Annotated in this window: 51 protein-coding genes and 1 tRNA gene (1 of these 52 running past the window's edge); 42 read left to right on the forward strand and 10 right to left on the reverse strand. The window is 62.8% G+C overall.

What is annotated here, in order from left to right; translation table 11 throughout:
* The first annotated feature begins 101 nt into the window (after positions 1-101).
* The 31 genes from rpmE (at position 102) to F4Z81_10320 (ending at position 34251) form a co-directional block, all read left to right on the forward strand.
* Positions 102-305, forward strand: coding sequence for a 50S ribosomal protein L31 (rpmE, locus tag F4Z81_10170; protein ID MXW05418.1), 204 nt, complete (start codon positions 102-104; stop codon positions 303-305).
* Between the two features lie 96 nt (positions 306-401).
* Complete coding sequence (gene prfA, locus F4Z81_10175; protein ID MXW05419.1) at positions 402-1484, forward strand: peptide chain release factor 1; 1083 nt, start codon at positions 402-404, stop codon at positions 1482-1484.
* Between the two features lie 40 nt (positions 1485-1524).
* On the forward strand, positions 1525-2457 hold the full coding sequence (gene prmC, locus F4Z81_10180) for a peptide chain release factor N(5)-glutamine methyltransferase (protein ID MXW05420.1): 933 nt from the start codon (positions 1525-1527) through the stop codon (positions 2455-2457).
* 29 nt (positions 2458-2486) lie between these two features.
* Positions 2487-3305, forward strand: coding sequence for a pyrroline-5-carboxylate reductase (gene proC / locus F4Z81_10185; GenBank protein MXW05421.1), 819 nt, complete (start codon positions 2487-2489; stop codon positions 3303-3305).
* A gap of 455 nt (positions 3306-3760) precedes the next feature.
* A complete protein-coding gene (gene mraZ / locus F4Z81_10190; protein MXW05422.1) occupies positions 3761-4201 on the forward strand; it encodes a division/cell wall cluster transcriptional repressor MraZ in 441 nt (146 codons plus the stop codon).
* Between the two features lie 13 nt (positions 4202-4214).
* The gene (gene rsmH / locus F4Z81_10195) at positions 4215-5204 is read left to right on the forward strand and encodes a 16S rRNA (cytosine(1402)-N(4))-methyltransferase RsmH (protein ID MXW05423.1); all 990 of its coding nucleotides are present in this window, start codon (positions 4215-4217) and stop codon (positions 5202-5204) included.
* 35 nt (positions 5205-5239) lie between these two features.
* Positions 5240-5662, forward strand: a complete 423-nt coding sequence (locus tag F4Z81_10200) for a hypothetical protein (protein MXW05424.1) — start codon at positions 5240-5242, stop codon at positions 5660-5662.
* 12 nt (positions 5663-5674) lie between these two features.
* The gene (locus tag F4Z81_10205; protein ID MXW05425.1) at positions 5675-7753 is read left to right on the forward strand and encodes a transpeptidase family protein; all 2079 of its coding nucleotides are present in this window, start codon (positions 5675-5677) and stop codon (positions 7751-7753) included.
* The gene (locus tag F4Z81_10210) at positions 7710-9347 is read left to right on the forward strand and encodes a UDP-N-acetylmuramoyl-L-alanyl-D-glutamate--2,6-diaminopimelate ligase (protein ID MXW05426.1); all 1638 of its coding nucleotides are present in this window, start codon (positions 7710-7712) and stop codon (positions 9345-9347) included. Before F4Z81_10205 ends, F4Z81_10210 begins: the two co-directional genes overlap by 44 nt.
* Positions 9283-10761, forward strand: coding sequence for a UDP-N-acetylmuramoyl-tripeptide--D-alanyl-D-alanine ligase (locus tag F4Z81_10215; protein MXW05427.1), 1479 nt, complete (start codon positions 9283-9285; stop codon positions 10759-10761). Before F4Z81_10210 ends, F4Z81_10215 begins: the two co-directional genes overlap by 65 nt.
* 4 nt (positions 10762-10765) lie before the next feature.
* A complete protein-coding gene (ftsW, locus tag F4Z81_10220) occupies positions 10766-11908 on the forward strand; it encodes a putative lipid II flippase FtsW (protein MXW05428.1) in 1143 nt (380 codons plus the stop codon).
* Positions 11901-13355 (forward strand): UDP-N-acetylmuramate--L-alanine ligase, encoded by a 1455-nt coding sequence (locus F4Z81_10225; protein ID MXW05429.1) that lies wholly within the window; start codon positions 11901-11903, stop codon positions 13353-13355. The genes ftsW and F4Z81_10225 overlap by 8 nt, the downstream gene beginning before the upstream one ends.
* A complete protein-coding gene (gene murB, locus F4Z81_10230) occupies positions 13249-14268 on the forward strand; it encodes a UDP-N-acetylmuramate dehydrogenase (GenBank protein ID MXW05430.1) in 1020 nt (339 codons plus the stop codon). The genes F4Z81_10225 and murB overlap by 107 nt, the downstream gene beginning before the upstream one ends.
* On the forward strand, positions 14265-15107 hold the full coding sequence (locus F4Z81_10235; protein MXW05431.1) for an FtsQ-type POTRA domain-containing protein: 843 nt from the start codon (positions 14265-14267) through the stop codon (positions 15105-15107). Before murB ends, F4Z81_10235 begins: the two co-directional genes overlap by 4 nt.
* A gap of 18 nt (positions 15108-15125) precedes the next feature.
* Entirely contained in the window at positions 15126-16346 is a 1221-nt protein-coding gene (gene ftsA / locus F4Z81_10240) for a cell division protein FtsA (GenBank protein ID MXW05432.1), read from the forward strand.
* 77 nt (positions 16347-16423) lie between these two features.
* Complete coding sequence (gene ftsZ, locus F4Z81_10245) at positions 16424-17596, forward strand: cell division protein FtsZ (protein MXW05433.1); 1173 nt, start codon at positions 16424-16426, stop codon at positions 17594-17596.
* A gap of 238 nt (positions 17597-17834) precedes the next feature.
* A complete protein-coding gene (locus F4Z81_10250; GenBank protein MXW05434.1) occupies positions 17835-20504 on the forward strand; it encodes a valine--tRNA ligase in 2670 nt (889 codons plus the stop codon).
* Positions 20501-21358: a PHP domain-containing protein gene (locus F4Z81_10255; protein ID MXW05435.1), complete on the forward strand. Its 858-nt coding sequence runs from the start codon at positions 20501-20503 to the stop codon at positions 21356-21358. The genes F4Z81_10250 and F4Z81_10255 overlap by 4 nt, the downstream gene beginning before the upstream one ends.
* A gap of 60 nt (positions 21359-21418) precedes the next feature.
* Positions 21419-22453: a rod shape-determining protein gene (locus F4Z81_10260; protein MXW05436.1), complete on the forward strand. Its 1035-nt coding sequence runs from the start codon at positions 21419-21421 to the stop codon at positions 22451-22453.
* A gap of 1 nt (position 22454) precedes the next feature.
* Complete coding sequence (gene mreC, locus F4Z81_10265; protein MXW05437.1) at positions 22455-23270, forward strand: rod shape-determining protein MreC; 816 nt, start codon at positions 22455-22457, stop codon at positions 23268-23270.
* Positions 23271-23310: 40 nt separating this feature from the next.
* The gene (gene mreD / locus F4Z81_10270; protein MXW05438.1) at positions 23311-23811 is read left to right on the forward strand and encodes a rod shape-determining protein MreD; all 501 of its coding nucleotides are present in this window, start codon (positions 23311-23313) and stop codon (positions 23809-23811) included.
* Positions 23786-25606 (forward strand): penicillin-binding protein 2, encoded by a 1821-nt coding sequence (gene mrdA / locus F4Z81_10275; GenBank protein ID MXW05439.1) that lies wholly within the window; start codon positions 23786-23788, stop codon positions 25604-25606. Before mreD ends, mrdA begins: the two co-directional genes overlap by 26 nt.
* A gap of 26 nt (positions 25607-25632) precedes the next feature.
* Positions 25633-26850 (forward strand): rod shape-determining protein RodA, encoded by a 1218-nt coding sequence (rodA, locus tag F4Z81_10280; GenBank protein MXW05440.1) that lies wholly within the window; start codon positions 25633-25635, stop codon positions 26848-26850.
* A gap of 50 nt (positions 26851-26900) precedes the next feature.
* The gene (gene lgt, locus F4Z81_10285; GenBank protein MXW05441.1) at positions 26901-27734 is read left to right on the forward strand and encodes a prolipoprotein diacylglyceryl transferase; all 834 of its coding nucleotides are present in this window, start codon (positions 26901-26903) and stop codon (positions 27732-27734) included.
* 271 nt (positions 27735-28005) lie between these two features.
* Complete coding sequence (locus tag F4Z81_10290; protein ID MXW05442.1) at positions 28006-28734, forward strand: ComF family protein; 729 nt, start codon at positions 28006-28008, stop codon at positions 28732-28734.
* Positions 28735-28811: 77 nt separating this feature from the next.
* The gene (locus tag F4Z81_10295) at positions 28812-29843 is read left to right on the forward strand and encodes a 6-phosphofructokinase (protein ID MXW05443.1); all 1032 of its coding nucleotides are present in this window, start codon (positions 28812-28814) and stop codon (positions 29841-29843) included.
* A gap of 63 nt (positions 29844-29906) precedes the next feature.
* Positions 29907-30647: a triose-phosphate isomerase gene (locus F4Z81_10300; GenBank protein ID MXW05444.1), complete on the forward strand. Its 741-nt coding sequence runs from the start codon at positions 29907-29909 to the stop codon at positions 30645-30647.
* A gap of 44 nt (positions 30648-30691) precedes the next feature.
* Positions 30692-31063, forward strand: a complete 372-nt coding sequence (secG, locus tag F4Z81_10305; GenBank protein MXW05445.1) for a preprotein translocase subunit SecG — start codon at positions 30692-30694, stop codon at positions 31061-31063.
* Between the two features lie 48 nt (positions 31064-31111).
* Positions 31112-31195: transfer RNA gene (locus tag F4Z81_10310), tRNA-Leu, on the forward strand.
* 56 nt (positions 31196-31251) lie between these two features.
* The gene (locus F4Z81_10315) at positions 31252-32964 is read left to right on the forward strand and encodes a peptide ABC transporter substrate-binding protein (protein ID MXW05446.1); all 1713 of its coding nucleotides are present in this window, start codon (positions 31252-31254) and stop codon (positions 32962-32964) included.
* 21 nt (positions 32965-32985) lie between these two features.
* Positions 32986-34251: an alanine--glyoxylate aminotransferase family protein gene (locus F4Z81_10320; protein MXW05447.1), complete on the forward strand. Its 1266-nt coding sequence runs from the start codon at positions 32986-32988 to the stop codon at positions 34249-34251.
* Here the strand turns inward: F4Z81_10320 and F4Z81_10325 are convergent.
* Genes F4Z81_10325 through F4Z81_10335 form a run of 3 tightly spaced genes read right to left on the reverse strand, consistent with a single transcriptional unit; the run spans position 34235 to position 37754 of the window.
* Positions 34235-35989, reverse strand: a complete 1755-nt coding sequence (locus F4Z81_10325) for a peptide ABC transporter substrate-binding protein (protein MXW05448.1) — start codon at positions 35987-35989, stop codon at positions 34235-34237. The two genes, F4Z81_10320 and F4Z81_10325, sit on opposite strands and share 17 nt — an antisense overlap.
* Positions 35986-36381 (reverse strand): Rieske (2Fe-2S) protein, encoded by a 396-nt coding sequence (locus F4Z81_10330; protein ID MXW05449.1) that lies wholly within the window; start codon positions 36379-36381, stop codon positions 35986-35988. The genes F4Z81_10325 and F4Z81_10330 overlap by 4 nt, the downstream gene beginning before the upstream one ends.
* Positions 36378-37754, reverse strand: coding sequence for an amidohydrolase (locus tag F4Z81_10335; GenBank protein MXW05450.1), 1377 nt, complete (start codon positions 37752-37754; stop codon positions 36378-36380). Before F4Z81_10335 ends, F4Z81_10330 begins: the two co-directional genes overlap by 4 nt.
* Between F4Z81_10335 and F4Z81_10340 the strand changes: the two genes are divergently transcribed.
* Positions 37753-38733, forward strand: coding sequence for an aldo/keto reductase (locus tag F4Z81_10340; GenBank protein ID MXW05451.1), 981 nt, complete (start codon positions 37753-37755; stop codon positions 38731-38733). The two genes, F4Z81_10335 and F4Z81_10340, sit on opposite strands and share 2 nt — an antisense overlap.
* 51 nt (positions 38734-38784) lie before the next feature.
* Here the strand turns inward: F4Z81_10340 and F4Z81_10345 are convergent, their stop codons facing one another.
* Together F4Z81_10345 and F4Z81_10350 are read right to left on the reverse strand one after the other, a co-directional pair.
* Entirely contained in the window at positions 38785-40116 is a 1332-nt protein-coding gene (locus tag F4Z81_10345; GenBank protein MXW05452.1) for an HlyC/CorC family transporter, read from the reverse strand.
* A gap of 60 nt (positions 40117-40176) precedes the next feature.
* A complete protein-coding gene (locus F4Z81_10350; protein ID MXW05453.1) occupies positions 40177-40644 on the reverse strand; it encodes an SRPBCC family protein in 468 nt (155 codons plus the stop codon).
* 222 nt (positions 40645-40866) lie between these two features.
* Between F4Z81_10350 and F4Z81_10355 the strand changes: the two genes are divergently transcribed.
* A complete protein-coding gene (locus F4Z81_10355; protein MXW05454.1) occupies positions 40867-41784 on the forward strand; it encodes a TIGR01777 family protein in 918 nt (305 codons plus the stop codon).
* Between the two features lie 100 nt (positions 41785-41884).
* Positions 41885-43519, forward strand: a complete 1635-nt coding sequence (locus F4Z81_10360; protein ID MXW05455.1) for an AbgT family transporter — start codon at positions 41885-41887, stop codon at positions 43517-43519.
* Between the two features lie 110 nt (positions 43520-43629).
* On the opposite strand, the gene F4Z81_10365 is transcribed toward F4Z81_10360, so the two are convergent.
* Positions 43630-45051, reverse strand: coding sequence for an amino acid permease (locus tag F4Z81_10365; protein ID MXW05456.1), 1422 nt, complete (start codon positions 45049-45051; stop codon positions 43630-43632).
* Positions 45052-45255: 204 nt separating this feature from the next.
* Here F4Z81_10365 and F4Z81_10370 point away from each other — a divergent pair, with 204 nt between their 5' ends.
* From F4Z81_10370 to F4Z81_10380, 3 genes are all read left to right on the forward strand, one after another.
* A complete protein-coding gene (locus tag F4Z81_10370; GenBank protein MXW05457.1) occupies positions 45256-46056 on the forward strand; it encodes a 2OG-Fe(II) oxygenase in 801 nt (266 codons plus the stop codon).
* Between the two features lie 13 nt (positions 46057-46069).
* Positions 46070-47344, forward strand: coding sequence for an NAD(P)/FAD-dependent oxidoreductase (locus tag F4Z81_10375; protein ID MXW05458.1), 1275 nt, complete (start codon positions 46070-46072; stop codon positions 47342-47344).
* A 122-nt stretch (positions 47345-47466) separates the two neighbouring features.
* Positions 47467-48798, forward strand: a complete 1332-nt coding sequence (locus tag F4Z81_10380) for a 4Fe-4S binding protein (GenBank protein MXW05459.1) — start codon at positions 47467-47469, stop codon at positions 48796-48798.
* A 50-nt stretch (positions 48799-48848) separates the two neighbouring features.
* Here the strand turns inward: F4Z81_10380 and F4Z81_10385 are convergent, their stop codons facing one another.
* Together F4Z81_10385 and F4Z81_10390 are read right to left on the reverse strand one after the other, a co-directional pair.
* The gene (locus F4Z81_10385) at positions 48849-49754 is read right to left on the reverse strand and encodes an AEC family transporter (protein MXW05460.1); all 906 of its coding nucleotides are present in this window, start codon (positions 49752-49754) and stop codon (positions 48849-48851) included.
* Between the two features lie 54 nt (positions 49755-49808).
* On the reverse strand, positions 49809-50594 hold the full coding sequence (locus tag F4Z81_10390; GenBank protein MXW05461.1) for an SDR family oxidoreductase: 786 nt from the start codon (positions 50592-50594) through the stop codon (positions 49809-49811).
* Positions 50595-50838: 244 nt separating this feature from the next.
* Here F4Z81_10390 and F4Z81_10395 point away from each other — a divergent pair, with 244 nt between their 5' ends.
* A complete protein-coding gene (locus F4Z81_10395; protein MXW05462.1) occupies positions 50839-51729 on the forward strand; it encodes a diacylglycerol kinase family lipid kinase in 891 nt (296 codons plus the stop codon).
* Between the two features lie 23 nt (positions 51730-51752).
* Here the strand turns inward: F4Z81_10395 and F4Z81_10400 are convergent, their stop codons facing one another.
* Positions 51753-53627 carry a peptide ABC transporter substrate-binding protein gene (locus F4Z81_10400; protein ID MXW05463.1) on the reverse strand — a complete coding sequence of 625 codons (1875 nt, stop codon included), beginning with the start codon at positions 53625-53627 and terminating at the stop codon, positions 51753-51755.
* On the opposite strand from F4Z81_10400, the gene F4Z81_10405 reads away from it, so the two are divergent.
* The 4 genes from F4Z81_10405 to F4Z81_10420 all read left to right on the forward strand — a co-directional run bounded on the left by F4Z81_10405 (position 53578) and on the right by F4Z81_10420 (position 57478).
* The gene (locus F4Z81_10405) at positions 53578-54687 is read left to right on the forward strand and encodes an AI-2E family transporter (GenBank protein ID MXW05464.1); all 1110 of its coding nucleotides are present in this window, start codon (positions 53578-53580) and stop codon (positions 54685-54687) included. The two genes, F4Z81_10400 and F4Z81_10405, sit on opposite strands and share 50 nt — an antisense overlap.
* Positions 54688-55182, forward strand: coding sequence for a dCMP deaminase family protein (locus F4Z81_10410; protein MXW05465.1), 495 nt, complete (start codon positions 54688-54690; stop codon positions 55180-55182).
* Positions 55183-55287: 105 nt separating this feature from the next.
* Positions 55288-56025, forward strand: a complete 738-nt coding sequence (locus F4Z81_10415) for a hypothetical protein (protein MXW05466.1) — start codon at positions 55288-55290, stop codon at positions 56023-56025.
* A gap of 52 nt (positions 56026-56077) precedes the next feature.
* The gene (locus tag F4Z81_10420; protein MXW05467.1) at positions 56078-57478 is read left to right on the forward strand and encodes a phytanoyl-CoA dioxygenase; all 1401 of its coding nucleotides are present in this window, start codon (positions 56078-56080) and stop codon (positions 57476-57478) included.
* Between the two features lie 17 nt (positions 57479-57495).
* Here F4Z81_10420 and F4Z81_10425 read toward each other — a convergent pair whose 3' ends face one another.
* Positions 57496-57671 carry the 3' end of a hypothetical protein gene (locus tag F4Z81_10425; protein MXW05468.1) on the reverse strand. 1765 nt of this gene lie beyond the right edge of the window, so only the last 176 of its 1941 coding nucleotides appear in the window; its start codon lies beyond the right edge, outside the window; it ends in the stop codon at positions 57496-57498.

The following is a 57671-nucleotide window of genomic DNA, read 5'->3' on the forward strand; positions in this document are numbered from 1 at the left end:
TGACAGTCCTTGCCGCTTGGCCTATTATTGCCTGCGCGCTTCGACCGACAAGCGGACCGGCTGTGCTGTTTTCATAGCGATGACCTTAAGGAGTAAGCCCGATGAAGAGCGGTATTCACCCGGAATACAAAGAAATCACGGTATCCTGCGCCTGTGGCAATACGTTCCAGACACGATCGACGATCGACACGATCCACGTGGAGATCTGTTCGGCGTGCCATCCCTTCTATACCGGGAAGCAGAAGATGGTCGACAGTGCGGGCCGCGTGGAACGCTTCAACAGGAAGTACGGAATAAACGAGTAATCCTAAGGGCCGAAGTCGCCCGTTCCTTCCAGGCGCGATGGCCCGGCTTGCCACGACCATCGGTCGCGCCGCTCCCCTTTCCTATTCCATGCCTCCATGTTACTCCATCAACTCGAAAACATCGTACGACGCTTCGAGTCGCTCGACCGTCAACTGGCGGACCCTTCCGTAACCACCGATCCGAACAAAATGCGCGAAATCGGGCGGGCGTACCGGGAACTGACCCCGGTCGTCGACCGGTACCGCGTGTACCGGAAAGTCCTGGACGACCTCGAGTCGGCCCGGTCGGTACTGCAGGAGTCCGCGGCCGATCCCGACATGGCCGAACTCGCCCGGGACGAAGTAGAAAGCCTCGACCGGGAACGGACGGCCATGGAGGAGGAGCTCACGCGGATGATCGTACCCAGGGATCCCGAAGACGAGCGCAATATTATTTGCGAGATTCGCGCGGGTACGGGGGGCGACGAGGCGGCGATCTTCGCCGGAGAGTTGTTCCGCATGTACAGCCGGTACGCGGACAGCCGCGGATGGAAGACGGAAACGCTGAATGCCAACGGAGCGGAAAGGGGCGGCGTCAAGGAGGTCTTCTTCCAGATCGAGGGCAAGGGGGTCTACGGCAGGCTGAAGAACGAAAGCGGCGTCCATCGTGTGCAGCGGGTCCCCGTAACGGAAACACAGGGGCGGGTGCACACCTCCGCCGCCTCGGTGGTCATTCTGCCCGAAGCGGAGGAAGTCGAAGTGGAAATCGACGAGAAGAAAGACCTGGTCTTCGATGTTTTCCGATCCTCCGGCCCTGGAGGCCAGAGCGTCAACACGACCGATTCTGCGGTGCGCATTACCCATGTGCCGACCGGCCTGGTCGTCTCGTGCCAGGACGAGAAGTCGCAGCACAAGAACAAGGCCAAGGCCATGAAGGTATTGCGCGCCCGTCTGCTGGACATGGCCCGGCAGGAACAGGAAGCGGAGATGGCGAGCAGCCGCCGGTCCCAGGTGAGATCGGGAGATCGAAGCGAGAAGATCCGGACCTACAACTTCCCGCAGGGAAGGGTCACGGACCATCGCATCGGTCTGACGCTGTACAAGATCGACCAGGTCCTCGAAGGGGACATCGACGAGATCGTGGAGTCCCTGGCGGAGGCGGACCGGGCGGAGAAAATGGCCCAGTTGACGTCTGCATGACGCAGGCCGCCCGGGCCACCCAGGCCACCGGATGTGATTCATGAACGAATTCGAATGTCCCACCGCAACGACCGTGCTTCAGGCGGTTGACTGGGCGGCCCGGAAGCTGGACGGCCGGCCGGGTCACGTCAGTCCGGCGGGTCACGTCAGCCGTGTCGAATCGGAACTGCTGCTCGGCGAGGTATGCGCGTCGAGCCGACTCGGGCTGTACCTGGATCACGACCGGCGGCTCGACCCACTGGAATCTTCGCGGTTTTCGGCGCTGGTTGACCGGAGAATGCGCGGGGAGCCGGTCCAGTATCTCACGGGCCGTACGGAATTCTACGGTCGCGAGTTCGAGGTTTCGCCCGCCGTGCTGATCCCCCGGCCCGAGACCGAACGGCTCGTCGACCACGTGCGCCCCTGCCTGGATGGGGTGCACCACGAGCGGGCCGGAAGTCCGGCCGTGCGATTCGCGGACGTCGGCACCGGCTCGGGTGTCCTGGCGGTCACGCTCGCCCTGGAATGCCCGTTCGCGCGAGGGTACGCTACGGATGTTTCCCCGGGGGCCCTGGAGGTCGCGCGCAGGAATGCCGGCAATCTCCTGGGGGACCGTCACAGACGGATCACCTTTATGCAGGGTTCGATGCTGGCGCCACTCGATGCGCGTGGACCGCACGCCCTGGACCTGATCGTGGCCAATCCGCCCTACGTCGCTTCCCGGGAAATGGACGGCCTGCCGGAGGAGGTTCGCGGATACGAACCCCGGCTGGCGCTTCACGGCGGCGAAGGCGGACTGGATTACCATCGCGAACTCATCGACCAGGCCCCGCGTTATCTGAACGCAGGCGGGATGATCGCCCTGGAGATCGGCGCGGGGCAGTCCGCCGCGGTGGCCCGCTTGATGGCGGATCGCCGCGCCTATGGAAACGTGGAGATCGTGAAGGATTACAATGGCCTGGACCGCGTCGTGTCCGCCCAATACGTCGGATAGGCCAGGCATCACCGACCGGAAGGTGCAAAATGCTCAATAACCACCGCCTCATGATACTCGGAACAGGAAACATGGGATCCTGCCTGCTCGGCGGCATACGCAGAGCGAATCTCGTTCCCCCGGACCAGATCGTGATTACCGGCCTTCGGTCCGACCATCTGGAGGATCTGTCGAATCAGTGGGAAGTACGGTGGACCACCGACAACCGGGAAGCGGTGCGCGAAGCGGATATCGTCATGATCTGCCTCAAGCCCCAGGCCATCGAGCGCGTGGTGGACGAGGTACGCGACTTGCTGCGTCCCGACCAGCTGCTGATCACGATCGCGGCGGGGGTGACGACAGCCGGGATCACCGAAATGACGCGCACGGAGAATCCCGTCGTGCGCGTGATGCCGAACATTGCCTCGCTGGTGGACGAAGGGGCCGCCGCCATTTCACCGGGCAGGTACGCCGGCGAAGAACACAAGCAGATGGCCGCCCGGATCTTCCAGGCCGTGGGACGGGTCGTGTTCGTGAACGAACATCTGCTGGACGCCGTAACCGGGCTCAGCGGCAGCGGTCCCGCCTACATCTATATGGTCATCGAAGCGCTGTCCGACGGCGGCGTGAAAATGGGCCTGCCCAGGGACGTCGCCCTGGACCTCGCGGCCCAGACCGTGCTCGGCGCCGCGCGGCTGATCCAGGAGACCGGCAAGCACCCCGCGGTGCTGCGCGACCAGGTCCTGACGCCGGGCGGCACCACCATCGCGGCGGTCCACGACCTGGAAATCCGCGGATTGCGCAGCATGCTGATCAGCGCAGTCGAAACCGCCACCCAGCGATCGCGGGAACTCCGGGACGGCAAGTAGACCAGCCCCCTGGTCTACAGGTAGTGCCTGCCGTACGACGCACCGATTCAGTAAGCCCTCCAGTTTTTTTTCATTTTTTTTCAACGTACAGGATTGCGTAACCCGCGCAGCGCCCGGTATATCGGAGCCGCTACGCCCTTACCGCGTTTCTGGCGCCATATAGTGTCATTTCGAAGGTGTTCCGTGGCATATGGTGTCAACATATGATGTGTATCAACATATATATAGTCTTTTGTGCACATGGAGTTACGGAGTTTTCCTTATCCAAAGGTAAAGAAAACCGATGTAAGTCCGATTTTTTTTTTGACAATATGGGGGGCACAATGTAGTATAGTGGGTAAAAGTGGGACAAAGTGGGTCACCGAACATCCTAACTGCCAAACACTTGTGTAGTATTCTTGAATGATCACCTCACGTTAGGGTGTTTACTCCTTTGTATTTCAAGGAGATGACGGATGGTCAACTTCCTGGGATCATACACGCACACCGTGGATCACAAAGGACGGGTGAATGTCCCTGTGAAGTTTCGGAAGCACATCCGGACCGACGAGGACGATACGCTGATCATAACGCGGGGACTCGACGGATGCCTTTTCGTATATCCGATCGACGAGTGGGAGCAGATCGACACCCGATTGCGCGAACTGCCCGTCACGAAGCAGAACACGCGGGTATTCATCAGGATGCTCTCGTCGGAGGCCGTGGCGGTTTCCATGGACAAGCAGGGGCGCATCGCGCTTCCCCGGCAACTGATCGAACGCGCCGGCATAGCATCCGAAGTGCTGATCGTCGGTACGCTTGACCACTTTGAAGTCTGGAGTCCCAAGGAATACAAGAAGGTGATGGACGAATCGGGACACACCTACGAAGAAATCGCGGAATCCCTGTTCGTCTGATCATTTGAAGCCCATGGGCAAACGCAGCAGCGGAATAGTCATGGGTCTGGCAGATTCGTACATCCATGTTCCCGTTCTTGCCGGGGAAATAGCCGATATGATCGTCTGGAACAGTTCGGGCACATACGTGGACGGAACCATAGGAGGAGGCGGGCACGCGCGCGCAATCATGGACAGGCTTGATGAATCCGGCCGGCTGATCGGGCTGGACAAAGACCTCGAAGCGGTCCGCGTGTCCAGGGCCAGGCTTGCGGGCGGCGGAACCCCTCGCGTGGAAATCATGCATCGTGACTTTACGGAACTGGCGTCCGTGCTGAAAGCGGAACGCATCCCACGGGTGGACGGTCTGTTTCTAGACCTGGGCGTGTCATCGTACCAGATCGATACGCCCGGCCGTGGTTTCTCCTTCCAGTCCGAAGGTCCGCTCGATATGCGCATGGACCGGGGCGGGGCGCTGACGGCAGCCGATATCGTCAACGGGGGTTCCCGGGACGAAATCGAACGGATCATCGGGGAGTACGGCGAGGAACGGCAGGCCCGCAGCGTCGCGAACGCGATTGTCAGGAACCGCGCGAAGTCACCGCTGACCTCCACCACCGGGCTGGCAGAGACGATCAGGTCGGCGGTCCGCAGCAGATGGGCGGTCAAGTCCTGCGCCCGGGTGTTCCAGGCACTGCGCATCGCCGTGAACCAGGAGCTGGACAGATTGAGAACGGCATTAGACAACCTGCTGCCGCTGTTGAGCGGCCGGGGTCGTTTCGGAGTCATATCCTATCATTCGTTAGAGGACCGCATGGTCAAGCGTACGTTCGAAACCTGGGCTTCGGATTGCATTTGCCCGCCGGGTCTTCCGCAATGCGTGTGCCGGCACGAGCGCGTCGCCGTGATGCACACCAGGCGGGCCGTCGTGGCTTCACGGGAAGAGGTCACGGCAAACCCGCGGGCCCGAAGCGCCAGGTTTCGTATGATCGAACGTTTGCCCGACGATCAATCCGAACGCTGAAATCCGCACCACCTATTTCGACCGGAGAGGCCGACATGAAATCCGCATTCAGATTCTGCAGCGACCATCCGTACATGGGACAGTTGTTCAGCTGGATCGGTATGATCGCGCTCGTCACGTCGCTGAGCATGTTCTACATCTGGCACCAGGATGTAACCAGGACGCTGAAGCGGGAGATCCTTCAACTGGAGCACCAGAAGGAGGCGATGGAAAAGAAAAGCGCCTACCTGCACGTGCGGATCGTTCGGCTCGCGGAACAGCTCCGGAACGAAACCGTGGCCATGCAACGTTTCGAACTGGAACACGCGGCGGTAGGACAGGTCGTGGTCATGGACGCGGTGGACACGGCCGTGGCATTGGCCGGCACCGAGCCCGATGTAAGGGCGATCGCGGGAAAACCTTCGGAAGACGCATTGATCCTCGCCTCGTTCCGAACGGCTCGAGTGGATACCCGATGAGGAACACCCGATATGGTCGCGAAATCCTGTATGCGCAGACTGACCCTCCTCTTCGCGATCGGTATGTTGCTGTGTGCAGGTCTTGGATATCGAATCGCCCTGATACAGATTCGCGACGGCGAGACCTACAGGCAGCGAGCGCGTGATCAGCAGCACAGGGTCGTCACCATCGATCCCCGCCGGGGCCGTATCTTCGATCGAAACGGGAACACGCTGGCGCTGAGCGTCGAGTTCGACTCCTTCGGCATCCAGGATCTCGACAGGGCCCGGCTCAATAGCGCCGACGTCGGCAACCTGGCCGTACAACTCTCCCAGATCACCGGCGAAGATCCCCGGCATATCGTGGACCGGATTTCCGGATCCTCCGACTTCCGGTACCTGGTACGATGGGTGAATCCGGAGACCAGCGAACGGATAAGGAGTCTGTCCACCTACCCCCGTTTCGAACCCTATATCCGCACGGAAAAGGAAGCCAGGCGGGTCTATCCCTACCGGACCGCCGCCGGCCAGGTCCTGGGATTCAGCGTCGATGGTGCCGGACGGGCCGGGTTCGAAATGGAACATAACCGGCTGCTGTCCGGTATAGAAGGATACAGCGTAGTCCAGATCGATGCCCAGCGGCGGGCCTATACGTGGCTGGATGACTACCAGAAGTCGGCGGAGAATGGCGCGGACGTCGTCCTGACGATCGATATAGCGGCCCAGGTCGCCGCAGAACAGGTGCTCGAAGAGGCGATCGCATGGCACGAAGCCGTTGGCGGCATGGTCATCATGATGGATCCGGGAAACGGCGACATACTGGCCATGGCCAGTTCACCGGATTTCGATCCCAACACGCCGGGCCGATTCCCATTCGAAGCCCAGAAGATCAGGCCTGTGGTAGACACCTACGAGCCCGGTTCGACGTTCAAGATCGTCGCGGCGACCGCGGCCCTGGAGACCGGCGCGTTCTCGCTCGAAGACCGGATCGATACGAGCGGAGGGCGGATCGAATTGGGTACCCAGACGATTTCGGACCACGACGTCTTCGATGAACTGACCGTGCGGGAAGTCTTCGAGCATTCCAGCAACGTGGGTACCGTGAAAATCGCCCTGGAACTCGGCGAGAAGACCTTTTACGAATACACCCGGTCATTCGGTTTCGGCATGAAGACGGGCGTCGCACTGCCGGGCGAGGTCAATGGGATCCTGCACAAACCGGCCAGGTGGTCCAGGTCGACGCTGCCCACCATGTCCATCGGCTACGGGGTTTCCGTTACCGGGGTGCAACTGGCGGCCGCCTACTGCGCGGTGGCCAACGGGGGGCAGCTCCTGCAACCCCGGATCATCAGGTCCATCACGCGGAATGACGGTACGGTGGTGTCCTTTCCGAAATCCGTCGTTCGAAGAGTGATGAAGCCACAGACCGCAGAGACCCTGCTGAACGTATTTACCGGGGTGGTGGACCGGGGCACGGGGACGAAGGCGGCGGTTCCCGGATTCAAGGTCGCCGGGAAGACCGGTACGGCCTGGAAAGCGCGTGAGGACGGCAGGGGGTACACCCGGAACTACCGGTCGTCGTTCGTCGGCATGTTTCCCGCGTCGGATCCGGAAATCGTCGTACTGGTCATGATCGACGAACCGAAGAAGCGCGGTTTCTACGGTGGATCCGTAGCCGCGCCCGTCTTCAATAAAATCGTTCGCCGTCTCGTCCATATGCCTGACGGCCCGGTGGAATCGATTCCTGAATCCGATGACGGCCTGCCGCTGCACCTGGCCTCTATCGAACCGAATACCGCTTCGGATCGTGAATCCGAACTGTCCGACTGGTCAGGCCCGGGCTTCAGCGGACCGATGCCTCGAGACCTGTTGCCGATTGACGACCGCTGGGTAATCGAGCGTTCCGGTTCCTTCACCGGGGCGGAGCGGGCCCGGATCGCACTGCCGTCCGTGATCGGCATGAGCGTACGGGAAGCCGTCAAGACCCTGGCCGAAATGGGCATCGAAGCAACCATAGTCGGTACGGGTTACGTCCGGCGCCAGATTCCGGCACCGGGCCACGGAGTCTATTCCGGTGATCGATGCATCATCGAATGCGGCCCATACAACTAGCCGTCCCAGCGCTCACCCCGAGCAGACGACGGCCCTGAGGGTCAAGACCTTGATACAGCTTTCCACACTACTGGACGCGCTGCCTCGCAAAGAGGTGATCCGCCCGCCGGGTCTGACCGGCCGTACCGGCCAGACTGACCGGGCTGACCGGGCGGGCCGGGCTGACCAGGCTGACCAGGCTGGCCGGGAGATCGGCGGGATCGTCCATGACTCGAGGTCCGTTAATCCCGGCGACGTTTTCGTCGCGCTGCGCGAGCCGTCGGGCCGCGACGGCCACCGGTACGTTCGCGACGCGGTGGCGCGGGGCGCCTCGGTCGTGGTCCAGGAAAACGAAGAACGCCTCGATGACGCGACCACGATAATCGTTCAGGACACCTCCAGGGCTTACGGCCTGATGGCTGCCGCGTATTACGGCCGGCCTGCGGACGACCTCTGCCTGGTCGGCGTCACGGGGACCAACGGCAAGACGACGGTGTCGCTGCTGGTCGAGGCCATCCTCCGGGAGCGCGGCCGGTCCGTGGGTGGCATCGGCACGCTGGGCAGCCGGTACATGGGCGAGATGCTCGATTGGAAGCTGAGTCACACCACGCCTTACCCGATGGAGCTTCACCGCACCTTAAGTGAGATCAGGGATCGGGGAGGTGAATGCGTCGTCATGGAAGTATCCTCCCACAGCCTGGCCTGGCAGCGACTGTCCGGCCTGCGGTTCAGCACGGGCGTCTTTACCAATCTGTCCCGTGAACACCTGGACGACCACAAGACTTTCGACGCTTACCGGGAAGCCAAGACGCTGCTTTTCTCCGAACTGCTCGACGAGGAGGGCACCGCTGTCCTCAACATGGACGATCCCGCCTTCGTGCATTTCAAGAACGCCTCGCGCGCGCGCGTCCTTACCTATGGACTGGACAAGAGAGCAGACGTCCACAGGGCGGGTCCGATCGGATACCACGCGGACCGGACCACCCTTGCGGTGCAGGTGCGTTCCGATCCGCCGTTCAACGTGACGCTGCCGCTCCTGGGTCGATTCAACGCATACAATGCCCTGGCGGCGATTTCCGTGGGGCTGGAGTTCGGCATCGACGGCGCGCTGATGAACCGGGCCGTATCCGGGATAAAGGTGCCCGGCCGGCTGGAACGCGTCGACGCCGGACAGCCGTTCAACGTGCTCGTGGATTTCGCCCATACGCCCGATGCGCTCGGTGCCGTGCTGTCGACCTGCCGGGAATGGACGCGGGGGAACCTGACCGTCGTGTTCGGCTGCGGCGGGGATCGGGACCCGGGAAAGCGGCCCCTCATGGGCCGGGCGGCGTCCACCCATGCCGACGTTGTCATCGTGACGACCGACAACCCCAGAACGGAACCGCCCGACCGTATCATACGGGATATCGAGCCGGGCCTCCTGCCCAACGTCCGCTCCCATATCGTCCAGGACCGTGGAGAAGCGATTCGGAAGGCCCTGCGCGAAGCGGGCGAAGGCGACACCGTGCTGATTGCCGGGAGGGGAGACACGGTCTACCAGGTCGTGGGCGATGCGCAGATCGAGTTCGACGACCGGATCAAGGCCCGGGAATGCCTCGAGGCGCACTATGGATAATCACAACGGTACGGAGGAGCCCACTCTGATGGAGATAGCCGGAATCATGGGCGGCAGCCTGCACGTTCCGTCCCCGGCGCTTCGACGCAGCCGGATCACGGGCGTCTGTTCGGATACCCGGCGAATCGAGGCTGGCAATCTGTTCGTCGCGATTGCCGGCGAACGATTCGACGGTCACGACTTCGTACCCGATGCCATGCGCGCGGGTGCGTGTGCCTCCCTCGTCACGGACGACTGGCACGCGCGCCGGGCGGACCGGGAAGCCCCGGACGCCGCGCGAATCGTCGTACCCGCGGTAATTCCGGCACTGCAGGCTTTCGCGGGCTGGCACAGGAGGCGTTTCGACCTGCCCGTAGTCGCGGTTACGGGCTCCAGCGGAAAGACCACCACCAAGAACATGATCGCCGCCGTGCTGGGAGAACGCTACCGGGTGTTCAAGACCCCCGGGAATCTGAACAGCCAGTTGGGCGTCGCCGAAGCCCTGTTTACCCTGCATGGAGATCACGGCGCCGCGGTGCTCGAACTAGGCATGAACCATGCGGGCGAACTGGACCGGCTGTCCCGGATGACCCGTCCATCCATCGGCGTGATAACCAACGTGGGGCCCGCGCATATCGAGTTCTTCGAGTCCATCGAAGGCATTGCCCGGGCCAAGGGCGAGATCCTCGACCACCTGCCGGAAGGCGGGAGCGCGGTGTTGAACGCCGACGACCTCCTCGTCATGAAGCAGGCCGGCCGCAGCCTTGCGCGGGTGGTCACCTTCGGCCGCAGCGCGGGTGCCGACGTCAGGCTGGCACGCGTAAGGACCGAGTTGTCCGGATCGGCCTTCACATTGTCGGACGGGGCTTCCTTTCGAGTAAACCTGATGGGGGAGCACCAGGTCATGAACGCTGCGGCCGCCGTGGCGGTGGGCAGGCTCTCGGGAATCGCCGACCAGGCCATCGCCCGTGCGCTGCGGAGCGTCGAGCCCACGCCCATGCGCATGGAATACAGGAAGGCGGGCGCCGTTCACCTGATAAACGACGCGTACAACGCCAATCCGTCGTCTATGAAAGCGGCCCTGGACGCACTGGCAACGGCCGAAGGACGTAAACTGGTCGTCCTCGGAGACATGCTGGAACTGGGCGACCTGGGCCGGGCGGCGCACCGGGATATCGGTAGGCGCGCCGCGGAGGTGGCGGAGCGGATCATCACGGTGGGAGAACTGGCCCGTGAGATCGCCGTGGCCGCGGTGGACGGCGGCATCCCGGCTTCTCGCGTCGTGTCCTGCAGCTGCAACGACGAGGCCGCCGCCGCGGTACTGGCGGAAGTTGAAGACGGAGACGTGGTACTCGTCAAGGGATCGCGCGGCATGCGAATGGAAACCGTCGTGGAATACCTGGAGAAGTCGATCGGCCAGGGCGAAATGGGGTAAGCCCGTGTTGCATCAACGTATTGATCTTCCACTGCTGGTCTCGTCGCTGCTCCTGCTCTGCGTGGGCTCGGTCATGGTTTACAGCGCGAGTTCAGCCGTTGCCGCGGAGATGTTCTCCGGGGACAGCGGATTCTTCGTTAAACGTTACCTGGTGCGGTTGATCCTCGGAATCGTCGTCCTGATCCTCTTCGCCAGCCTGAATTACCAGAAACTGCAGAAGTGGTCCCCGATCCTGATCGTCATCGGCATGGGGTTTCTGGCCCTCGTATTCGTTCCCGGTATCGGGATGACCATCCGAGGAGCGTCGCGCACGATAAACCTGTTCTCCATGACGATTCAGCCCGCGGAGGGGGTCAAGATCGCCCTGGTGATCTTCCTGGCCTACTGGCTGGCCAGGCGCCAGCACGTCATGGAACGGTTTTTCACCGGTTTTCTGCCCGTGCTGGCGGTGATCGGGGCCACCTGCCTGCTGATCGGCCTGCAGCCGGATTACGGCACCGCGATCGTGCTGGCCGCGACCGCCTTCGCAGTGCTCTATGTCGGCCGAGCCCGGTTACTGCACCTGGCAAGCGCCGTGGGGATCATGATCCCGGCCCTCTTCTACAAACTGTACTCGTCCGCGCACAGCCGGGGCCGGCTCATGACCTACTTCGAACGGTTTTTCGGCGATTCCGCCGATCAGGCCCAGAATTTCCAGGGCGCGGACTACCAGTTGCAACAGGCACTGATCGGCCTGGGCACGGGAGGCGTGTTCGGCAACGGACTGGGGCAGAGCCGGCAGAAGTTCCTTTTTCTTCCCGATCCCCATACGGATTTCGTGTTCGCGGTGATCGGTGAGGAACTCGGGTTCCTGGGGTCGGTGGCGGTGCTGGGCCTCTTCGTCGTCTTCGCCTGGAGAGGGGTCCGCATCGCCCGCATGGCGCCGGACGCCTTCGGGTTTTTCCTGGCATCGGGGCTGACCATGCTCATCACGCTGCACGTGCTGGTGAACATCGGGGTGGTGACGGGCTTGCTGCCCACCACGGGCCTGCCGCTGCCGTTTCTGAGCTACGGAGGGTCCTGGCTGCTCGTCTGCATGATGAGTATCGGGATCCTGCTTAACATATCCAGAATGACCTACCGCCGTCAGAGACTGCAGTATGACTGATCGGACAGACGGAACCGGCCGGACCGAAAGGGCCGGCCGGCAAGGACCGGAGATGACTTGCCGCCACGCGCATTTCATCGGGATAGGCGGAATCGGCATGAGCGCACTGGCTGAACTGATGCTCGGTTATGGATACAAAGTCAGCGGGTCGGACCTGCGGGGCACGCAGTTGACCGACCGGTTACATGGTCTCGGAGCGTCCGTCTTCAAGGGCCACGACCCGGCCAACGCGGAGGGTGCGGACCTGATCGTGTACTCCTCCGCCATCCCCGGGGACAATGCCGAGCTCGAGGCGGCCCGCCGGCTGGGCCGGCGCACCGTCACCCGCGCCGAACTGCTCGGCATCCTGACGCGCGGGACGCAGGGCATCGCCGTGGCGGGCACCCACGGAAAGACCTCCACGTCGGCCATGATCGTCAAGGTACTGGCCGACGCGGGGCTGGACCCGACGGCCGTCATCGGCGGGGTCATGACGGAAAACGGATCCAATGTCCGCCGTGGAAACGGTCCCTTTATGGTCGTGGAAGCCGATGAATACGACCGTTCGTTCCATGCGCTGACGCCCGCGGCGGCCGTGATCACTTCGGTGGACGCCGACCACATGGAATACTACGGTTCGCAGGAAGCCATCGATGAAGCCTTTACCGTCTTCGCCCATCTCGTACCCGAGGACGGGTCCCTGATCGTGTGCGCGGACGACCCGGGCATCGGCAGAATCCGGCCCGGCCTGCGTCGCCGCCTGGTGACCTACGGGCTTTCGGCGCAAGCCTGCATCCGGGCGGACCGGGTGGAATCGAAAGGCTGGAGCATTTCCGCCGAGGTGTACGTGCGGGACGTTCCGGCCGGCCGGCTGGTACTGCCGCAGCCGGGCGAGTGCAACCTGTCAAACGCACTGGCCGCCATCGCCGTGGCCGACGATCTCGAGCTGCCCGTAGATCGGACCATGTCGGCCCTGGCGGAATACCGGGGGCTGAGAAGGCGATTCGAAGTGCTGGGCAGCATCGGCGGCGTCACGGTGGTGGACGACTACGCCCACCATCCCGTCGAAATCGAGGCCGCGCTGCGCGCAGTGTCGAATGCGGGCGCCCGGCGCATGTTCGTGGTGTTCCAGCCACACCTTTACAGCCGGACGCGGAATCTGCGCCGAGAATTCGGACACGTGCTTGGGCGGTTTCGCGCATACCGGACGATCGTTACGGACGTATACGCGTCCAGGGAATCTCCCCGGGACGGGGTGACGGGTGAGATGATCGTCCACGACGCGAGCGCATTCGGCGGAAACGTCGCGTATATCCCGGACAAGGACCGGGTAGCGGCAGCGTTGGTGGACGATCTCGAGCATGGAGACCTGGTGCTTACTCTCGGCGCGGGGGACGTCGGCGAGGTGGGAAGCCAGATTTGCGAACTGCTGCGGAAAAGCGGAGTCCGGTCTCATGGGAATGTCTGAAATCTTCAGCGGGTTGGTGCCTGCCGGGCGGCTCCGGCTGAACGAGGGGCTCGACCGGCATACCACCTACCGGGTGGGGGGACCGGCCGACGTGATGTGTTTGCCTGAAACCCGGTCGGAGCTGCTCGAAATCGTCACCGCGGCCAGGGTGCACGAGGTCCCCTGGCTGGTGCTGGGGAACGGGAGCAACATGCTCTTTTCGGATGACGGATTCAGGGGGCTGGTCATCAAGATACGCGGATCGACCCCGGCGGAGGGGACGCTGTGGCATCTGAAGCAGGAAGGCGAATACCTCCGGGCCGGCGCCGGCGTCAGCCTGCCCCGGCTCGCCTGGTCGGCGGCGGCCACGGGACTGGGCGGGCTGGAGTTCTGCACCGGGATTCCCGGCGTGGTCGGCGGGTCCGTCCGTGGCAACGCGGGCGCCCACGGGAGCGATCTGGGTGGCGTGCTGGAGTCGATTGAGCTGATACAGCCTTCCGGCGACATCGAGACGATCCCGGCCGGCGATGCGGGGTTTTCCTACCGGGAGAGCGGTATCGATCCGGGCGGCATCGTGACCGGGGCCGTGTTCAGGCTGACGCCGGACGAGCCGGAAAACGTGTATGAACGCATACGGGATTTCACCGAATACCGGAAGCGCACGCAGCCGTCCGCGGACCAGAGCGCCGGATGCATGTTCAAGAACCCCGAGGACGGCACGGCGGGGAGGCTGATCGACGCGGCCGGTTGCAAGGGCCTGCAGGTCGGGGGAGCGAGGGTGTCGGACCTCCACGGCAATTTCGTAATCAACCAGGGCGGGGCGACGGCTTCGGACGCGTTGAGGCTGATCGACATGGTTCGCGAGCGGGTCTTCGAACGGACCGGCGTAGCCCTTGAACTCGAGGTGCGCGTGATGAAATCGGGGGTCGTATGAAGCTAAACAGGACGCATCCCGCGGCCAGGCTGATGCTTGGACTCGCGGCCGGTCTGCTCGTCTCGGGCGCGGTGGCCGGTCTGGCCATGGTCGGCCTGGCGCTGTCCGAGTGGACGAAGACCTCGCCGGCGTTCAAACTGAACACCATCGACGTCGCGGGGAACCGCTTAGTCGGCAAAGAAGATATCATCGCGGTTTCCGGTCTTGAGCGTGGACGGAACATCTGGTCGGCCGACCTCTCGGAGACCGAAAGGCGACTTATGCTGGACCGGCGGTTCGTACAGGTCGCGGTCACCAGGAGACTGCCCGGTACCGTCGTGGTCCGCGTGGAGGAACTGCAACCGATCGCTTTCGTACAGCTGGACCGGCTGTACGGCGTCTCGGAACGCGGCGAGCTGATCCCCCTGACGCCCGGCAACGGGCTGCCGGATCTTCCCGTGATCACCGTCGACGCTTCAAGCTACCGGCAGGCGCCGGGTACCGCGGAGCCGGAGGACCGCAGTTTCGAATCGCTGAGAGACGCCATGTCGGCCAATCCGGAGATGGCCCGCGCGCTCTACCTGATGCGGGTGCTCAGGACGATGTCTCCGGCGATGTATGACGAGTTGTCCGAGATACACGTGTCCAGTCCCGATGACCCGGTCGCCTACATGGTCGAAGGCGGTCTGGCCATACGGTTCGGGACGGGTCACTATCCGAGGAAGATCGAGATGTTGAAAAGGACGGTGGAACAGCTGGAAGCCGATGCCATCCGTACCCGCCTGATCGACCTGCGGTTCAAGGACCAGGTCATCGTCCGGCCGATCGTATCCAACCGGTCCGGGAGCGGGAGATCGTAGTGGCAAAAGGAGTTGAACATGGCTCGTGAACGTATCGCCGCGCTCGATCTGGGTACCACCAGAACGGTCGTGCTGATCGGCGAGATTGCAGACGACGGACTGCGGATCCTGGGCAGGGGCGCGAGCAGGTCCCGGGGCCTCAGAAGAGGTGTCGTGGTCAACATGGACGAGGCCGCCCGTTCAATCGATGAGGCGCTCCGGACCGCGGAACGCGATGCGGGCGCCAGGGTAAACGAGGTATTCGTCGGGTTTTCCGGCGAGCACATCGAAAGCGTCAACAGCAGCGGCGCCGTGGCCATCGCGACCGACGTCGGCCGGGGCGTGACCCAGGAGGACGTATTCCGCGCCCGCGAAGCGGCGACGGCCCTTAAAATCCCCTCGGACCGTCAGGTCATCCACGTGCTCACCCAGGACCACATCGTGGACGACCAGTGCAGGATCCCCGACCCGTGCGGCATGTCGGGCGTCCGGCTCGAAGTGCTCGTGCACATCGTAACGGGCGCGGTCACCCCGTTGCGGAATGTACGCAACTGCATCGAGCAATCCGGAATGCGGGTCAGGGAACTCGTCCTGGATACAATCGCCTCTTGCGAGTCGGCGCTCACGTCCGACGAGAAGGAACTGGGTGTCGTGCTGCTCGACCTGGGCGGAGGCACGACGAAGGTCGCGCTGCTCCACCAGGGGAGCATTCGGCATTCGGCGGTCATACCGGCCGGGGGCAACAACCTTACGAACGACATCGCCATCGGCCTCCGCACGCCCCATGAGGACGCCGAACGGATCAAGTGCTGCTACGCCAGTGCGGTATATGTCCGGCCGGACCGGGACAACCTGATCGAAGTCCCCGGGGTCGGCGGCCGCGAGCCGCGGGAGGTGACGCGGGAGGAACTGGCCTTCGTGGTCGGACCGCGGATCAAGGAGTTGCTGTTACTCGCGCGGGAGGAGATCCGAAGCAGCGGTTTCGAAGACCTGGTGGGCACCGGGGTCGTCATCACGGGCGGCGGTGCGCTGATTCCGGGCATCGCGAAACAGGCGGAACAGGTCTTCGGCATGTCCGCGAAAATCGGCGCGCCGGAAGAGGTCCCCGGACTGGAAAACGACGAATACGCACCGACGTACGCCACGAGTGTCGGATTGTTGCGCTACGCCATGTACAACCTTTCGGAAAAGGAGCGGCTCCATGGTACGGAAGGAGGATTGCTGGACCGTATGATAAGCCGGATCGCGGCCCTGATGTAGAAACCGGCACGTATATTCGTACAGAATCGAGCAAAACCGGCAGATTGCTGCCTCAAACCCACAGAAGGAGGCTGTAAATGTCTACTTTCGACTTCGATGCGGAACCGGGACTGTTCGCTCGCATGAAGATCATCGGCGTGGGCGGCGCCGGAAAGAACGCCGTTAACCACATGGTTGAAATCGGCGTCCCGGGCGTCGATTTTCTGGTCGCCAACACGGACGCGCAGGACCTGGCGAGTTCCAATGTGAAGTACAAGATACAGCTGGGGCACGAGATCACCCGTGGGCTCGGCGCCGGCGCGAATCCGGACGTAGGGCGCAAGGCCGCGGAGGAAAGCCGGGACGTTATCGCGGAACACCTGACCGATATCGATATGGTCTTCATCACCGCGGGCATGGGGGGCGGCACGGGAACCGGCGCCGCACCGGTGATCGCGCAGATCGCCAAGGAACTGGACGTCCTGGCCGTCGGCGTCGTGACCAAGCCCTTTGCCTTCGAGGGACCCAAGCGGGCGGCGAACGCCGAAACCGGGCTCGCCGCATTGAAAGAGCATGTGGATACGGTCGTCATCATCCCCAACCAGAAGCTGAAGGAAGCCGTGAGCCACACCACGACTTTCAAAGACGCCCTGAAGGTGGCCGACGAGGTTCTGCTGCAGGCCACGCGCGGCATTTCGGACCTGGTCACCCTGCCCGGGCTGATCAACGTCGATTACGCCGATATCCGGACGACCATGGAGAACAAGGGCGAAGCCCTCATGGGCACCGGCGAATCCGAGGGGGACAAGCGCGCGCTGGAAGCGGCGGAACGGGCCATGCGGCACCCGCTGCTGTCGGACATGGACATAGACGGGGCCAAGGATATCCTGCTGAATATCTCGGGCGGCCAGGATATGACCCTGTTTGAAGTGGAAGAAGTGATGACCACGATCCAGGCGGCCGCGGGACACACCAACATCATCATGGGTACGGTCCTCGACGAGAGTCTGGAAGGCAAAATCCGGGTGACGTTGATCGCCACGGGACTGGACGAGGCGATGTCTTCTCCGGATGAAATGCTGACCCGGAACATCCTGAAGTTCCAGCCGGACCGTCCTGAAGAGATCGAGACCCCGGCTTTTCAACGGGTCAAGCGTAACGGGTTCGAGACGGAGGAAGTGGCCGTGGGCGACCCGTCCGACGACGCGGTCGACAACAACGGACTGGACGTGCCGACCTACATGCGCCGCCGCAGGGCTTTCGGTTCGTAGCATCCCGGATCATCCCACGTCCGAACGGGTGATTCAGGCACAGGCCAAACCGGTCAAATTCGATTGACAGGTCCACGGCGGGACGGTATTTTGAGGCTGGCGATTTTGCGGTGCTGGTTTCAAGATACCATCTCGTCGGAGGGCGTAGTCTTTCCTGTCCGGTAACCGGTCTGATTACGGCCATTCCATATCCTGTTCTATTCTGCAACTTCCGATACGACAGGGAGATACATCCGATATGGCCGAGGGATTGCCCCCTCAGTACGACCCCGGAACCGTTGAACGGAAGTGGTACGCTTTCTGGGAAGAGCACCAGTTCTTCCACGCCGATCCGGCTTCCGGCAAGCCCCCCTATTCCATCGTCATACCCCCACCCAACATCACCGGCATACTCCATCTCGGTCACGTGCTGAACAACACGATCCAGGATGTGCTCATCCGGTTCAAGCGCATGCAGGGATACGAAACCCTCTGGATGCCGGGAACCGATCACGCCGGTATCGCCACGCACGTGGTCGTGGAACGGATGCTGGCGGAACGGGGCATCGACCGGGAGGAAATCGGCCGCGAGCGATTCGTGGAGGAAGTGTGGCGATGGCGCGAGCAGTATGGCGGCACCATTATCCGCCAGTTGAAGGAACTGGGTTGCTCCTGTGACTGGAAGCGCGAGCGTTTCACCATGGACGAAGGGCTTTCCAGGTCGGTTCTCACGGTATTCATCGCGCTTTTCGAGAAGAAGATGATCTACCGGGGCAATCGCATCATCCACTGGTGTCCCCGATGCAATACCGCCCTGTCCAACGAGGAGTCCGTTCCCCGGGACGAGCAAGGATCGCTGTGGCGGATCCGGTATCCCCTGGCAGACGGCACGGGCGGGATCAGCATCGCCACGACGAGACCGGAGACCATGCTCGGCGACGTGGCGGTTGCCGTCCACCCGGAGGACGAGCGGCACGCGCACCTGGTGGGCAAACGGGTCAGCCTGCCGCTGACGGACCGGTCCGTCCCGATCATCGCGGACGCGGAGCTGGTTGACCAGGCATTCGGCACGGGCGTCGTCAAGGTGACGCCGGCCCACGATTTCAACGATTTCATCCTCGGCAACAAGCACGACTTGCCCCAGATCGTGATCATGGACGAGGATGGCACGATGAACGAAGCCGCCGGTCCCGCCTACCGCGGACTGGACCGGTTCGAGTGCCGTCGCAGGGTCGTGAAGGACCTCGAAGACCTCGGCCTCCTCGAAGGAATCGAAGGTCACGTCCATGCCGTCCGCCACTGCCAGCGTTGCGACTCGGTCCTCGAGCCCCGGCTTTCCCGCCAGTGGTTCCTGAAGACCCGGCCGCTTGCCCGCCGTCTCCTGCGCGCCCTGGAAGAAGACCGGATACCGGGCATTACCCCGGAACACTGGGAGAAGACGTACCGCCACTGGCTGGAAAACATCGAGGACTGGTGCCTTTCCCGCCAGTTGTGGTGGGGTCACCGCATTCCGGTATGGTATTGTGCGTCGTGCGGAAGCGCACACGCGGGCATCGAAGCGCCCGGGCAGTGCGGCCGTTGCGGCCACGGCGTGCTGCACCAGGACGAAGACGTGCTGGACACCTGGTTCTCATCGGCCCTGTGGCCCTTTTCGACCATGGGCTGGCCGGAACGCACGGCGGAGCTCCGGACCTTCTATCCCACCTCCACGCTGGTCACCGGCCACGATATCCTGTTCTTCTGGGTCGTTCGCATGATGATGATGGGCTACGAATTCATGGACGACCGGCCCTTCGACGACGTCTATCTCACGAGCCTGGTGCGCGACATCAAGGGACGGAAACTGAGCAAATCGCTGGGCAATTCGCCCGATCCCCTGGAAGTCATGGATACCTACGGCGCCGACGCGCTGAGGTACGCCATGATGCTGATCGCGCCGCACGGACAGGACTTGCTGTATTCCAACGAACAGGTCGAAGTGGGACGCAATTTCGCGAACAAGATGTGGAATGCCGCACGGCTGGTACTCATGCACCAGAAGCCGCCGGAATCCGGCCTTCCGGTATCCGAGAACCTGTGGGACCGCTGGATCCTGTCCCGCCTGGACCGTACCGTCGAACAGGCGACGCGGTCCCTGGAGCAATATGCCTTCCACGAGACGGCGCTGCTGCTCTACGACTTCTTCTGGCACGACTTCTGCGATTGGTATCTCGAAGCAATCAAGCAACGGCTCTACGACGAGACGGACGCCGCGTCCGCGGATCACGCGCGTCGCACGGCCCTGCTCGTGCTCGAACAGACGCTCCGCCTGTTTCACCCGTTCATGCCGTTCATCACCGAGGAAATCTGGCAGCAACTTAGACCCTGCCTGGATGACCGGGACGCGGAACCGGCCGGCATCGTCGTCGCGCCCTGGCCGGAATCGCGTCCGGCCCGGGTTCGAGCGGATGCCGAAGAGGACATACGATACGTCCAGGAACTGATCGGGGCCATCCGGGGCGTCCGCGCCGACTTCAGAGTCCATCCTACCCAGGAAATGGCGGTGCACTGCCGGGTCGCGGACCCCCGCCTTATCGAAGTACTCTCCGGGCAGGCACGGGCTGTCCAGTCGCTTGCCCGGTGCACGCTGGCCTTCGTCGACGGCGACGAGGCCCGGCCCGCCGGTTGTGCGTCCGGTGTGTTGCGGGACATGGAATTCTACATTCCGCTCAGCGGCCTGATCGACCTGGAAATCGAAACAGTTCGCCTTTCCCGGGAGCGGACCCGGGTCGAGCAGGAATTGGAAAAGGTCCGCAAGCGCCTGTCGAACGGCCAGTTCGTGCAAAAAGCGCCCGCGGATGTCGTCGAGAAGGAAAAGGACAAGCAGAACAACTACGAGGACATGATCGGCCGGCTGAATCGGAATCTCGAAATGATTTGTGCAGGATGAGCGTCGAGTGCTATATTGATTTGCACGCCCACAGCGACTGTTCCGACGGTGTCGATACCCCGGAAGAGCTCGTGTCGAAAGCCCGCGCAGCGGGGCTGTGCGCACTGGCGATTACGGACCACGACGCGGTGGACGGCGTGGAGCGGGCCCGGCGCGAATCGGCCCGGCACGAATCGGCCCGGCACGAATCGGCCCCGGACCTGGAGATCGTACCCGGTGTGGAGCTCAGTGCGCGGGATGGCGCTTCCGACGTGCATATCCTGGGTTACTTCTTCGACCCCGGCGACCGGTCGTTGCTTTCGTACCTGGAAACTTTCAGGTCGCAGCGGCTGCACCGGGCGAAGGGCATCGTCCGGAAGCTGAACGACCTGGGCGTAGCGCTTGAACTGGAAACGGTCATCGCCCATGCGCAGGACGGAAAGACCAGTGTCGGCAGGCCGCATATCGCCCGCGCGCTGGTGGAAAGCAACCAGGCCGATTCGATACAGGACGCCTTTACACGGTACCTGGGCAACCACGCCCCCGCGTACCTGCCCAAGGTCTTTTTCGCCGTCGAGGATGCGATTCAGGTGATCCACGAAGCCGGCGGCGCGGCCGTGCTTGCCCACCCGGGATCCCTGCGAAGGGACGAATTGATCCCCGGTTTCGTAAAGTCGGGCCTGGACGGCCTGGAAGTCATCCATCCGGACCACTCCGGGACGGCCCGGCGCTACTACGGGCAACTGGCTGCAAAGCACGGACTGGTGGCAACCGGCGGATCGGATTATCACGGTCCCCGGGCGGATCGTTGCGGCCTCGGCGGCATGAAGGTACCTCTGCATCATCTGACTGAACTGAAACGGATAGTGGCTTGATGTAAAGCCGGATGCCTTAGCGTACGTTCGATGTTTCTGCAGGAATCAAGGAGACGAAAAATGCGTTTTACCCTGCCGGACTTCTTTTCCAATGATATCGGCATCGATCTGGGTACGGCAAACACGCTCGTTTACGTGCGCGGCAGAGGCATCGTCATCAACGAACCTTCCGTCGTGGCGGTCAATACCAAGACCGGTAAAGTCGTTGCCGTCGGCGCCGAGGCCAAGGTCATGCTCGGCAGGGAACCACCCGACCTCAAGGCGCACCGGCCGTTGCGCGACGGCGTGATCGCCGACTTCGAGTATACGGAAGCCATGATCCGGTACTTCATCCGCAAGGTGCTCAAGAACTCGTTCTTCATACGGCCGCGCGTCGTGGCGTGTATCCCCTCGGGGGTGACCGACGTCGAGATGAGGGCGGTCCGGGATTCGGCGGAGCGGGCCGGCGCAAAGGAAGTGATGCTGATCTCCGAACCCATGGCGGCCGCCATCGGCTGTTCCCTGCCCGTGGAAGAGCCGGTGGGGAGCATGATCATCGACATCGGCGGCGGGACCTCGGAGATCGCCGTGATCTCCCTCGGCGGCATCGTGACCGCAAAGTCCGTACGCATCGGCGGCGATGAGATGGACGAGGCCATCATCAACCACATGAAGAACGACTGCAACCTTCAAATCGGTTTCAACATGGCCGAACAGATCAAGTGGAAACTCGGCTCGGCCTATCCCGTGTTCGACAGGGAACTGGAAATGACGGTTAAGGGGCTCGACCTGATCGACCGGATTCCACGTTCGGTCGTGGTCGATTCCCTGGCGATCCGCAGGGTACTTTCGCAACCGCTCGACGGCGTGATCATGGCGGTGAGGCAAACCCTGGAATTGACGCCGGCGGAACTCGCGGCCGATATCATCGATCGCGGGATCATCATCAGCGGCGGCGGGTCCCGGCTGCCTGGCCTGGACAGGCAAATCACGAAGGAGACGAAGCTGCCGGTAAGGCTCGACGACGAGCCCATGACCTCGGTAGTCCGTGGAGCGGGGAAGATCATCGAGAACTACGCCGCCTACGAGACGATGCTGAGCGTCCTGAAAGACTAGCATGTTCCGGTTCTTCTACATTCTCTACCACCATCGCCAGTACACCGCTTTCGCCCTCGCCATGATCATCTCGATCCTGCTGCTTACGGCGGCCCCTCAGCGGCAGATCGGAATCACGCGTGTCGTCTGGCTGATGGTACTGACGCCGTTCCAGGAAGCGTTCTCTTTCATTCCTTCCTATTTCAATCTCAAATCCGAGAACCAGCTACTGCGCCAGAAACTCGTCCAGTGGCAGTTGCAGGCGGCCGACCTCGAGGAGCGCAGATTCGAGAACGAGCGGCTGCGCGGGCTGCTCAGCCTGAAAGAGAAAAACAGATACACCTATGTGCCCGCAGAAGTCATTGGCTGGAACACGGACCAGAGATTGAACACTATCGTCATCGATGTGGGCCGTTCCGAGCAGATTCGGAAGTACATGACCGTAGTCATGGAGGACGGCGTTCTCGGAAGAATCATCGAAGTCGGTCTGACTTCGTCCTACGTTCAGCTGCTGACCGACAGGAACTGCCGTATAAGCGGTCTGGTCCAGCGAAGCCGGGAACATGGGATCATCCGGTATGTAAATGACGCGTTGTACATGGAGTTGCCCCTTCGGGCCGACGTCCGCATTGGCGACCGCGTGGTGACGTCGGGACTGGGGGAGACCTTTCCGTCCGGATTGCCTGTAGGCAGCATCGGCCAGATCACGCTGGACAGCCGGCAATTGTTCAAACAGGTTTCGATTACACCCGCGGTGGAACTCAATCGCCTGGAGGAGGTGTTCGTGATCGCGGGTGAGGAAACGCCTGCCGCGGTAGATTCGCTTCTGGTCCAGTGACTTCGGCAAATCCAGGCCGGTTACATGATCCGGTTTTTCCATGCGCCTAAAACACGTTATCCTGCTGTTCCTGGCGTTTGTCGTCGACAGCACCTGGGGACACGAGATCGCCATTTGGGGAATCCGTCCCGATTTCGTAATGATCATGCTGATCTACAGCGCGATGGAATCGGGAGCTTTCGCGGGGACCATCCTGGGCTTCAGCGTCGGGTTGCTGGAGGATTTCAACGGCTCGCCTGAGCACCTGGGACTCAATGCCTTGTGCAATACGCTGGTCGCATACGGTGTGGGCATCGCCGGAAACACGCTTTACCGGGACAGCCTCTCCACCCTGTTGCTCACGCTGCTGGCCGCCGGCTTCGTCCATTCCGCCATTTACTGGCTGGTGTTTACCCGGTTGCAACTGGCCGAATCGGTGTACATGCTGGGAACGGTTTCGCTGCCCACGTTGCTCTACACGATCTCCATGGCGTTTTTACTGATCGTCGGATTGACCTTTCGACAGGGACAGTTCAATGTCCGTTGGCTTTTCCCAGAATGACAGCCCCACCCACAGGGGCCAGTTGTACCTGTTCATCGGCATCGTGACCGCGCTCTTTCTCTTGCTGGCCGTTCGTCTGTTCTATTTCCAGGTCATTTCGGGCGAGGAGTACCGGGCGCATTCGGAACGGAACCGGATACGGCCGGTCGTGATCGAGGCGCTGCGAGGCCTGATCATGGACCGCAACGGGGTCGTCCTGGCGGAAAACAGGCCGTCCTACACCATCGCCGCCGCCCCTTTCGAGACTTCTGACGAGACCGTGGACTACCTGGGGGAACTCACCGGACGGGAAGCCCGGGCCATTCGAATGCGTATCCGCGATCCGTCGGTGAACAGGTTCAATCCCCTGCCGGTCCAGCGGAACGTGTCCTATGAAATCGCGTGCCGGGTCGAAGAACACCTTCCGGACCTGCCCGGCGTACTCGTTCAGATCACCCCCGGACGGATGTACGGCACGGGCACGCTGGCAAGCCACGTGCTGGGTTACGTTTCCGAGATCAACCAACAGGAACTGGAGGAACTGGGCGAAGAAGGCTATCGATCCGGTGACATCATCGGGAAAATGGGGGTGGAAAAGGCCTTCGAGCATCACCTCCGCGGCCAGAACGGCCTGGAGTTCATGGAAGTGAACGCACGCGGCCAGGAACTCGGACCGTTGCCCGGCATGCCGGCCCTTCTGCCGGAGTCGGGTAACAATGTCTACCTGACACTGGACACCCGTATTCAGGCCGTTGCCGAAGAGGCGATTCCCGACAGCCTTGCCGGCGCGCTGGTGGCGGTGGATCCCATGACGGGCGCGGTCATCGCGATCGTCAGCAGGCCCGGATTCGACCCGAACCTGTTTACGGAGCGGATTCCCCAGGAAACGTGGGATTCGCTTGCAAACCATCCCATGAAGCCCCTGTTGGACCGGACCCTGGACGGGCAGTATCCACCGGCTTCCACGATGAAGATCGTGACGGCCTCCGCCGCGCTTGAGGAGCGTCTGGTCACGCCATCCACGCTCTTCCGTGCCTGCAATCGAGGTTACCAGTTCGGGAACCGCTGGGCCGGGTGCTGGACCAGCGGTCACGGTTCCATGGCGTTCAGGGACGCCATGACCCATTCCTGCGACGTCTATTTCTACCAGGTGGGACACCTGATGGGCCTGGAACGCTGGGGGCGGTACGCCCGGGGCTTTGGCCTGGGAACCCCGACCGGCTACGACGCCGGTGTCGAACAGGGCGGCCTGGTTCCGGACACGGACTACTACGATCCGGCGGAGAACAGAATGTGGACGCCCGGAAAGATCCTGAACCTGGCGATCGGTCAGGGTGAACTGCTCGTCACGCCGCTGCAGATGGCGATGTTGACCGCCGCGGTGGCGAATGGAGGCGAGCTCTACCGGCCCTATATCCTCGACCGGGTGGAGTCGGCCGGCGGAGAAACGGTGGAGACCGGTGAACCGAGCATCAGGGACGCGCTGCCCGTTTCCCCGGAGACGCTGCGCCTGATCCGGGAATCCATGGTTAACGTGGTCAACGAAGGGACCGCACGGTCGGCGCGCCTGTCCTACGCACAACTGGCGGGCAAGACGGGCACGGCCGAAAACCCGCACGGCGAGAGTCATTCCTGGTTTGTCGCCTATGCTCCGGCTGAATCACCGCGTATCGCCGTCGCGGCAATCATGGAGAACGCTCCTTCGGGTGCTGCCGTGCCGGTCGTACGGCGGGTTGTCGACACCTGGCTTTCGCTCGAACCGATACCGGTCGCCGGCCTGATCGACGCCGGTTACACGGAAGATACCGCGCCTTAACGCCCGGGGAAAACGCCTGAAAGACCATGGAAACCCATTTAAGCCGCACGCTCGTCATCATCTCCATCCTGCTGTCCGTGATCGGCATCATCGTGATCTACAGCGCCACACGGGACGAGACCGGCCTGGGCACGTCCCGTTACATGCTGCAGTCCATGTGGTTCGTGGCCGGGATCGGGGTGATGTACATCACGTCGGTGCTGCCCATTCGTTTCCTCCAGGCCATCACCATCCCCGTATTCGTCGTGGTGATGATCCTGCTGGTCGTTGTACTGGCCTCCGAAACCGTCAAGGGGTCCAGCCGGTGGATCAGACTCGGCTTCATCGGCATTCAACCTTCCGAACTGGCGAAGATCGCCGTCATCATGGCGCTCGCACAGTATCTTTCCCAGTTGCGGACCAACATACACCGGCCCTCGGTCATGGCCACCTGCGGCGTGATCGTGGCGCTGCCCGTTTTCCTTATCCTGTCCCAGCCCGACCTGGGCACCTCCATCGTCTTCGGGGCGATCTTCTGCGGCGTGCTGCTCTGGGCGGGGTTGAGCGTCCTCCAGCTGCTGCTCATGGTATCCCCGCTGATCGGCGTCGTGATCGGCGTCGTGAGCGGGTTCGACTGGGTCATCTGGTCCGTATTCATACTGATCGTGGCGGGCATCATGTACCTGAAGTGGCCGCCTCGGTTCGTCACCATATTCCTCACCGTCACGCACCTGGCCGTGGGCCTGGGAGCGGAGCCCCTGTGGGATTCGCTTCACGACTACCAGCAACAACGCGTCGAGACCTTTCTGAATCCCCAGGTCGATCCGAAGGGCGCGGGATACCAGATCATCCAGTCCAAGATCGCCATCGGATCGGGCGGATTGCTCGGCCGCGGGTTTCTGCAGGGGTCCCAGACCAGCCTTGCGTTCCTGCCCGAGCAGCACACGGATTTCATCTTCTCGGTCATCGCCGAGGAATTCGGGTTCATCGGCTCGATGGCCGTCCTCATCCTCTGCTACGTATTCATACTCATCGGGATCTATATCGCGATGAACGTCAAGAGCCGGTACCAGAGCCTGCTAGCGGCCGGCTGCGTATCCGTCTTCATTTTTCACGTGATCATGAACGTGGGGATGGCCGTCGGTGTGCTGCCGATCGCCGGCGTACCCCTGCCCTTTCTTAGCTACGGCGGCTCTTTTCTGATGACCAGCCTGATCCTGTGCGGCCTGCTGTTGAACGTATGGCGCCATCGATTTGACTACTGAATGTTGTTTCACGCCTGAATGCCGGCTAACGCCGCGAACGAGGAAAGTCCATGTATCCCATCCTTTTTGAGATCGGTCCGTTCACCGTACGCACCTATGGCCTGTTGCTGGCCGTTTCATTCATCGCGGGGATTCTACTGGCACTGAGGCGTTCCAGGGCGCGCGGCCTGAACCAGAACCAGATGATCAACATGAGCCTGCTCATCATGCTCGCGGGTATCGTCGGCGCCAGGATCATGTACGTCATACCTCACTGGAACGAGTTCAGCGCGAACCCGCTCGACATCATCAGTCCCTTTCAGAGCTCCGGTTCGATCGGCCTGACCGGCCTGACCATGTACGGCGGGTTCATCGCGGCGGTCCTGGTTTCCATCCTCTACCTGCGGGTGAACCGGTTGTCCATCTGGAAGGCCTGCGACGCCTTTGCGCCGAGTATCGCGCTCGGCATCGGCATAAGCCGCGTCGGCTGTTTCATGAACGGCTGCTGTTTCGGACTGCCCACCGAGTCCGCCCTGGGCGTTGTCTTCCCGGCATTCAGCGCTGCGGGTTCGTTCTACCCGGACGTAGCCCTGCATCCCGCACAACTTTACAACGCGGTGCTGGGCTTTGGTCTTTTCGGCCTGTTGATGTGGCTGGACCGCAAGCCGAGATACGACGGATTCCTCTTCGCCGTGCTGCTGATCGCCGAACCCGTCACCCGGTTCTTCGTCGATCTTTTCAGGTACTATGAATCGAGCATGACCCTGGGCAGCCTGGGTGGAATGGCCCTGTCCGTAAACCAGGGGATCAGCCTCGTGCTGATCGGCCTGGGACTCCTCCTCCTGGGATGGACGAGGAACCGTGCGCGGCAACGCTCGTCGCGAAGCCGGTCCCGTCGCGGGTAGCGGTTCTTTACGCGGCGGTTTACGCGGCGGCCGTGCCGCTCGTATTGGTTCTTTACGCGGCAGCCGCGCCGATGCAGGCCGTACGATTCCGGTCCCTACGCGCTTAAAATCCGAGCATAACCCCGACTGTTCATACTGATAACAGGTAAGGACTTCCGGACTGCGGCATGGTCCGGTCCGACCGGTTCGACGGGTCCGGGGGTTTCAATGCGCGCCCGCTCGCGGGTGTCGATCGTTCATATCATGGTACGAGCCGGTCTGAAAGAGACCTATGGCCCTGTTTGCCCATACGTTGCGTACGGCTGGCCGAACGGCCCTGGACATGGTCTATCCCCCGTGCTGCGTCCTTTGCAAGGTCCGGATCTTCGACGAACGGCGCGCCGTCTGCGAAGATTGCGGAGCGGGACTGCTTTCGATCGAAGCGCCGTACTGCGAACGATGCGGCCAACCACTGCACACCCAGGTGGCCTCCTGTCCGGCCTGCACGGGCCGCACATTCTATTTCGAAGGCGCGTTTTCCCCGTTCGTATTCAACCGGCCGCTTCAGGATCTCATCCACCTGCTCAAGTACCGGAACCGCCCCGGGATCGGGCGGTTCCTGGGATCCCTGCTGGCAAAAAGGGTTGAACAGGAACCGGGGATACCACATATTACGGGCGTTTTGCCCGTGCCCCTGCATCCGCTCAGAAGGCGGGAAAGGGGCTACAACCAGAGCGCGTGCATCGCCCGGGGCATATCGGACGTAACGGGCATTCCGGTGCTGGAAAACGTGCTTGGGCGTAACCGGAACACACCGACGCAGACCTCGCTGAGTCCCGAAGCGCGGATGGCCAACGTCGAAGGGGTGTTCGAAGTGGCCCGGCCCGATGTGGTGCACGGCGCCACGGTATCGCTGGTCGACGACATATTCACTACGGGGGCAACGATAAACAGCTGTGCCCGGACCCTGCTCCAGGCAGGAGCCGGAAGAGTGTTCGCCCTGACCGTCGCGCGCGCCTGAGTACCTCCGAATCACCGCCGGCGCCGCGGGCAACCCGGCCCCTTCGTATCACCTGCATGCGGGAGAGAAGACTTCAAATGCATATCGGTATCCTGACGGGCGGCGGCGATTGCCCGGGTTTGAACGCCGCGATCCGGGCGGTGACCAGGCGCTCGATCAAGTCCTATGGCTCGACGGTCCTGGGCATACGCAATGGATGGGCCGGACTGATCAACAACGATACCAGTCCGCTCAGCCTGGTCTCCGTATCCGGCATACTGCACCGGGGCGGAACCATCCTGGGCACCTCCAGGACCAACCCGATGAAGGACGAAGGCAACATCGACCGGATCAAGGAGAACGTCCGGGATCTGGGCCTGGACGCGGTCGTCGCCATCGGCGGCGAGGACACCCTGGGTGCCGCGGCCGCGCTGAACGAAGCCGGCATTCCCATGGTGGGCCTGCCGAAGACGATCGACAATGACATCGTCGGGACGGACATGACCTTCGGCTTCGACACGGCGGTCACGATCGCCACTGACGCCATCGACCGGCTCCATACCACCGCGGAGTCCCACCACCGGGTGATGGTCATCGAGGTGATGGGCCGGCATACGGGGTGGATCGCCATCAAGTCGGGTATCGCCGGAGGGGCGGACTGCATCCTGATTCCCGAGGTCCCCATGGACCTGGACGAGGTCTGCGCGCTCGTCCAGCAGCGCATCGACCGGGGCAAGACGTTCAGCCTCGTCGTGGTCGCCGAAGGTTTCACCATGAAGGACACTCCGGGCCAGGTGACCCAGGATGATCAGGTCGATGAATTCGGTCACGTGCGGCTGGGCGGTATCGGAGAAGTGGTCGGCGCCGAGATCGAACGACGGGCGGGCATAGAAACCAGGGTGACCATCCTGGGATACATTCAGCGCGGCGGTTCGCCCACGCCCTACGACCGCGTCCTGGCGACGCGGTACGGCGTGACCGCGGCCGACCTGGTGCACGACGGGGATTTCGGCAAGATGGTGGCGTTGAAGGGCTCGAGGATCGAGAGCGTGCCGCTGTCCGAAGTGACCGGCCGGATCCGCACGGTCGACATGGAACTCTATGACATTGCTCAGGTATTCTTCGGTTAGCCTGTCAACGGAGTGGCTTTGAAAACGGCGGCGCGCCGGCTGATTATCGCCGGCAATTGGAAAATGCATACCGACCTGGTCGAAGGCGCTTCGCTGGTCGCCGAGGTGATGGAACGCACGGAATCGCTCGCCCTGGCCGCGGACCTGGTTTTGTGCCCGCCTTTCACCCATCTGACCGTGGCGGCCACGCAGCTTTCCGGCAGTTCCATCTCGCTGGGCGCCCAGCACATGCACGACGCCCCGGAAGGCGCGTACACGGGGGAAGTGTCGGCCAGAATGCTGTTGACTTCGGGGTGCAGGTACGTTATATTGGGGCACTCCGAAAGGCGGACTTATTTCGATGAAACGAACGCGTCCGTCAACGGCAAAGTGAGATCGGCGATTTCATCGGGTCTCACCCCGATCCTGTGCGTCGGCGAGACGCTGGAAGAGCGGGAAGCCGGCCGTACCGAGGAGGTAGTCGGCGAACAGGTACGAGCGGGTCTTTCCGGTACGGATCCCGGGACGGCCGACGGTCTCGTCCTGGCTTACGAACCGGTCTGGGCGATCGGGACCGGCAAGGTGGCTACTCCCGATCAGGCAGACCAGGTGCACGGTCACCTGAGGAAGGTGATCGCGGGGTTATTCGGCGACGACTTCGCCGGCCGGATCCGGATTCAGTACGGAGGCAGCGTCAAACCTGAAAACGCGGGCGCGTTGATGAACCGGCCGCACATCGACGGAGCGCTCGTGGGTGGTGCCAGCCTGGACGCCTCGTCATTCGAGGCTATCATCCGGGCCGGACTGGGCATCAAGGGCGGCTAGCAATACCTGACCGGACACCGGTCGCCAAGCGAAGGATACATACCGTGTTTACCACCGTGGTTGCAGTACATGTGCTGGTCTGTCTCGTTCTGATCCTGTCCGTCCTGTTGCAGTCGGGAAAGGGCGGCGGCCTGTCCAGCGCTTTCGGCGCGGGCGGACCCACCGGCGGCATGGCCGGCCAGATGTTCGGCGGCCGGGGCGCCGCGACTTTCCTGGGCAAGGTGACCACCGTGCTGGCGACGCTCTATATGCTGATTGTCATCGGCCTGAACCTGTTGCCCGACGATACGCAAGGCACGCGAAGCATCATCCGGGATGAAGCACTGAGAAACCAGCAGACGTCCCCTGCCCAGGGATTGCCCGACGCGGAATCGGGCCTGCCCCCCGCGCCCGGGGATCCAGGGTCCACGCCTTAATCCATCGACCATTGTGAGGCGGTCCAGCCGCCGGCCGGTCGTCATGACGCCGAAGTGGTGGAATTGGTAGACACGCTGTCTTGAGGGGGCAGTGGGAGAAATCCCGTCGCGGTTCGAATCCGCGCTTCGGCATCCTTTCCTTCATTTCAGTTGTACATCTCCGTCCTCGTGAATCCGGAGGGCGTCCCATGCGCCATGCGCGAATGCTGTTCTCCCTGATCGCCGGCCTGGCAGTCCTGGCCGTCGTCTCCGTATCTTCCGGTCAGCCTGGCCAGCCTGGTCAGCCTGGTCAGCCTGGTCAGCCTGGTCAGCCTGGCCAGCAACCACGTACGAATTCGGTGGGCAAGGTCATGCCTCCCGATGCCGCGCCCCTGTCCCGGCAAGTCATCCGCGTGATGAACATGGAGCCGCGCAGCATTGACTCCGGCATCCATCCCTACGACGACGAAGGGCTGGTTATGAGGCCCTTCGAAATGCTGATGTGGCGCGACGAGTTCATGCAGCCCATACCGGGTGCGGCCGAGCGGTACGAGCGTTCCGAGGACGGCCTGACCTGGACCTTCTACCTGCGGCCCGGCGCCCGGTGGAGCGACGGACGACCCGTCACCGCCCACGATTTTGTGTACACGTTCCGTCGGAACATCGATCCCGCGTCGGCGAACATCTATGCGAATTTCTACTACGATTTCAAGAACGCGCGTGCGATCAACCAGGGGCGGATCGCGGACGTGTCGCAACTGGGCGTACGCGCGCTGGACGACCTGACCCTGGTCATCGAGACCGAACAGCCGACGCCCTACCTGCTGTACATCGTATCCTTCCCCGATACCTTCCCGGCACCGCGCTGGGCCGTGGAGAAGTACGGCCGAAAATGGACCGAGCAGGGCAAAATCGTCACCAACAGCGGCTTTAAACTGTCCGAGTGGGTCTCCGGAAGTCACATCAAGTATGTGCCGGATCCCATGTACAACGGTCCCCACAAACCTTTTCTGGAACAGGTCGTCCAGCTGTTTCGGGAGCCGGCGGCGGCCAACGTACTGCCTTACGAGAACGACGAAGTGGACATGGAGGCGGTCGACCTTGCAGAACTACAACGCATCCGGAACGACCCGCGCCTCGGCAGGGATATCGTCCGTTCGCCGAGCTACCAGACCTGGTACTTTATTTTCAGGTCCCGGGAACCGCCCTTCGATGATGTCCGCGTCCGTGAAGCCTTTACCCGGATTATCGATCGGAAATCGATCTGCGACGTGATTCTCCAGGGTGCCGGTATCCCGGCCTACTCCATGATTCCACCCGGGTTCGACGCCTACGCGGGGCCGGTATACGAGCCGATACAGGGTTTCGATCCGGAACGGGCCAAAGCGCTCATGGCAGAGGCCGGCTATCCGCGGGGACGGGGCTTCCCGACCATCGAAACCTGGTTGAGAGCGCCTAATCCCATTACCCGCAGAATCGCAGAGGCGGTCCAGGGGATGTTGCGGAACCATCTCGGGGTGGACATCACCTTCCGCAGCGCCGATATGGGTTCCTACATGAGCGCCCTGTTCGATTGGCAGATTCCCTTCGGATTCATCGCCTGGGGGGCAGACTATCTGGACCCGAGGAACATGCTGGACATGACCTGGCATTCCAGGCCGAGGGGGGCGCAGCGCCAGGACTGGACCCATCCCGCCTTTGACGATCTCGTGGACCGGGCGGTCGGGGAATCCGACCCCGCACGGCGCACGGAGATATACAAGGACGCTGAGCGAATCCTGGTGTCCGACTACGGCGGTGCATTCGTCTATCATCCCATCGGATATGGCCTGCGCAAGCCCTGGTTGAAAGGGTACTCCAGACGTCCCGACGGGACGGTGGGAAGCCTGATGTGGACCGAAGTCTACATTGGTGATCATTGAAGACGGACAGGGAGGCGCGGCATGAATGGTGAACAGTCAGCCGTTCCCGTGGAACAGCGCATCAATATGAGTTGCGGGCAGACGCCCCTCTCGCCCGCCTGTCTCGCGGCCATCGGGAAGCAGCTTGCGGAGCCGGTCTACTACGCCCATTACCCGGAGATCGAAAAAGAGACCTGTCTCATGCTCAAGCGGCTGCTGAACACCGGAAACGGCCCCATGCTCATACCGGGGTCCGCCGTGTACGGACTGGAAGCGGCCATGCTCGGCACCGTGGAGTCCGGTGACCGCGTGCTTACGGTCCAGACCGGTGTCTTCGGCCGGCTGCTGACGGAGTTGGCCAGGTTCGCGGGCGGGGATACGACCGAGATCGCCCTCGAGGAAGGGCAGTCAGTCGACCCGGACACGATTCGTCGACACCTGCTCGGCGACCCGGATATCAGACAGGTCGCGCTGGTCCACTGCGAGACCACGACCGGCACGCTGAATCCGATCGAGGCCATCGGGCGCATGCTCAAGCACGAGTTTCCCAACGTGATCTACATGGTGGACTGCGTGTCTTCTTTCGGAGGGGTCGAGGTGCGCGTCGACGACTGGGGGATTGACCTGCTCGTCACCACGACCCAGAAGTGCCTGAACGCGCCCCAGGGCCTGGCGATCGTGGTGGCCAGCGAGAAGGCCTGGGACAAGATCGAAAACCTGCGGAACGCACCGCGCGCCATGTGCCTCGATCTCCATTCCTGGCGCCGCTACGGCATGGAGGGAGGCGCCGCGATGGGGTACGATACGCTCGAAAAGGGCGCCGTGCCGCGCGCACGCAAACCCCACCCGCGGGACTGGCCCGTCCACGGCCCCCATGCGTCTTACACCCTGGTCGTTGGGCTGCACGCCTCGCTGAAGGCCATCATGGACGAGGGACCGGAACAGGTCTACTGCCGCCAGTACGTTGCTTCCAGGGCGGTACACGCGGCGTTGCGGGCCCTGGGTCTCGGCATCGTGGCCGCGACGGAGGCGTCGGCCGCGCCTGTGGCGACGCGCATCGCGTTGCCGGACCACCTCGACGCGACCGAACTGAATAGGATCCTCTTCGAAGAACACGGCATCGCACTCAGCAGCCTTGCCCGGATCGGCACCATGGGGTTCATGGCCGTACCGGAGCATGTGCTGCGAACGATAACGGCATTGGAGCAGGTCTTGAAGAAGATGGGATGGGATATGAAGGAGGGCTCAGGCGTATCTGCGGCCCGTGAGGTTTTCGAGCACGCGCAGATCTTCAACGACCGGATCTGAAGAGCCAGTCCCAGAATCCCTCTTCCCGGTCCTCGGCGGCCCCGTCTCTCACGGCCTCCTCCGTGACGTATAGCGTCGTCGAGAGGTTGAGATGCTTGTCGACACGAATCGCGTAACCACCCCGCTCGTTCCGCTCGAGGGCTTCGGTGCGTAGATAAGGCTTCCACAGCTCGTTGTGCTGACTGTGCCACAGGAACACGCCGGCCACGTCCTCGACCACGATGCGTTCGGCCTCCTCGTAGAGCGCTAATCGTCTTTCCGGGTCGCCGATCAGGTGATTGGCCTCCGCCATGACGGATTCGAAGCGCTGGTTGAACCAGGCATGGCGGCCCGTCGAAAGCCAGATACCGAGCAGATTGCTGGGATCCATGTAGTCGTACCCGTAGGGGATCATGGCGAAGGCGATGTTCCCCTGGTACATGGTTTCCATGAACAGTTTGGCCTCGGTGTTCTGCACGCCGATATCCAGGTTCAGATTGCGCTTCAGCATGGCCTGTACCGCCTGGGGCGCCTGTCCTCCTTGTAGATTGGCTCCCCTGATCCACATCACCGTATGCGGAAACCCTCTTCCGTCCGGATAGCCGGCTTCCGCGAGCAGCTGGCGCGCCAGGCCCGGATCGTATCGCTGAACGGGCGCAAGTACCCGGGTGTTTGCCGCGGGAAACCCGTCGGGCAACATGGACACCGCGGGAACGGCGACGCCCTGGAGGGCGGACGCGACCAGCGCTTCGGTATCGATGGCGTGGCTGAACGCCTGCCGCACCCGGAGATCGTCGAAAGGCGGCTTGAAGGTGTCCATCATCAGGTAGGTGGTCCCGAAGGCCGAATAGGTGACGAGCTGGTCACTGAGCCCTGCATCGTGCTTAACGCGGTTGATTTCCGCCTGGTTCGTCAGGGAGGCCAGGTCCACCGCGCCCGCCTCGTATGACGACAACATCGGCGGAGGTACCGCGGCATTGAAGAGCTTCGAGACCACTTTTTCGAGATATGGTTTGTGGGGTCCCCGGTAGTGGGGATTCGGCGCCAGCACAATCCGGTCCAGCTTCGACCATTCCAACAGCCTGAAAGGGCCACTGCCCAGCAGCGTTTCCGGCCGTGTCGACCAGCCCGGACCGTGTTTCTCGAAAAGGTGCGTGGGCGTTACCCAGCTGAAGGTCAGGATCAGGGGCAGGTAGGGCGTGGGATCTTCGGTTGCAAAGGCGATGGTGTGATCGTCCAGCGCCGTGACGCCCAGGGAATCGGGCGGCAGTTTGGCGGCGACGACCTCGCTCCAGTTCCTGATCGACCGGTAGAACCATTCGAAATCGAATCCCGTGGCCGGGTCCGCCCACCGTTTGAAGGTGTCTTCGAAGTCGTGGGCGGTGAGGGGATGACCGTCGGCGAAGATCAGATCGGGCTGCAGGTGAAACGTCCAGGTGAGCCCGTCGCCGGATACCTCCCAACGGGTCGCGGCGGCCGGCAGCAGGTTGTAGTCCCGGTCCATGCGCACCAGCGGTTCGTTGACCAGGGCGTAGTCGTGGCCGATCACCTGGTAGTGAGAGGTGGCCATGTCCAGGTAGCGGTTCTCGGCCTTGAAACTGGTGAAGACCTGGTACTCGGGCGGGGCCGCGTCGGGTGGCATCGGAATGCCGATGGAATTGGTGTAAGGCGCGGGCAGATCCGCGTCCGGCCAGGCCAATGCGGCCGTGCAGCCAATCAATGCCGCGGAGAAGAGCGCAAAGACGAACCGGACCGTCACGGGATGTCCCCTTCTTCCCTAGCAGGTGATTCCGGTCCATCCAGGTACAGGATCACATTACCTTCTTCGATCTCCACACGGTAAGTTTTGACCCGCAGCGCAGGATCGTAGAGCGCCCGGCCGGTGGCGAGGTCGAATTCCCACTGGTGCCAGGCGCACTTCAGGACCTGCTTCTCGTGCTGTTCGACCGAGTAAACCTCATCCGCCGTTACATGGGGCCTCAGGCGGCCGCGGCAGAGCGGCCCGCCCTTGTGGGGGCAACGGTTCCGCAGGGCGTAGTACCGGCCGCCGACGTTGAACACGCCGATTCCGCCGCGTCCGCCCTCGGGGACGATGCGGCGTTCACCCGGCGGAAGGTCTTCGACGGCGGATACCACGTAACGGCGGCTCATTCGCAGGGTTTCCCGTGTTCGTCCAGGCCGTACAGCTCCCGCGCCGTCTCCACGAATACCCTGTCCTTAAGCCGCGCATCCACGCCGGGAAGCACCGAGTCCGGCGATTCCCAGTCCCAGTGGGGATAGTCACTCGCGTACACGAGGATCTCGTCCGCGTGCAGCCATTCCAGGAAGGTCTTGAGGTCCTTTCGGGTCGGCGGCTGTTCCATGGGTTGGCATCCGAACCTGACGTGGTCACGGATATACTCGCTCGGAGGCCTCTTGACCCAGGGCGTGTAGTCGCGGACCGCCTTCCAGTCGGCGTCCATGTGCCACATCAGCCCCGGTACCCAGAAGGTATCGTGTTCGATGAAGAGGAACTTCAGCCCGGGGAATTTCTCGAAGGTCCCTTCGCAGATCAGGCTCGAGACGTGCGCCATAGCGATCTGGGGCCGGGCCATGCGCATTTCCAGGTAGTAAGAGGGATATCCGGCCGCCGTGGGGGCATTGGCAAAGCCCGCGCCCTCCACGCCGAAGTGCACGCACATGGGAAGCCGGCACTCCTGCGCCGCTTCGTAAATCGGGTCGTAGAACCGGTTCCCGAAAGGCATGCGCCCCCCGGCGGGCATGATGACCTGGAGTACTTCGGGACGACTGCCGATCCGCCGGATCTCCGCGGCCGCCTGCTTCGGATCGGACGGTGCGATGGCCACCGACGCTCGGAATCGACCGTCCGCCTTGATCCAGGTCTCCAGGGTCCAGTCGTTGAAGGCCCGGCACATTGCGGCGCCGAAGTCTGCGTCCGGGTGCACCGCCGCTCCGTACACCGTAACCCCCGTCAACAGGGCGACGTCGATGCCGTATTCGTCGAGATGGTGCCTGCGGGCCAGCTCGATGTTGCTGCTCGGATGGGTTTCGGTGTGCTCCCAGAGTTCGGCGCGGCAGCCGCCTTTGGGGAGATTGGTATAGACAAGGCCGGGCATCATGGACCCGAAGTCCTTCACGTACTCCACGTAGTGGCCGGGGAGGTAAGGGAAGAGATCTTCGATTTCCACGACACCGTGATGCAGGTCGCAGTCGATGAGACCGATGGGGCTGGCGGCTTTCGATTCGATTTCAGACATGATCTGGTGGCACCTCGCCTGGAACCCGGTGGAAATCGAACCCGGAGGAGATCGAACCCGGCGGAAGTCCGGAAACGTGTTACTGCCATAGATACGCCGTCCCGGGGTCCTGTCAAGTTGATCATGCGACGTGTAGAAGATTGTGCTTTGTATTTGATGACCAGACGATACATTGCCATACCGCTTCATTCCTGCGACACAAGTGGCAGCGGCGCAACCGGGACGGTTCCGGCCTCCAGCCGCGTCCGAAATCGGAGAGGAACACATGGAATACCGGCAACTCGGCCGCTACGGCGTGCGCGTGTCCCCCATCTGTCTCGGTACGGCGTTCCGGGGCTTCTGGGCCGGCCGGACGGACGAGAAAACCTGCTTACGCACGATCGAAACGGCGGTGGATCTCGGGATCAACTTCATCGACTGCGCGAACTTCTACTTCGGTGGCAGGTGCGAGGAAGTGCTGGGCAAGGCTCTGGCCGCCATGAAGGACAAGCGGGACAACCTGGTGATCACCAGCAAGGTCTGGAGCGAGATCGGGCCGGGGCCGAACGACAAGGGCACCTCCCGCTATCATATCATGCGGGAGATCGACCGCTCGCTGAAGCGCCTGGGGCTGGATCATATCGATCTCTATCTCCTGCACCACTTCGATCCCGGCACGCCCCTGGACGAGACCCTGGACGCCATGAACGACGTGGTGAGGCAGGGCAAGGCCCGGTATGTCGGCATGTGCAACTACACGGCCGCCCAGGTCGTCGAAGCGCTGTGGGTGGCCGACAGGCACGGCCTCGCGACACCGGTATGCCTGCAGAACCAGTACAACCTGATCCATCGATCCGGCGTGGAGACCGAACTGCTCGACCGGTGCCGCCGGCATGGACTGGGGATGATGACGTACAGCCCCATCGCCGTCGGCCTGCTTACGGGCCGGTGCAGACGGGGCGGGGATCCCCCCGCGGGCTCGGTCTGGGCGAAGGAAATCGATCGGTTCAGGAAGATCATGACTCCGGCCGTCGATCATCTGGTCGCCACCTTGATCGACGTGGCCGCGGAGCTCGGCAGGACCCCCGCGCAGGTCGCCTTCGCGTGGATCCTGGATCATCCAGAGGTGACGGCCGCCATGACGGGACCCGATCTACCGGAGCACGTGGAAGAGGTTTGCGGCGGTGCGGGTTGGCATCTGCCCCCCGAGATGCGAAGCAGACTGGACGAGGCTTCCGCCCCGGACCGGCTCGGACAGGTCGAGTAGCGCGATCACCTTGGAACGAATCCCCTCCCTGTACATGCGAAAGCGTAACCCTTACCCGTTACCGGTTCCCGCATCCGTTTCCGCAGCGTCGGTCATGCCGGCCATGCGATCGATCCTGAGCCGTTGGACGCGGGTCGGCTCCACGCGCAGCGCCGTCATCAGGTGGGTGCCGGCACGGACCTGTTCCCCCTGCCTGGGGATGTGGCCCAGCAGTTCGGTCATGACCCCGCCCGTGGTATCCGAAGTCAGTTCGTCGGGCAGTTCCAGGCCGCAGGCGCGGACGACCTGGTCGACGGGGCAACTGGCATCGACCTCGAACCGGTGAGGTCCCGTCCGCACGATGAGCGGCGCCTCGCTGTCGAATTCATCCTGAATCGGGCCTACCAGTTCTTCCAGTACGTTCTCCAGCGTGATCATCCCGGAAACCGTTCCAAACTCGTCCACCAGGACGGCCAGTACGGAATTGCGCCGCTGGAACTCCAGGAGCAGTGCGTCGAGGCGGATAGTCTCGGGCAGGAACAGCGGTTCGCGGGCGATACTCTCCAGGGAGGCGAACTGGTCTTCGTCGTAAAGGCCCTTCATGAGGTCCTTGACGTGAATGATCCCGATGATCTGGTCCAGATCCTCGTCACACAGCGGGAAGCGCGTGTGTCCGGACTCGGCGACGACGCGCAGTTTCTCTTCGGTGGGGTCGTTCTGGTTCACGAACACGATCTGATTGCGGGGAAGCATGTAGCGCCGGGCCACCTTTTCCTCGAGGTCGAGCACGTTTTCCATGATCCGGCGTTCCCGTCGTGAAACGTGCCCCCCGGCCACCATGCTGACCAGGGCGATACGCAGTTCGGATTCGGTGAACGATTCGCCGTGCGCGTCTATCACCCGGATGCCCAGGCACCGGAGCATGAGATTCGCGCTTACGTTCAGCAGCCAGATGAAGGGCCTGAACACCCTGTAGAACAGGACGAGGGGAATGCCGATGACCAGCGCCACCTGCCGGTACTTCTGCAGGGCGACGAACTTGGGCACGAGCTCGCCGGCCGTGATGAGCAGGAAAGTCATCACCACGAGGGCGAGCGGGATCGCGATGAGATGGGCGGTCGCCGCGGAAAAACCCAGGGAAAGCACGAGCGGTTCAAGCAGGGCGGCCACCGTCCGTTCGCTGAACCAGCCCAGGCCCAGGCTTCCAAGCGTTACCCCCAGCTGGCACGAGGAAAGATAGGTGTCCAGGTTCTGAAGTATATTCCGTACGGTCTGCGCGATTCGGCTTCCATCCTGGACCATGACCTCGATTTCGGCCATCCGGATCTTGACCAGGGCGAATTCCGCGGCTACGAAGAAGCCGTTGAACGCGACCAGCAGAAGTACGATAATGAGGTCGTTCATGGTACCGGGGATTTACGGAGAGAAGTCAGTCTGTGTTGGTCGTTGGGAGCGAATGAACCCTTAGTGCACGGGACGACCGAATCTATCGGCGAGGGCTTCGCGCCGGTAGTCGAAAATGGCGTTGAGCTGGTTCTTCACGATCGCCGCATGTACCATACGGCCCAGCACACCAAATGGCAAGGCATAATGAACCAGGTCTTTCATTTCCACTCCGCCCTCCACGGAACGCAGCCGGTGTTCGTGGTGCCAGAACCTGTACGGCCCCGATCTCTGTTCATCGATGAAGTAGCTAAGTGGTTCTGCCTGAGTGATTTCCGTTACCCAGTTAAAGTAAAACATCGAGTAGAGTCCAAGCCGGTACGTGATGATGAGACCCGTGTACATGCGGTCCGGGAGATCGGAAGTCACGGTCAGCCGGACACCCGGCGGGGTCAGGTCGCGCAGGTGCTCGGGCCGGCACAGGAAATCCCAGGCGGCATCCAGCGATACGGGCAGGATCTGCGTGCGTTTCAACCGGTAGACATGCATGGGAATTCGGCGCTCCAGTCCAGGTTTCCCTTCCCGTCAAGGCGCGGCTGATCCATGGCGCCGACGGGTGGCCGGCCCATGGCGCCGACGGACGGCGGGCACGGAACTAAGGCCGCGCTATCTGGATACTACGGGAATCGTTGAAGCGAGTCAAACCACATTACCCGGGCGGTCTCCCCGGCCTTGACACCTTGCCGTGCCGGTTTTAACTTTCGCCACACTATGACCATACTCGTTACCGGCGGATCGGGGTTGATCGGCCGCCGGCTGATCCCCTGCCTCGAGCAGCGGGGCCATCGCGTCCTGCGCCTGGTCCGGTCCAGGGACCTGGCCGGCGACAGGGCGGTCTACTGGTCCACCTCAGAAGGCAGTATTGAATGGGACGATTCCGGTTCCATTGACGCCGTCGTCCATCTGGCGGGCGAGTCGATCCTGGGACGGTGGACCGGGGCCAAGAAGGCCCGGATCCGGGACAGCCGCGTCGGCCCCACGCGCAACCTGTGCACGTTTCTCGCCGGGATGGCCTCGCCACCTTCGGTTATCGTCTGCGCGTCGGCCACCGGTTATTACGGCGACCGCGGCGATGTACCGCTCGGGGAGGCATCGCCGCCGGGGGACGGGTTTCTGCCGGCGGTGAGCAGGGATTGGGAAGCGGCGACGGAACCGGCCCGAGACGCCGGGATCCGCGTCGTGAACCTCCGCATCGGCATGGTGCTGACCCCGGAGGGCGGCGCGCTGGCCGCCATGCGTACGCCCTTCAGGCTGGCTTTGGGCGGAAAGGTCGGGGACGGGCGCCAGTACATGAGCTGGATCACCCGGGACGACCTGGTTTCCGTCATCAGTTACGCCCTGGAATCGAATGCGCTGGCCGGTCCCGTAAATGCGGTTTCTCCACAACCCGTCACCAATGCGGAATTTACCCGGACGCTGGGCCGGGTGCTACATCGTCCGACCCCCTTTTCGGTTCCCGCCTTCGCCGTCCGCCTGTTGTTCGGCCAGATGGGAAGCGACCTGCTGCTCGCGAGCGCGCGCGTCGAACCCGAACGGCTTCGGGAAGCGGGTTTCCAGTTCGAGCATGCGGACCTGGAGGCTGCGCTGAACGACCTGTTGCGGACGAAGCCTTCGAGCCCCGCGCACTGAGCGGCCCGGACCGAATCACCATGATGGCGGCGCCTCCCGCGACGGCGGTGCCTCTCGCCTCGGCGGTGCCTCTCGCCACCAAAAACGCCACGGAAGGGCCATGAATACCGACAGTCGGAAACAGCAACAACCTGCGCAGCATCAACCGGCACCTGCTGGCGCAGCGGCTTCAGGCGGATTTCTGGACGCCATCGAGCGGGTCGGGAATCGCCTGCCGGATCCGGCGACGCTCTTCCTGATCGGCGCCCTGTTCATCATCGTCCTCTCCGACATCGCGGCCCGCGGCCAGTGGACCGTGGTCCAGCGCCTGCCGGAACAGGTGGTCCTGCAGGATGGATCTGTCGGCGTGGAATGGCGCGAGACTGGCGAGACCTTCAGGTCCACCAGCCTGCTTACCCGGGACGGCCTCTTCTGGGTCGTGGCCAACATGGTGGAGAACTTCATGCGGTTTCCGCCCCTCGGCGTCGTGCTGGTCGGGATGCTGGGCATCGGCGTGGCGGAGCGGACCGGCATGATCGGCGCACTGCTCAAGGCGTTCATGCTGGCGGTCCCGGGCCGGTTGCTGACCCCGGCCATGGTCTTCATCGGCATCATGTCGTCCATGACGCTAGACGCAGGATACGTCATACTCCCGCCCCTCGCGGCCGCACTGTACAAGGCGGTCGGCCGGTCGCCGCTGGCCGGCCTTGCCGCCGTATTCGCGGGCGTGTCCGCGGGATTCAACGCCAACCTCTTCGTGACGGGCCTGGATCCCCTGCTGGCCGGACTTTCCACGGCCGGGGCGCAGACGATCGACGCGGCCTACCAGGTCGCCGCCACGTGCAACTGGTATTTCATGATCGTGTCGACGGTGATCATGACGCTGGCGGGATGGCTCGTCACGGCCTGGTTCGTCGAACGGCGCCTGGCGGGCAAGCCGCCCGAGGAGGGCGGACCAGCGCCTGCGTCGTCCGCCGGTCCGGAAGAACACGCCCTGACCGCCGTGGAGAAGCGGGGCATGGCCCGGGCGTCCCTGGCGTTCCTGTTGATATTCTCGGCCATCGTATTCATGATCCTGTGGCCCGGCGCTCCGCTGCACGGCACCGGCAGTCTGTTCGACCGGTGGGTGGAGGCCATTGTGCCCCTGTTGCTTTTCTGTTTCATCCTGCCCGGCATCGTGTACGGGATCTCGGTAGGCGCCATAAAGAACGACAAGGACGCGGCCCGGCTGCTCATCGAAACGATCGCCACCATGGCCCCGATCATCGTCCTGGCCTTCTTCGCCGCCCAGTTCATCGCCTACTTCCAGTATTCGGGACTCGGCCAGATGCTGGCGATGGCCGGCGGCCAGGCACTCGGCCAGGCGCAGATGCCGGCGTGGATGCTGATGATAGCCTTCATCCTCGTCACGCTGGCGTTCAACCTGCTGATTGGCTCCATGTCCGCCAAGTACGCCCTCTTCGCACCGATCTTCATACCCATGTTCATGATGGTGGGCATCAGTCCCGAACTGACGCAGGCAGCCTACCGGATCGGTGACTCCGTCAGCAACATCATCACGCCCCTGAACCCCTACCTGGTGATCATCCTGGTTTTCATGCGCCAGTTCGTACCCAAAGGGGGCATGGGCACGCTGATCTCCACGATGCTTCCCTATACCGTGGTATTCGCCGTCATCTGGACGGTTCTCCTCGTGGCCTGGATGGCGATGGGCATCCCCCTCGGCCCCGCGGGTGGACTGGTCTACGTACCCTGATTGGAAGTCATCGTGAGGCAGCCGTGACGAGGCAGCCGTGACGAGGCTGCCAGGTGGTACCGGAAACTGCGACTGACGTCCATAGGGCGGCCAGTCGCGGGAGGCCCGGACTATTCGTCCGGTGCTGACGGCGCCGGCTTGCGGCGGCACAGGAACAGGTAAGCGGGGATGCCCAGGGCGGTCAACGCGAGGCCCGCGATGGACTCGACGGGCGTCTCGAAGAGCATGTTGGCGAGAATCCCGGCGGAACCCGCGATGAACAGCAGGGGAACGACCGGGTAGCCCCAGGCGCGGTAGGGCCTGGGCAGATCGGGCCGTTTCCTTCGAAGCGTGAACACCGCGGCGGCGCCGGCGATCCACAGCATGAGATTGGCGAAGGTGACGAAGGTGATCAGGTCTTCGAAGGTGCCGCTGAGGGTGAGCACGCACGCCCAGGCCGCCTGTAACAACACCGCCGGCCCCGGTGTGCGGAACCTGGGATGTACCGATCCCGCACGCCTGAAGAACAGCCCGTCCCTCGCCATGGCGAAATAGACGCGGGGCCCCACCAGGACGGTGGCGTTCAGCGCGCCGACGATGGACACGACCACGGCGGCCGACAGCAGTATGGCGCCGGTTTCGCCGAAGAGCACGTTGGCGGCAGCTTCCCCGACCCGGACGACCCCGGCCATTTCCCCCACAGGCAACGCTTTCAGGTAGATGTAGTTTACCAGCAGGTAGACGATGGTGACGGTCGCGGTGCCCATAACGAGGGCCCGCGGCAGGTTCCGCCCGGGCTGTCTGACTTCGCCGGCGACGAAGGTGACCTCCTCCCAGCCGGCGAAGGCCCAGGACACGGCGATCAGGGCGACGCCGAAGGCGACCACCAGCTGTCCGAAGTCGATCCCCTGCGCATTGATACGAAAGTCGATCGGGTGTGTGGACCCGGCCCAGAGCCCGAACAGAATGAACAACCCGAGCGCGGCGATCTTGATCACCGAGGAAATGTTGGTGATGTATTTGCTGAAGGTCACGCCGCGGTAGTTCACCACCGTGAGCAGGAGGACAAGGACGAGCGCGGTGAGGTGCCCGGCGGAGAGGGTGTACGGGAAGGTCCAGCCAGGCAGGGCGATTTCGGTTTCGAAGAATACGTTGGTCATCCCGAGCGCGGGGATGAAATAGCCCGCATATTCGGCGAATCCCACGCCGAGGGCGGCGATGATGCCGGTCAGGTACATAGTGAACGATACCCACCCGAACAGGAATCCGCAGAACGGGCTGTAGGCTTCCCGGAGGTAGACGTACTGGCCGCCTGCACGGGGCATGGCGGCGCCGAGCTCACCGTAGGCCAGCGCGCCGGCGAGGGCGTGAAGGCCACCGAACAGCCAGGCAAGGAGAATGAGCGACGCGGATGGTATGCCCCGGGCCATCAGGCCGGTCGTAAGGAAGATCCCCGATCCGATCACGATGCCGATGATGATCATCGTGGTGTCGAAAAGGCCAAGCTGGCGGACCAGGCCAGTCTTTTCTTTTTGATCGCTCGGAATTGCCATATATTGAGGGTAGAAGTCGCTCCGCGGGGCAGCCGCATCGAACGGGTGCGGTTATCGCTGGCGCGGGCAAGGAGAAGTCGAAAACGAACGTCCATTTTACCGGTACGATCCGCCGAAGTCAAGACGGGACTGGGCAGGACCGGGCGAGACCAGACAGGACCAGTCGGAACCGGCAGGTCCGCAAAGCGGAAAGGGAACCCCGAGTTGAACGATTCGGCGATGGAACTCATCGACGCCACGACCTACCCCATTCACCGGCCCGGATCGGCCGCGTACCGCACGCTGGTCGCCAGATGCAGGGACGACCTGGCGGCGCAAAGTGCCTGCCTGCTGCCGGGCTTCGTCACGGAGGAAGCGCGGGTGCGCATGGTGGCCGAGGTGGACCGCGCCGCCCCGGACGCCTTTACATGCCGGAAACCCCATAACGTCTTCCTGGAAGAACACGACGACGCCTTTCCGCCCGACCACCCGCGGCGGAGGCCCCAGGCTACGGAACTGGATTCTGTCGCCTTCGACCAGTTCCGACCCACCGACAGCCTGCACCGCCTGTACGTCTGGGATCCGCTCCTGACCTTTGTCGCCGACGTACTCCGCAAGGAACACTACTACCGGATGGCGGACCCGCTGGCCGCGCTGACTGTAAACGTCATGCGCGAGGGGCAGAATCACGGCTGGCATTTCGACGAATCCGAGGCGACGACCACCCTGATGCTGCAGGCGCCCGAAACAGGCGGCGTTTTCGAGTACGCCCCGGACGTGCGTCCCGCGGACGGAGACGGCTACGAGATCGTGGACCAGGTGCTGCGCGGCAGCTACTCCGACATTCGCACGCTCGCGGTGGAACCCGGCACGCTCATCCTCTTCGTCGGCTCCCGGTCCATGCACCAGGTGACTCCCGTCGAGGGGCCGTTGACCCGGTACGTCGCCGTGTTCTGCTACAAGGACCGGCCCAATGTCCGCAACAGCCGGGAGGTACAGGAGCTTTTCTATGGACGCACGGCCTGAGGGAGGCGGACCATTGCACACCGTGATCGTTGGGAACGGCGTAACCGGCGTAACGGCCGCCACGCGGCTCAGGCAGCTCCAGCCGGACTGGAAGATCACGCTGGTATCGGGTGAATCGGCTTTCCACTATTCCCGCCCCGCCCTCATGTACATCTTCATGGGGCACATGACCTACGAGGCGACGAAGCCCTTCGAGGACCGTTTCTGGCGCGACCAGCGCCTGGATTTGGTCAGGGACTGGGTCACCGGCATCGATATCGAGGACAAGCAGCTCGTGCTGCACCGGAACGGACGGCTGCCCTATGACCGGCTGCTGATCGCCACCGGTGCCAAGTCGAACAAGTTCGGCTGGCCGGGGCAGGATCTCGAGGGCGTTCAGGGCCTGTACAACCTGAAAGACCTGCGCCAGCTGTACAAGAACGTGGAGCGGACCCGCCAGGCGGTTATCGTCGGCGGAGGGCTGATCGGCATCGAACTGGCCGAGATGCTCCACTCGAGGCACATCCACGTCACTTTTCTCATCCGCGAGCCGTCTTACTGGTGCAACATCCTGCCCATGGAGGAGTCGGGCATGATCAACCGGTTGATCGAGGAGCAGGGCATCGGCCTGATCCGGGAGACCAACCTGAAGGAGATCGTGGACGACGGCTCGGGCAGGGTCGAAGCGGTCGTCACCGAATTCGACGACCGGATCGACTGCCAGCTCGTCGGCCTGACGCCGGGCGTTTCACCCAATACGGACCTGGTCAAGTCGACCCCCATCGAAACCGGCCGGGGCGTCCTGGTTGACCATTCCTTCCGCACCAACATCCCCGACATCTACGCCGCCGGAGACTGCGCGGAAATCGTCAGCCGGAACGGAGGCCGCAACCTGATCCAGCAGGTCTGGTATACGGGCAAGAAGCAGGGCAAGGCCGCCGGTGAGGTGCTGGCCGGGGAGGATACGGCATACGATCCGGGGATCTGGTTCAATTCGGCCAAGTTCTTCGACCTGGAGTACCAGACCTACGGCATGATACTGAGCACGCCCCAACCCGGCGAGCAGCACCTTTACTGGGAACATCCCTCCCACCGCCACGCCGTCCGCGTCGTCGGCGCCGACGGCTGCATCAAGGCCTTCAATTTCATGGGAATACGCGCCCGCCACGAGGTGTGCGAACGCTGGATCGCCGAGCGGCGCACTCTGGAGTACGTCCTGGACCACATGGAGGAAGCCAACTTCGATCCGGAGTTTTTCGTCCACCACGAGACGGAAATCGTTCGCTCGTTAAAGGAGCAACTCGCATGAGCACAACGCCCGCTGGAACGACGTTGATCGACCCGGAGACCATTGCGTACTTCTACGACGAAGAGGCCGACGGTTTCGGCGAGCCCGCCTCCGCGGCCGAAGCACCGAGGAACCCGGGCTTGATGGTCTCCGCCGGCGTGATCGGACTGGGTTGCCTCGCCCTCGCCGTCTCCCTGCTCGGCAGTATGCCCCTCGCGGGCACCTGGATGCCCTTCCTGCTCTCCTTCGGCCTGTTGTCGTCCGGTGCGATCGGTTATGCCTGGTTCGCCTACAAGGATACCGTGCCCGGTATCAAGCACGACGGCATCATGTTCGGAAACACCACGCACCGCGGCGCGATCGCCTGGGCGCTGGGCATCGCGCTCACCGGATTCTACGTCGTGCTGTACTGGTGGCCGGAATACCTGGCGCGCGCCATCGCGCTCGTCGAGCCGCTGTCGCTGGCCCTGTCGGGACAACCGGCGAACCAGTGGTTTCTCTACGGGTTTCTCTACACCATGGCCGTGGTGCTCTTCGGATTCCGCATGTTCATGCGGTACCGCCACAACCGCTACCACATCATCCGGACCATTTCGGTCATGTTCTTTCAACTGGTGCTGGCCTTCGTCCTGCCCCATTTACTCCGCGCTCTGAACGAACCGGAGTTCTATTTCAGCTATTTCTGGCCGCTGAAGTACGATTACCTGTTTCCCGGCACCGTGGATTACCTCGTCAACAGTCCGGGCGCACTGGGTTCTTTCATGGTGTTCTGGGGCGCGGTCTGCTCCTTCATCGCCACGCCCGTCCTGACCTACTACTACGGCAAGCGGTGGTATTGCTCGTGGGTATGCGGCTGCGGCGGACTCGCCGAGACCCTCGGCGATCCGTGGCGGCACCTGACGCCCAAGTCGACGGTGTCGTGGAAGATCGAACGGGCGATCATCTACGCCGTGCTGCTTCTGATCATCCTGACGACGGCGGTGCTCTGGGTGAGCAGCACGTCCGAAGGCGCACTGAGCAGCATTTCCGCCCCGCTGCAGCAATGGTACGGTTTCTATATCGGCGCCGTCTTCGCGGGCGTCATCGGTGTGGGGTTCTATCCCGTCCTCGGAAACCGGGTCTGGTGCCGATTCGGATGCCCGATGGCCGCAGTGCTCGGTATCATCCAGCGGTTCTTCTCCCGCTTCCGCATCACGACCAACGGCGGCCAGTGCATGTCCTGCGGCAACTGTACCACCTATTGCGAAATGGGCATCGACGTGCGCGCCTACGCCGAACGCGGCGAGAACATCGTCCGGTCTTCCTGCGTGGGATGCGGGGTCTGTTCGGCCGTATGTCCCCGCGGCGTGCTCAAGCTCGAGAACGGCACGTCCCACGGCGACCGGTACCCCGGGTCGGACAAACCGCTGGGTGCTCTTTCTACGGCCGTCAGCAAGGGCGCCCGGGTGTACGGCGACCGCGACGGATACGTCTGAGGCGGAGACACCCGACGACCGGCCGGCGTGCATACCGGCCCGGCCGGCACTCACCTGACCAGGAAGATCACCACCGCGACCGTGACGATGCTGCAGACGGTGGACAGGAACACGGCGTTTGCCGCGAAGTCCTCCCTGCTGCCGAATTCCATGGCGATCAGCACGGTGTTGATCGCGGTGGGATAACTCGTGGACACCACCAGGATCGAGGCGATCCTGGGATCGATGTCCAGCAGGAGCACGAGTCCGTAGCCGATCAGGGGGGAAATCACCAGGCGGCATACGAGGGACGCCAGGCTGGCCTGCCACGCGTCCGTGATGCGGGTCCTGGCCAGCTGCATGCCCAGGGTGACCAGGGCCATGGGAACGAGCGCCTCGGCCAGGTATTCGATGGGAAGCCAGACGAAGCCGGGAAGTTCCAGGCCGAAGTTCCGGATGGCGAAGGCCAGGATCAGCGCGTATACGAAGGGCATCTTGAAAGACTGCAGGAACGCCTTCCGGGCCGAAATACGGCCGACCGAGACGAAGAACAGCCCCAGGGTGAACACGAGAAAGTTCTGGACGGCCAGGACGATGGACTGCACGGCCAGGCCCAGGGTGGGAAAGGCCAGTTCGCTTGCCGGAAAGCCATAGTTGCCGCTGTTGTAGTACATCACCGACAGGCTGAAGGCCTGCTTCATGTCCTTCCGATACCGCATGATCAGGGAACCGGCCAGGCTCAGGACATAGAGCGCGACCAGCATGAGCAGGCAGAACACGCTGGTATCCCAGACGAAATCGGCGGAGAGTTCGGACTGGGTCAGGGATACGACGAGGGTCGCGGGCATGACCAGGTACAGCAGGATCCGCGTCAGGGCCTGCATATCGAAATGCCATTTCTTTTGAAACAGATAACCGAGGGAGATGAGGACGAAAATCGGGGCGATGATGTCGAGCAGGATGTTCAGGAATGGCATTGGGTCGCCGGGGATGGGATTCGGATGGACTCGCGCGCGTGCGTCGTTCGGCCGTCAGCCGCCGAAGGGATCGAAGCGGCCGTCCGCCGCCGTCCACCCGCCGTCGACGAATAGGACGGAACCGGTGGTGTAGGAACTGGCGTCCGAAGCCAGGTAGAGGACGGCGCCCGCGATTTCTTCGGGCCTGGCCCATCGCCGGAGCATCGTCTTGTCGGCGTACGCGCCGTACCATTCCGGATGCTGCTTGATCTGGGCAGTCAGCGGCGTGTCCACCACGCCCGGGGCAATGGCGTTGGCCCGCACGCCCCGGTCGGCGAGTTCGGCCGCCAGCGCGCGGATCATGAGCACCACGCCGGATTTCGTCGCGGCGTAGACGCCCTGGCCGGGCTCTACGACCTGTGACCGGATACTCGAGAAGACGATGATACTGCCCCCTCCGTTCTCGGACATGGACCGGGCGACTTCGCGCACCAGGCGGAAGGTGCCTTTCAGGTTGAGGTCGACGACGCGGTCGTACTCCTCGTCGGTGTACTCGAGGAGCGGTTTGCGAATGTTGACGCCGGGCGTGCTGACGAGGACGTCCGGGGGTGCAATCCGGTCGAGCACGCGCTGTATATGGTCCGTATCGCACATGTCCAGCGTTGCCGCTTCGGCCGATCCGCCGTCCTTGCGAATCTCCTCTAGGACGGATTCCGCCGCTTCCTGCCGTACATCCGCGCAGACCACGTGGGCGCCGAACTGGGCCAGGCACCGGGCCGAACTCCTGCCTATGCCGCTTCCACCGCCGACGACCAGCGCATTGCGGCCGGTCAAATCGAAGAGGCTTCTGTAGTCAGTCATACCGTGGTCCGGATGATGGACGTCTGCGTCCTGAGCGGTATAAGTTCTTGCGCGATTTACCACGTCCTCGCGACCGTCAATCCAATGGGTTGCATTGGCTTTATCCGGCCAGCCCACTATCTTAAGACGGGGGCCGGCCCCTGTCAAGATGTTCGGCCCGGGGCCCCGACGGGCGTATCCGGGTCCCGGGATGTGTCGCGCCGTGTGCAGGGTCGGCGCAGTCAACATTGTCTGGAGAAAGTAAATGACCGGTAAGACGCTCATCGTCGCAAATCCCACATCGGGCAGTGGACGCGGCTTGAGATACGCGGAGCGGGTGCGGGATCTGTTGACCGCGAAACTTGCGGACGTCGAGATCCGCCCTACCTCAGCCCGGGGCGAAGCGGAGGCATTCGCGGCGGAAGCGGTGCACGCGGGATATGCATGTGTCGCCGCATGCGGGGGCGACGGAACCGTCCACGAGGTGGTGAACGGGCTGGCCGGAACGGACGTCGCCCTCGGCATCCTGCCCTGCGGACGCGGCAACGATTTCGCCAGGGCGATGCAGATACCGTCCGCACCCGAGAAGGCCGCATCCGTCCTGCTGCAGGGCCATGTCCGTCCCTTCGACCTGGGCAGGGTGAACGACCGGTACTTCGCGACGGTGGTGACGCTGGGATTCGATTCGGAGGTGGCCAGGCTGGTGTACGAAGGGCAGGTCCCGTTCAAGGGCACGGCGGCCTATCTGTGGGGCCTGGCGCGCATGCTGCGCGTCTATCGCGGCGTGGCCCTGCGCATGACCGGGGACTTTGGCACCATCGACCAGACGGTCCTGCTCGCGGCCACCGGGAATACCAGCACGTACGGCGGCGGGATCAGGATCGCGCCGAACGCCAGCCCGGCGGACGGTGCCCTCGACATCTGCCTCGTGCGCATGATGAGCGCGGGCCGTATCCTGCGCGTGTTTCCCCGGGTCTACTGGGGCGGACACCTGACCCACCCCGACGTCTTCTCATACAGGACGGGCAGCCTGAGCATGGAAACGGAGCGGCCGGTCGTACTGTTCGCCGACGGCGAGCCCGTGGGCGAGACGCCGGCGGAGATCATCGCGGCACCCGGCGCGCTGCGGGTCGCCTGTCCGGTCCCCCAGGCCTGAGCGGCATTCGGAATCCCGCTCAGCTACTCCCTGCTCTTATATAATCGCGAAAACATGAGTCCGCCTACCGTACCGTCGGGATACCGGGTGTACCCCTTGAGGTTCGACTTTCGAAGCTGCATCGTGAGTGGATGGAACACGAAGGCGGCGCCGTAGTCCCCCACCAGAATCTCCTCCGCCTGCCGGTACAGCCCCGTGCGCGTTTCCGGGTCCAGCTCCGCTCCGGCCGTTTCCACCAACGCATCGAATTCGGAGTTCGCCCAGTCGTGCCGTCCCGCGCCTTTCGGCTGGGAATGCCAGGTCATGTCCAGCATGTTACGTGGGTCCATGTAATCGGCGACGAACCGCAGAAAGCCGAAGTCCATCTCCCAGTTGTACAGTTTGCTCATGTAGGCGGTCCGGTCCAAGATGCGGATGGAGACGTTCACCCCGAGATGTTCCAGCAGCATACTCTGAATGGCCACGCCCGCCATTTGCATGGAAGGCGTCGGCGCGCGAATCCACATTTCCTGCCTGGGAAATCCCCGTCCGTTCGGGTATCCGGCTTCCCGCATCAGCGCTTTTGCTCTTTCGGGATCGAAAGCCTGGTACGGTTTCATGGCCTCACCGTTGTACTCCCTGAAGTCTGGCGGCATCATGGAATAGGCCGGTGCCGCGGTTCCCCTCAGTACGATCCGGCAGATCGCATCGCGGTCAAGCGCCCGGGCGAAAGCCTCGCGCACGCGGACATCATTGAACGGCGGTTCACCTACCTTGAAGAATAGGTACCAGGTCGTTCTACCGGGCGACCTGACGAGTTCTCCGCTGAGCAGGGGATGGCGTTCGATGCGGTCCAGGTCGTTTATATCCACGTTCTCAACGTCAACCTCGTTATTCTCGTAGGCCAGGACAGTCTGTGCCGCCGCATAGCGGAAAGGATGGATGACCTTCTCCAGCATGGGCTTGTGGGGGCCGTTGTACATGGGGTCGGGAACGAAGGTCATATGGCTGCCGGTCGCCCATTCGGACATTCTGAAACCGGAGTTCGACACGATTTTGTCGACTTCGGTCCACTTCCGGCCGTGTTTTTCCACGGTCCAGCGCGGCGTGGGATAGGCCAGGCCGAAGGACACGACGTGGGGGAAATGCGGCGCGCCGCGCTCCAGGAGCACCTGGAAGGTGAGATCGTCCACGGCGCGGACACCGAGTTGGTCCGGGTCCTCGATCTCTCCCAGGCTGATGGCCTTCGCGTTCTTTATGTCATAATAGAAGAAAGCGTAGGGATTGGCGTTGGCGGGATCGAGCATGCGTCTGAAGGCGTAGACGAAATCATGGGCCGTGACGGGCCGGCCGTCGCTCCACCGGGCACCCTGACGCAGATGAAACGTCCATTCCCGGGCGTCCTCGGAGACGTCGTAACCGGTTGCGGCGGCCGGGATGGGCTGCCAGAGTTCGTCCCGGATAAGCAGGGTTTCGAACGGAAGCAGCGTGCCCTCGCCGTCGTACAGGTTGATCTGGATGTCGAGGCTGCGCGGTTCGGGACTCATCAGGCGGAAGACCTGCTGCTCCGGCGGCGCCGCATCGGCCGGCAGGGTGACTCCTACGGAGTTCGTGTGCTGGGCATGGGAAAAACCGGTTGCCGGCAGGATGGCCGCGGCCAGCAACAGGACGGAAAGTACCTTGTGCATGGAGGTTCCGGGGTAAGGTGGATCTGAATCGAATCTACCGTTGGTGCGCGGTGAATATAGACCCGCCGGCGAAGGCAGGTCAAGAGATTGTCCGTCGTCCTGTATTTGCTTGACATCCGCCATCCCTGCGCCTACTTGATTACACGGCGTTACCGTCAAGATCGGCGTTTCATCCCGGGTTATGCTCATGCTGTCCGAAAGCCCCTTTACCTTCGACCGCGTAGTCCGCATCGCAATCGCCGTGGGCGTGATCTGGCTGTTGATCACCCTTATCGCCTATCTGAGCGACGTGCTCATACCCTTTGCCGTCGCACTGCTGCTCGCCTACCTGATCAATCCCCTGACTTCCTGGCTGCAACGGAAACTGCCCTTCAAGCAACGAATCATCTCCGTACTGCTGAGCCTGACGATCATCCTCGCCGCCGTGGTCCTGTTCCTTTCCATCCTGATCCCGATGGTCGTGTCCGAAGTCGCGCAGATGCAGCGGCTGCTCTCCGGGCTGGTGGACGCGGACCAGTGGCAGGCGAGAATGCAGGACTATGTTCCGGAGGAAATCAGGATATACATTGCGGACCTGGTCCGGTTTGAAGAGCTGGTCCAACTGCTGAACTTCGAAAACATCCGGCTGTTCTTTCAACAGATCCTGCCCGGCATCTGGGGCGTATTCTCAGGTACCATCAGCTTCATCATCGGTCTTGCGGTCGTCATCGTCATCCTGCTCTACCTGGTCTTCATCCTTCTGGACTTCGACGAGATCTCCGAAGGCTGGAAGAACCTGATCCCCGACCAGTACCGGCAGGTCGTACTCGATGTCGTATCCGACTTTACGAAGGCCATGCGGGTCTATTTTCGCGCCCAGGCTCTCATCGCCTTCATCGTCGGACTGCTCTTCGCGCTGGGCTTCTGGCTGATCGGCCTGCCCATGGGGATTTTGCTGGGCCTTTTCATCGGGCTGCTCAACATGGTGCCCTACCTGCAGGTCGTGGGTCTCATCCCGGCGGTGCTTTTCGCGATTGCCGGGGCCCTGGGCGCCGGCGAGAGCATCTGGGTAATGCTCGTCCTCGTCCTGGCCGTGTTCGCCGTCGTACAGGTCATCCAGGACGCCATTCTGGTTCCCCGGATCATGGGCAGTGCGACCGGGTTCAACCCGGCGGTGATCCTCCTTTCCCTGTCCATCTGGGGAAAACTGCTGGGTATCCTGGGGCTGCTGATCGCGCTGCCGGTGACGTTCCTGGCCCACTCGTACTACAAGCGGTTCCTGAAGGGATCTCAACCGGTGAAGGAGCAGTGAATGGATAGAATCTCCTGGGACGAGTATTTCCTGCGCATCGCTTATGCCGTTTCGGCGCGATCGAACTGCATTCGCCGGCACATCGGTGCCGTGATCGTGAACGAAAAGATCATCACCAGCACGGGCTATAACGGCACCCCCATGGGCATACCCAACTGCTTCGACGGCGGCTGCAAGCGATGCAATTCGGACGGACCGTCCGGGGCGAACCTCGACGAATGCGTCTGCATACACGCCGAGGAAAACGCCATCGTCTTCGCCGCGCGCCACGGGTCGTCGACGAGCGGCGCCACGCTCTACACGACCAACAAGCCCTGCCTGGGCTGTCTGAAAAAGTCCATCCAGGCGGGGATACGCCGGGTGGTCTATGGGGAGGAGTACGCCTACACGAAGTCCGTCGAAGAGGTGTATGACTGGCTGGTGGAAGAATCCGGAATCGAGATGGTCGAACTGAAGTTGGACGAGCATCCGGAAACCGTTGTGCAGACGGTCTGACAACCCCGTGAGCCGGGGGAGATTCTGCTTGACGCGCAGCCGGCCAGCCCGGACATTACGCGTCAAATCAATAAGGTCCAATGAACGTGCGAACCGGATGACGTTTTGCATACCAGCGAACGCATAACTCAGTCGGACTTCGTCTATCGCCGGCGGCAGGATACGAAGTCGGAGGTCCTGTCCTTTTCCGAAGCGTATCCCGATTACCATCCGCAGGACCGCGTGGGACTGGTCTCACCCCGTTTGGAAGACGGCGTGTTCGGGTTGGCCGGCGCCGTCCTCGGCCTGGCGACCGGGTTCTACGACTGCCTCCGGTCGCAAGGGGGCGAGTTCTTCAACTACCCCCAGCATCACGTGTTCATCGGGGGACGGGATGGGCGCGTTCATACGCGAAACGGTGACCGGGACCTTTCCATCCCGGAGATGGGAAGTGCGTGGGGATGGCTCGACGTCTGGCCGGAGACCAACTGGCATCTCTGTCCGGCGACGCCGGCAGGCATGCTCGAGGCGGCCTTTCGCCTCCAGGTCAACCGCCTGTTCTGGCCGGCTTCATTCAAACCCGGTACCGTGGATGAACCGCTTTCGCAATACGCATACAGACTGTTGAGCGGAAGGCTGAAATCCGTCTGGTATTATGACTGCGAGGATGGGAACCTGGAAGTCCGGGCATCGGGGTCTGCCGCGGACGTCATCCGGGAGAGCCTGGAGCGTCTTCCCTGTGGAGGCACGGAGTCGTACAACGAGGTATATAATGCGGTCCGGCCATGGACTGTAAATCGTTTTAAGGCAGTGGAACCTGAAGCGTTTCTTGAAGATATGTCGATTTGCTTCACGGATGGATGAGCTGAAAGAAGCCATACCAAAATGGAGCCTTGCCAAAAAGGAGCAGTGACCCATGGTGGACAGATCCTACCTTTTCGACGATGACGCCATGCGCGACTTCATCGTGAACGGCTATCACGTGATCACCGTGGACAAGCCGGCCGCGCTGCACGACGACATCTACGAGAAAACAAAAGCGATCATCGACGAGGACGGGAATCCGGGAAACAACCTGCTGCCTCGCGTGCCCGAGATCCAGCAGGTCTACGACGATCCCGCGGTGAAGGGCGCGCTGACCAGCCTGCTTGGTCCCGATTACGTGATGCACGCCCACCGCCACCCGCACGTGAACCCGCCGAACAGCAAGGGAGGCGGCTGGCACAAGGACAGCTACTGGGGTTACACCAAGGTGCGGGACCATCATCCGCGCTGGATCATGGCCATGTACTATCCCCAGGACACCCCGGTGGAGATCGGCCCGACGGGGGTGATCCCGGGCAGCCACTACGTCGAGTCCCGCGAGGAGACCGTCGGCGGGAACGGGTCGGTGCCCGACGGATTCCCCGCGAGCGGCAAGGCGGGAACCGTTACCATCATTCACTTCGACCTCTGGCACCGGGCGTTTCCGAATCAGACGGACAAGGTCCGGTACATGATGAAGTTCCAGTTTACGCGGATGTCGGAGCCGGACCGGCCCTGGTGGAACCGGCAACACGATGATATCGATCTCGGTGACCTGTCGGACCACCCCCGGAGCGCCATGTGGAGGAACATGTGGCACTGGCTTGCCGGAAACGGGTCGGCCGGGACCCGGCGGGAAGGCGCGGAACACGTCGAAGCGCTCGCCGGCGACCTGACCCACGAACTCGAACAGAAGCGGCTGCACGTGGCCTATACCCTGGCGGAGTGCGGTGAGGCCGCCCTCCCCCACCTGCTCTCCGCCCTCCAGCACGAACGGGACGAAGTCCGGCGGGAAGCGTGCTACGGGCTCGGCGCGCTGGGCGCCGCGGCCGTCGAACCACTGGTCCCCCTGCTCGGGCACGGCGACGAACGGGTCCGGGGCTACGCGGTCTATGCTCTTGGCGACATCCGGCACAACAATCCTTCGGTTGCGGAGCGCCTGGCGGGTCTGACGGACGACCCGTCACCCTTTGTCCGCCAGAACCTGGCCGATGCCCTCGGCCAGATCAAGCTGGCTGGAGATTCGGCCGTTCCCGCGCTGGTCGGCATGATTAAAGACGAGGATGAGCAGGTGCGCTCCAGGAGCGCCTACGCGCTGGCCCGCTTCGGGGACGAAGCCCAGGTGGCCATTCCGCAGCTAGCGGACGCGTGCTACGATGAAAACCGGTACGTGCAGGGCCAGGCCGCCATCGCCCTCGAACAGATCGGCACGCCGGAAGCCCTGAGCACGCTGCTTCACTGGCTGCAGGCCTCGCGGTGGTGCCCCCTGACGACGGCGAAGAGTACGTACTAGCGGCCGGTTACCGCCTGCTACCAGTCGTGCATCATGTGGCCCTGTCCGGGATAGAACAGGGCATCCGCGATGAAGGACAGGACGATGCCCAGCGTGTATCCGAGCAGCACGCCCAGGAAAAACCGCTGGCCCGTGCGGTAAGCGCCGGTCCCGACCTTCAGCAGGATGAACTTTATGAGCCAGGCGAGGAAGA

It is taken from the genome of Gemmatimonadota bacterium, from assembly GCA_009835325.1.
GTDB lineage: Bacteria > JAAXHH01 > JAAXHH01 > JAAXHH01 > JAAXHH01 > JAAXHH01.

Coding starts and splice junctions, on each gene's coding strand:
- F4Z81_10405 (MXW05464.1), top strand. CDS start 53,578: ATGCTCATGCTGTCCGAAAGCCCCTTTACCTTCGACCGCGTAGTCCGC.
- F4Z81_10260 (MXW05436.1), top strand. CDS start 21,419: ATGCGTTTTACCCTGCCGGACTTCTTTTCCAATGATATCGGCATCGAT.
- F4Z81_10200 (MXW05424.1), top strand. CDS start 5,240: ATGAAATCCGCATTCAGATTCTGCAGCGACCATCCGTACATGGGACAG.
- mreD (MXW05438.1), top strand. CDS start 23,311: ATGCGCCTAAAACACGTTATCCTGCTGTTCCTGGCGTTTGTCGTCGAC.
- F4Z81_10395 (MXW05462.1), top strand. CDS start 50,839: ATGACCGGTAAGACGCTCATCGTCGCAAATCCCACATCGGGCAGTGGA.
- F4Z81_10250 (MXW05434.1), top strand. CDS start 17,835: ATGGCCGAGGGATTGCCCCCTCAGTACGACCCCGGAACCGTTGAACGG.
- rsmH (MXW05423.1), top strand. CDS start 4,215: ATGGGCAAACGCAGCAGCGGAATAGTCATGGGTCTGGCAGATTCGTAC.
- prmC (MXW05420.1), top strand. CDS start 1,525: ATGAACGAATTCGAATGTCCCACCGCAACGACCGTGCTTCAGGCGGTT.
- F4Z81_10315 (MXW05446.1), top strand. CDS start 31,252: ATGCGCCATGCGCGAATGCTGTTCTCCCTGATCGCCGGCCTGGCAGTC.
- F4Z81_10330 (MXW05449.1), bottom strand. CDS start 36,381: ATGAGCCGCCGTTACGTGGTATCCGCCGTCGAAGACCTTCCGCCGGGT.
- F4Z81_10255 (MXW05435.1), top strand. CDS start 20,501: ATGAGCGTCGAGTGCTATATTGATTTGCACGCCCACAGCGACTGTTCC.
- ftsZ (MXW05433.1), top strand. CDS start 16,424: ATGTCTACTTTCGACTTCGATGCGGAACCGGGACTGTTCGCTCGCATG.
- lgt (MXW05441.1), top strand. CDS start 26,901: ATGTATCCCATCCTTTTTGAGATCGGTCCGTTCACCGTACGCACCTAT.
- F4Z81_10350 (MXW05453.1), bottom strand. CDS start 40,644: ATGCATGTCTACCGGTTGAAACGCACGCAGATCCTGCCCGTATCGCTG.
- F4Z81_10295 (MXW05443.1), top strand. CDS start 28,812: ATGCATATCGGTATCCTGACGGGCGGCGGCGATTGCCCGGGTTTGAAC.
- F4Z81_10365 (MXW05456.1), bottom strand. CDS start 45,051: ATGGCAATTCCGAGCGATCAAAAAGAAAAGACTGGCCTGGTCCGCCAG.
- mrdA (MXW05439.1), top strand. CDS start 23,786: ATGTCCGTTGGCTTTTCCCAGAATGACAGCCCCACCCACAGGGGCCAG.
- F4Z81_10340 (MXW05451.1), top strand. CDS start 37,753: ATGGAATACCGGCAACTCGGCCGCTACGGCGTGCGCGTGTCCCCCATC.
- proC (MXW05421.1), top strand. CDS start 2,487: ATGCTCAATAACCACCGCCTCATGATACTCGGAACAGGAAACATGGGA.
- F4Z81_10205 (MXW05425.1), top strand. CDS start 5,675: ATGGTCGCGAAATCCTGTATGCGCAGACTGACCCTCCTCTTCGCGATC.
- prfA (MXW05419.1), top strand. CDS start 402: ATGTTACTCCATCAACTCGAAAACATCGTACGACGCTTCGAGTCGCTC.
- F4Z81_10380 (MXW05459.1), top strand. CDS start 47,467: ATGGTCTCCGCCGGCGTGATCGGACTGGGTTGCCTCGCCCTCGCCGTC.
- F4Z81_10410 (MXW05465.1), top strand. CDS start 54,688: ATGGATAGAATCTCCTGGGACGAGTATTTCCTGCGCATCGCTTATGCC.
- rodA (MXW05440.1), top strand. CDS start 25,633: ATGGAAACCCATTTAAGCCGCACGCTCGTCATCATCTCCATCCTGCTG.
- mraZ (MXW05422.1), top strand. CDS start 3,761: ATGGTCAACTTCCTGGGATCATACACGCACACCGTGGATCACAAAGGA.
- F4Z81_10215 (MXW05427.1), top strand. CDS start 9,283: ATGCGCAGATCGAGTTCGACGACCGGATCAAGGCCCGGGAATGCCTCG.
- murB (MXW05430.1), top strand. CDS start 13,249: ATGGAGACCTGGTGCTTACTCTCGGCGCGGGGGACGTCGGCGAGGTGG.
- F4Z81_10335 (MXW05450.1), bottom strand. CDS start 37,754: ATGTGTTCCTCTCCGATTTCGGACGCGGCTGGAGGCCGGAACCGTCCC.
- F4Z81_10225 (MXW05429.1), top strand. CDS start 11,901: ATGACTGATCGGACAGACGGAACCGGCCGGACCGAAAGGGCCGGCCGG.
- rpmE (MXW05418.1), top strand. CDS start 102: ATGAAGAGCGGTATTCACCCGGAATACAAAGAAATCACGGTATCCTGC.
- F4Z81_10300 (MXW05444.1), top strand. CDS start 29,907: ATGCATACCGACCTGGTCGAAGGCGCTTCGCTGGTCGCCGAGGTGATG.
- ftsA (MXW05432.1), top strand. CDS start 15,126: ATGGCTCGTGAACGTATCGCCGCGCTCGATCTGGGTACCACCAGAACG.
- F4Z81_10290 (MXW05442.1), top strand. CDS start 28,006: ATGGCCCTGTTTGCCCATACGTTGCGTACGGCTGGCCGAACGGCCCTG.
- F4Z81_10390 (MXW05461.1), bottom strand. CDS start 50,594: ATGACTGACTACAGAAGCCTCTTCGATTTGACCGGCCGCAATGCGCTG.
- mreC (MXW05437.1), top strand. CDS start 22,455: ATGTTCCGGTTCTTCTACATTCTCTACCACCATCGCCAGTACACCGCT.
- F4Z81_10235 (MXW05431.1), top strand. CDS start 14,265: ATGAAGCTAAACAGGACGCATCCCGCGGCCAGGCTGATGCTTGGACTC.
- F4Z81_10385 (MXW05460.1), bottom strand. CDS start 49,754: ATGCCATTCCTGAACATCCTGCTCGACATCATCGCCCCGATTTTCGTC.
- F4Z81_10420 (MXW05467.1), top strand. CDS start 56,078: ATGGTGGACAGATCCTACCTTTTCGACGATGACGCCATGCGCGACTTC.
- F4Z81_10345 (MXW05452.1), bottom strand. CDS start 40,116: ATGAACGACCTCATTATCGTACTTCTGCTGGTCGCGTTCAACGGCTTC.
- F4Z81_10360 (MXW05455.1), top strand. CDS start 41,885: ATGAATACCGACAGTCGGAAACAGCAACAACCTGCGCAGCATCAACCG.
- F4Z81_10355 (MXW05454.1), top strand. CDS start 40,867: ATGACCATACTCGTTACCGGCGGATCGGGGTTGATCGGCCGCCGGCTG.
- F4Z81_10320 (MXW05447.1), top strand. CDS start 32,986: ATGAATGGTGAACAGTCAGCCGTTCCCGTGGAACAGCGCATCAATATG.
- F4Z81_10400 (MXW05463.1), bottom strand. CDS start 53,627: ATGCGGACTACGCGGTCGAAGGTAAAGGGGCTTTCGGACAGCATGAGC.